57 protein-coding genes and 1 tRNA gene (1 of these 58 cut by a window edge) are annotated in these 54,685 nt (G+C 71.5%); 26 read left to right on the top strand and 32 right to left on the bottom strand.

Translation table 11 applies throughout. The annotated features are described in order from the left end of the window. Positions 1-109: 109 nt before the first annotated feature. The 4 genes from ACWC2B_RS06105 to ACWC2B_RS06120 all read right to left on the bottom strand — a co-directional run bounded on the left by ACWC2B_RS06105 (position 110) and on the right by ACWC2B_RS06120 (position 4,232). Positions 110-2,452, bottom strand: a complete 2,343-nt coding sequence (locus ACWC2B_RS06105) for a GH92 family glycosyl hydrolase (RefSeq protein WP_450715240.1) — start codon at positions 2,450-2,452, stop codon at positions 110-112. 181 nt (positions 2,453-2,633) lie between these two features. Then, positions 2,634-3,182 (bottom strand): Clp protease N-terminal domain-containing protein, encoded by a 549-nt coding sequence (locus tag ACWC2B_RS06110; protein ID WP_450715241.1) that lies wholly within the window; start codon positions 3,180-3,182, stop codon positions 2,634-2,636. 2 nt (positions 3,183-3,184) lie between these two features. Then, complete coding sequence (locus ACWC2B_RS06115; RefSeq protein ID WP_053730920.1) at positions 3,185-3,427, bottom strand: hypothetical protein; 243 nt, start codon at positions 3,425-3,427, stop codon at positions 3,185-3,187. 61 nt (positions 3,428-3,488) lie between these two features. Next, on the bottom strand, positions 3,489-4,232 hold the full coding sequence (locus ACWC2B_RS06120; protein ID WP_450715242.1) for a (2Fe-2S)-binding protein: 744 nt from the start codon (positions 4,230-4,232) through the stop codon (positions 3,489-3,491). 339 nt (positions 4,233-4,571) lie between these two features. Between ACWC2B_RS06120 and ACWC2B_RS06125 the strand changes: the two genes are divergently transcribed. Beyond that, positions 4,572-5,501: a DMT family transporter gene (locus tag ACWC2B_RS06125; RefSeq protein ID WP_450715243.1), complete on the top strand. Its 930-nt coding sequence runs from the start codon at positions 4,572-4,574 to the stop codon at positions 5,499-5,501. Here ACWC2B_RS06125 and ACWC2B_RS06130 read toward each other — a convergent pair. Beyond that, entirely contained in the window at positions 5,471-6,640 is a 1,170-nt protein-coding gene (locus ACWC2B_RS06130) for a transglycosylase family protein (protein ID WP_450715244.1), read from the bottom strand. The genes ACWC2B_RS06125 and ACWC2B_RS06130 overlap by 31 nt on opposite strands. A gap of 231 nt (positions 6,641-6,871) precedes the next feature. Here ACWC2B_RS06130 and gndA point away from each other — a divergent pair, with 231 nt between their 5' ends. Next, positions 6,872-8,314, top strand: coding sequence for an NADP-dependent phosphogluconate dehydrogenase (gene gndA / locus ACWC2B_RS06135; RefSeq protein WP_450715245.1), 1,443 nt, complete (start codon positions 6,872-6,874; stop codon positions 8,312-8,314). Between the two features lie 27 nt (positions 8,315-8,341). On the opposite strand, the gene ACWC2B_RS06140 is transcribed toward gndA, so the two are convergent. The 7 genes from ACWC2B_RS06140 to ACWC2B_RS06170 all read right to left on the bottom strand — a co-directional run bounded on the left by ACWC2B_RS06140 (position 8,342) and on the right by ACWC2B_RS06170 (position 12,295). Further along, the gene (locus tag ACWC2B_RS06140) at positions 8,342-8,572 is read right to left on the bottom strand and encodes a hypothetical protein (protein WP_450715246.1); all 231 of its coding nucleotides are present in this window, start codon (positions 8,570-8,572) and stop codon (positions 8,342-8,344) included. A gap of 75 nt (positions 8,573-8,647) precedes the next feature. Next, a complete protein-coding gene (locus ACWC2B_RS06145; RefSeq protein WP_450715563.1) occupies positions 8,648-9,334 on the bottom strand; it encodes an aspartate/glutamate racemase family protein in 687 nt (228 codons plus the stop codon). Between the two features lie 2 nt (positions 9,335-9,336). After that, positions 9,337-9,675 carry a GNAT family N-acetyltransferase gene (locus tag ACWC2B_RS06150; RefSeq protein ID WP_450715247.1) on the bottom strand — a complete coding sequence of 113 codons (339 nt, stop codon included), beginning with the start codon at positions 9,673-9,675 and terminating at the stop codon, positions 9,337-9,339. A gap of 30 nt (positions 9,676-9,705) precedes the next feature. Next, on the bottom strand, positions 9,706-10,134 hold the full coding sequence (gene panD, locus ACWC2B_RS06155; protein WP_450715248.1) for an aspartate 1-decarboxylase: 429 nt from the start codon (positions 10,132-10,134) through the stop codon (positions 9,706-9,708). A gap of 158 nt (positions 10,135-10,292) precedes the next feature. Beyond that, positions 10,293-10,823, bottom strand: coding sequence for a DoxX family protein (locus tag ACWC2B_RS06160; protein ID WP_450715249.1), 531 nt, complete (start codon positions 10,821-10,823; stop codon positions 10,293-10,295). A gap of 120 nt (positions 10,824-10,943) precedes the next feature. Further along, on the bottom strand, positions 10,944-11,885 hold the full coding sequence (locus ACWC2B_RS06165) for a M56 family metallopeptidase (RefSeq protein ID WP_450715250.1): 942 nt from the start codon (positions 11,883-11,885) through the stop codon (positions 10,944-10,946). After that, entirely contained in the window at positions 11,882-12,295 is a 414-nt protein-coding gene (locus ACWC2B_RS06170; protein WP_450715251.1) for a BlaI/MecI/CopY family transcriptional regulator, read from the bottom strand. Before ACWC2B_RS06170 ends, ACWC2B_RS06165 begins: the two co-directional genes overlap by 4 nt. A 123-nt stretch (positions 12,296-12,418) precedes the next feature. Between ACWC2B_RS06170 and ACWC2B_RS06175 the strand changes: the two genes are divergently transcribed. The 3 genes from ACWC2B_RS06175 to ACWC2B_RS06185 are packed head-to-tail and all read left to right on the top strand — an operon-like array spanning position 12,419 to position 14,330. Next, positions 12,419-13,093 carry a DedA family protein gene (locus tag ACWC2B_RS06175; RefSeq protein ID WP_450715252.1) on the top strand — a complete coding sequence of 225 codons (675 nt, stop codon included), beginning with the start codon at positions 12,419-12,421 and terminating at the stop codon, positions 13,091-13,093. Then, positions 13,093-13,674: a phosphatase PAP2 family protein gene (locus tag ACWC2B_RS06180; RefSeq protein ID WP_450715253.1), complete on the top strand. Its 582-nt coding sequence runs from the start codon at positions 13,093-13,095 to the stop codon at positions 13,672-13,674. Before ACWC2B_RS06175 ends, ACWC2B_RS06180 begins: the two co-directional genes overlap by 1 nt. Then, the gene (locus ACWC2B_RS06185; RefSeq protein WP_450715254.1) at positions 13,671-14,330 is read left to right on the top strand and encodes a phosphatase PAP2 family protein; all 660 of its coding nucleotides are present in this window, start codon (positions 13,671-13,673) and stop codon (positions 14,328-14,330) included. The genes ACWC2B_RS06180 and ACWC2B_RS06185 overlap by 4 nt, the downstream gene beginning before the upstream one ends. 94 nt (positions 14,331-14,424) lie before the next feature. On the opposite strand, the gene ACWC2B_RS06190 is transcribed toward ACWC2B_RS06185, so the two are convergent. Together ACWC2B_RS06190 and ACWC2B_RS06195 are read right to left on the bottom strand one after the other, a co-directional pair. Beyond that, positions 14,425-14,625, bottom strand: coding sequence for a hypothetical protein (locus ACWC2B_RS06190; RefSeq protein WP_450715255.1), 201 nt, complete (start codon positions 14,623-14,625; stop codon positions 14,425-14,427). Between the two features lie 389 nt (positions 14,626-15,014). Beyond that, positions 15,015-16,250: a hypothetical protein gene (locus ACWC2B_RS06195; RefSeq protein WP_450715256.1), complete on the bottom strand. Its 1,236-nt coding sequence runs from the start codon at positions 16,248-16,250 to the stop codon at positions 15,015-15,017. Between the two features lie 308 nt (positions 16,251-16,558). Between ACWC2B_RS06195 and ACWC2B_RS06200 the strand changes: the two genes are divergently transcribed. From ACWC2B_RS06200 to ACWC2B_RS06210, 3 genes are all read left to right on the top strand, one after another. Then, positions 16,559-17,563 (top strand): SPFH domain-containing protein, encoded by a 1,005-nt coding sequence (locus tag ACWC2B_RS06200; RefSeq protein WP_450715257.1) that lies wholly within the window; start codon positions 16,559-16,561, stop codon positions 17,561-17,563. Next, entirely contained in the window at positions 17,560-18,459 is a 900-nt protein-coding gene (locus ACWC2B_RS06205; RefSeq protein WP_450715258.1) for a hypothetical protein, read from the top strand. The genes ACWC2B_RS06200 and ACWC2B_RS06205 overlap by 4 nt, the downstream gene beginning before the upstream one ends. Positions 18,460-18,556: 97 nt before the next feature. Beyond that, complete coding sequence (locus ACWC2B_RS06210; protein WP_450715259.1) at positions 18,557-18,814, top strand: hypothetical protein; 258 nt, start codon at positions 18,557-18,559, stop codon at positions 18,812-18,814. 24 nt (positions 18,815-18,838) lie between these two features. Here the strand turns inward: ACWC2B_RS06210 and ACWC2B_RS06215 are convergent, their stop codons facing one another. Further along, on the bottom strand, positions 18,839-19,663 hold the full coding sequence (locus ACWC2B_RS06215) for an SAM-dependent methyltransferase (protein WP_450715260.1): 825 nt from the start codon (positions 19,661-19,663) through the stop codon (positions 18,839-18,841). 468 nt (positions 19,664-20,131) lie between these two features. Here ACWC2B_RS06215 and ACWC2B_RS06220 point away from each other — a divergent pair, with 468 nt between their 5' ends. Genes ACWC2B_RS06220 through ACWC2B_RS06230 form a run of 3 tightly spaced genes read left to right on the top strand, consistent with a single transcriptional unit; the run spans position 20,132 to position 23,732 of the window. Then, a complete protein-coding gene (locus tag ACWC2B_RS06220) occupies positions 20,132-21,478 on the top strand; it encodes a discoidin domain-containing protein (protein WP_450715261.1) in 1,347 nt (448 codons plus the stop codon). Further along, a complete protein-coding gene (locus ACWC2B_RS06225; protein WP_450715262.1) occupies positions 21,478-22,743 on the top strand; it encodes an MFS transporter in 1,266 nt (421 codons plus the stop codon). The genes ACWC2B_RS06220 and ACWC2B_RS06225 overlap by 1 nt, the downstream gene beginning before the upstream one ends. 8 nt (positions 22,744-22,751) lie before the next feature. Next, positions 22,752-23,732, top strand: a complete 981-nt coding sequence (locus ACWC2B_RS06230; RefSeq protein WP_450715263.1) for a TolB family protein — start codon at positions 22,752-22,754, stop codon at positions 23,730-23,732. 1 nt (position 23,733) lies between these two features. On the opposite strand, the gene ACWC2B_RS06235 is transcribed toward ACWC2B_RS06230, so the two are convergent. Beyond that, positions 23,734-24,969, bottom strand: a complete 1,236-nt coding sequence (locus ACWC2B_RS06235) for a cytochrome P450 family protein (RefSeq protein ID WP_450715264.1) — start codon at positions 24,967-24,969, stop codon at positions 23,734-23,736. Positions 24,970-25,077: 108 nt separating this feature from the next. Next, positions 25,078-25,959: an ABC transporter substrate-binding protein gene (locus ACWC2B_RS06240; RefSeq protein WP_450715265.1), complete on the bottom strand. Its 882-nt coding sequence runs from the start codon at positions 25,957-25,959 to the stop codon at positions 25,078-25,080. 143 nt (positions 25,960-26,102) lie between these two features. On the opposite strand from ACWC2B_RS06240, the gene ACWC2B_RS06245 reads away from it, so the two are divergent. Then, positions 26,103-26,306 (top strand): hypothetical protein, encoded by a 204-nt coding sequence (locus tag ACWC2B_RS06245; RefSeq protein WP_450715266.1) that lies wholly within the window; start codon positions 26,103-26,105, stop codon positions 26,304-26,306. Between the two features lie 11 nt (positions 26,307-26,317). Continuing rightward, on the top strand, positions 26,318-26,833 hold the full coding sequence (locus tag ACWC2B_RS06250) for a hypothetical protein (RefSeq protein WP_450715267.1): 516 nt from the start codon (positions 26,318-26,320) through the stop codon (positions 26,831-26,833). Between the two features lie 104 nt (positions 26,834-26,937). Here the strand turns inward: ACWC2B_RS06250 and ACWC2B_RS06255 are convergent, their stop codons facing one another. Further along, positions 26,938-27,591: a chaplin gene (locus ACWC2B_RS06255; RefSeq protein ID WP_450715268.1), complete on the bottom strand. Its 654-nt coding sequence runs from the start codon at positions 27,589-27,591 to the stop codon at positions 26,938-26,940. Between the two features lie 321 nt (positions 27,592-27,912). On the opposite strand from ACWC2B_RS06255, the gene ACWC2B_RS06260 reads away from it, so the two are divergent. Next, entirely contained in the window at positions 27,913-28,695 is a 783-nt protein-coding gene (locus tag ACWC2B_RS06260) for a hypothetical protein (protein ID WP_450715269.1), read from the top strand. A gap of 14 nt (positions 28,696-28,709) precedes the next feature. Here ACWC2B_RS06260 and ACWC2B_RS06265 read toward each other — a convergent pair whose 3' ends face one another. Both ACWC2B_RS06265 and ACWC2B_RS06270 read right to left on the bottom strand, forming a co-directional pair. Then, on the bottom strand, positions 28,710-29,429 hold the full coding sequence (locus tag ACWC2B_RS06265) for an MgtC/SapB family protein (protein WP_450715270.1): 720 nt from the start codon (positions 29,427-29,429) through the stop codon (positions 28,710-28,712). 217 nt (positions 29,430-29,646) lie between these two features. Further along, positions 29,647-29,720, bottom strand: a tRNA-Pro gene (locus tag ACWC2B_RS06270). A gap of 94 nt (positions 29,721-29,814) precedes the next feature. Between ACWC2B_RS06270 and ACWC2B_RS06275 the strand changes: the two genes are divergently transcribed. Next, on the top strand, positions 29,815-30,300 hold the full coding sequence (locus ACWC2B_RS06275) for a DUF309 domain-containing protein (protein WP_450715271.1): 486 nt from the start codon (positions 29,815-29,817) through the stop codon (positions 30,298-30,300). Here ACWC2B_RS06275 and ACWC2B_RS06280 read toward each other — a convergent pair. From ACWC2B_RS06280 to ACWC2B_RS06305, 6 genes are all read right to left on the bottom strand, one after another. Next, positions 30,290-30,919 (bottom strand): LutC/YkgG family protein, encoded by a 630-nt coding sequence (locus ACWC2B_RS06280; RefSeq protein WP_450715272.1) that lies wholly within the window; start codon positions 30,917-30,919, stop codon positions 30,290-30,292. The two genes, ACWC2B_RS06275 and ACWC2B_RS06280, sit on opposite strands and share 11 nt — an antisense overlap. Continuing rightward, complete coding sequence (locus ACWC2B_RS06285) at positions 30,916-32,358, bottom strand: LutB/LldF family L-lactate oxidation iron-sulfur protein (protein WP_450715273.1); 1,443 nt, start codon at positions 32,356-32,358, stop codon at positions 30,916-30,918. Before ACWC2B_RS06285 ends, ACWC2B_RS06280 begins: the two co-directional genes overlap by 4 nt. After that, positions 32,355-33,110, bottom strand: coding sequence for a (Fe-S)-binding protein (locus ACWC2B_RS06290; protein WP_450715274.1), 756 nt, complete (start codon positions 33,108-33,110; stop codon positions 32,355-32,357). Before ACWC2B_RS06290 ends, ACWC2B_RS06285 begins: the two co-directional genes overlap by 4 nt. Before the next feature lie 141 nt (positions 33,111-33,251). Beyond that, positions 33,252-34,481: a cytochrome P450 gene (locus tag ACWC2B_RS06295; RefSeq protein WP_450715275.1), complete on the bottom strand. Its 1,230-nt coding sequence runs from the start codon at positions 34,479-34,481 to the stop codon at positions 33,252-33,254. Between the two features lie 109 nt (positions 34,482-34,590). Further along, positions 34,591-35,448 (bottom strand): class II fructose-bisphosphate aldolase, encoded by an 858-nt coding sequence (locus ACWC2B_RS06300; protein ID WP_450715276.1) that lies wholly within the window; start codon positions 35,446-35,448, stop codon positions 34,591-34,593. Positions 35,449-35,594: 146 nt separating this feature from the next. Further along, positions 35,595-36,479: an SIS domain-containing protein gene (locus ACWC2B_RS06305; RefSeq protein WP_450715277.1), complete on the bottom strand. Its 885-nt coding sequence runs from the start codon at positions 36,477-36,479 to the stop codon at positions 35,595-35,597. 156 nt (positions 36,480-36,635) lie between these two features. Here ACWC2B_RS06305 and ACWC2B_RS06310 point away from each other — a divergent pair, with 156 nt between their 5' ends. After that, the gene (locus tag ACWC2B_RS06310) at positions 36,636-37,415 is read left to right on the top strand and encodes a DeoR/GlpR family DNA-binding transcription regulator (RefSeq protein WP_450715278.1); all 780 of its coding nucleotides are present in this window, start codon (positions 36,636-36,638) and stop codon (positions 37,413-37,415) included. 68 nt (positions 37,416-37,483) lie between these two features. On the opposite strand, the gene ACWC2B_RS06315 is transcribed toward ACWC2B_RS06310, so the two are convergent. Next, positions 37,484-38,083, bottom strand: coding sequence for a TetR/AcrR family transcriptional regulator (locus tag ACWC2B_RS06315; RefSeq protein ID WP_450715279.1), 600 nt, complete (start codon positions 38,081-38,083; stop codon positions 37,484-37,486). A gap of 171 nt (positions 38,084-38,254) precedes the next feature. On the opposite strand from ACWC2B_RS06315, the gene ACWC2B_RS06320 reads away from it, so the two are divergent. Then, entirely contained in the window at positions 38,255-39,163 is a 909-nt protein-coding gene (locus tag ACWC2B_RS06320; RefSeq protein WP_450715280.1) for a phosphatase PAP2 family protein, read from the top strand. Then, a complete protein-coding gene (locus ACWC2B_RS06325) occupies positions 39,160-40,074 on the top strand; it encodes a DMT family transporter (protein WP_450715281.1) in 915 nt (304 codons plus the stop codon). The genes ACWC2B_RS06320 and ACWC2B_RS06325 overlap by 4 nt, the downstream gene beginning before the upstream one ends. A gap of 58 nt (positions 40,075-40,132) precedes the next feature. Here ACWC2B_RS06325 and ACWC2B_RS06330 read toward each other — a convergent pair whose 3' ends face one another. Continuing rightward, positions 40,133-40,534, bottom strand: coding sequence for an FAD-dependent monooxygenase (locus tag ACWC2B_RS06330; RefSeq protein WP_450715282.1), 402 nt, complete (start codon positions 40,532-40,534; stop codon positions 40,133-40,135). Between the two features lie 2 nt (positions 40,535-40,536). Here ACWC2B_RS06330 and ACWC2B_RS06335 point away from each other — a divergent pair, with 2 nt between their 5' ends. Next, a complete protein-coding gene (locus tag ACWC2B_RS06335; RefSeq protein ID WP_450715564.1) occupies positions 40,537-41,502 on the top strand; it encodes a TetR/AcrR family transcriptional regulator C-terminal domain-containing protein in 966 nt (321 codons plus the stop codon). On the opposite strand, the gene acuI is transcribed toward ACWC2B_RS06335, so the two are convergent. The 3 genes from acuI to ACWC2B_RS06350 form a co-directional block, all read right to left on the bottom strand. After that, complete coding sequence (gene acuI / locus ACWC2B_RS06340; protein ID WP_450715283.1) at positions 41,492-42,475, bottom strand: acrylyl-CoA reductase (NADPH); 984 nt, start codon at positions 42,473-42,475, stop codon at positions 41,492-41,494. The genes ACWC2B_RS06335 and acuI overlap by 11 nt on opposite strands. A 147-nt stretch (positions 42,476-42,622) precedes the next feature. Further along, positions 42,623-45,292 carry a glycoside hydrolase family 31 protein gene (locus ACWC2B_RS06345; protein WP_450715284.1) on the bottom strand — a complete coding sequence of 890 codons (2,670 nt, stop codon included), beginning with the start codon at positions 45,290-45,292 and terminating at the stop codon, positions 42,623-42,625. Between the two features lie 630 nt (positions 45,293-45,922). Further along, complete coding sequence (locus ACWC2B_RS06350) at positions 45,923-46,450, bottom strand: hypothetical protein (protein WP_450715285.1); 528 nt, start codon at positions 46,448-46,450, stop codon at positions 45,923-45,925. An 836-nt stretch (positions 46,451-47,286) separates the two neighbouring features. On the opposite strand from ACWC2B_RS06350, the gene ACWC2B_RS06355 reads away from it, so the two are divergent. Further along, positions 47,287-48,054: an AfsR/SARP family transcriptional regulator gene (locus ACWC2B_RS06355; RefSeq protein WP_450715286.1), complete on the top strand. Its 768-nt coding sequence runs from the start codon at positions 47,287-47,289 to the stop codon at positions 48,052-48,054. Between the two features lie 37 nt (positions 48,055-48,091). Here the strand turns inward: ACWC2B_RS06355 and ACWC2B_RS06360 are convergent, their stop codons facing one another. Continuing rightward, the gene (locus ACWC2B_RS06360; protein ID WP_450715287.1) at positions 48,092-49,084 is read right to left on the bottom strand and encodes a phosphatidylglycerol lysyltransferase domain-containing protein; all 993 of its coding nucleotides are present in this window, start codon (positions 49,082-49,084) and stop codon (positions 48,092-48,094) included. 223 nt (positions 49,085-49,307) lie between these two features. On the opposite strand from ACWC2B_RS06360, the gene ACWC2B_RS06365 reads away from it, so the two are divergent. The 6 genes in view from ACWC2B_RS06365 to ACWC2B_RS06390 are tightly spaced (at most 14 nt apart) and all read left to right on the top strand, a layout consistent with a single transcriptional unit that may run on beyond the window. After that, positions 49,308-50,930 (top strand): aldehyde dehydrogenase family protein, encoded by a 1,623-nt coding sequence (locus tag ACWC2B_RS06365; protein ID WP_450715288.1) that lies wholly within the window; start codon positions 49,308-49,310, stop codon positions 50,928-50,930. A 10-nt stretch (positions 50,931-50,940) separates the two neighbouring features. Continuing rightward, on the top strand, positions 50,941-52,074 hold the full coding sequence (locus tag ACWC2B_RS06370) for an acyl-CoA dehydrogenase family protein (RefSeq protein WP_450715289.1): 1,134 nt from the start codon (positions 50,941-50,943) through the stop codon (positions 52,072-52,074). A gap of 14 nt (positions 52,075-52,088) precedes the next feature. Further along, positions 52,089-53,375: an aspartate aminotransferase family protein gene (locus ACWC2B_RS06375; RefSeq protein WP_450715290.1), complete on the top strand. Its 1,287-nt coding sequence runs from the start codon at positions 52,089-52,091 to the stop codon at positions 53,373-53,375. Between the two features lie 7 nt (positions 53,376-53,382). Next, positions 53,383-53,901, top strand: coding sequence for a type II toxin-antitoxin system RatA family toxin (locus ACWC2B_RS06380; RefSeq protein WP_450715291.1), 519 nt, complete (start codon positions 53,383-53,385; stop codon positions 53,899-53,901). After that, a complete protein-coding gene (locus tag ACWC2B_RS06385; protein ID WP_450715292.1) occupies positions 53,901-54,392 on the top strand; it encodes a hypothetical protein in 492 nt (163 codons plus the stop codon). Before ACWC2B_RS06380 ends, ACWC2B_RS06385 begins: the two co-directional genes overlap by 1 nt. Positions 54,393-54,406: 14 nt before the next feature. Beyond that, positions 54,407-54,685, top strand: the 5' portion of a protein-coding gene (locus ACWC2B_RS06390; RefSeq protein ID WP_450715293.1) for a flavin reductase family protein. 186 nt of this gene lie beyond the right edge of the window; only the first 279 of its 465 coding nucleotides appear in the window; the start codon lies at positions 54,407-54,409; its stop codon lies off the right edge, out of view.

A 54,685-nucleotide genomic window follows, 5' to 3' on the forward strand; every position in this document is an offset into this window, starting at 1 on the left:
GCTACTAGGGCGTTTCGGCAACGCGGCATGGGGGTCCCCCCTGGCCCTTAAGGCCTTGGGGGAGTGCGTGCCAGACGCCACGGGCCCGGGCGGGGTTTAGACACAGGCTCTAACGGACCACGGGCGGCGCCGCCGAAGGCGACGTGCCCCACGCGGAAGGGGCGGAACCGACCGCGAGGGCCAGGCTCCGGCCCGCCCTCAGGTCCGCCCCGGTGAGGTACGTACGGCTCTGGACCCGCCCGTCCAGCCGAGCGCCCTGGATGTAGCGGGCAGCGTCGGACGTGCCCGGGGCGGTCACGGTGAACCCGCCGCTCGGGTAGTACCGGCGGTCGAGCGAGAGGTCGACCCGGTCGAAGACGGGCGTGGAAAGACCCCAGGTGTCCGTGCCCGGCTGGACCGGGAAGATCCCGATCGAGGACAGCACCATCCACGCGGACATCGTCCCGAGATCGTCGTTGCCGGTCATCCCCGTCGGCGCGTCGGTGAACAGCGTCAGCGCCGCGTGCACCACGTCGGTCGTCTTCCACGGCTGCCCGGTGGAGAGATAGGTGTACGGAGCGATGAGGTCGGGCTCGTTCTGCGGGTTGTACTTGTCGGCGTTGTAGTACGAGTACGGCCCGTTCACCCACACCTGGCGGGCTGTCCTGGCGGGGTCCGCGAGGAGCTTGTCGTACGCGAAGAAGGAGTCGAGGCGCTGGTTGGCCGCGTCCTGGCCACCGATGAGGGAGACCATGCCGGGCAGGTCCTGCGGGACCAGCCACTGGTACTGCCAGGACGTGCCCTCGTGGAAGCCCTCGCTCTTGGCCGGGTCGGCGGGTCCGGTGAAGGCGCCCCGCGCGTCGCGGGCGCGGAAGAACCCGGTCGAGGGGTCGAAGATCTTCCGGTAGTTCTGGGCGCGGGCGGTGTAGCGGGCGGCGTCCTCGGGGTGCCCGAGCTCGCGGGCCATCCTGCCGAGCATGGCGTCGGCGAGCGCGTACTCCAGGGTCGCGGACCCGCCGTGGTCGAAGTCGGAGTCGCCGGGCTTCTTGTGCGGGCGGCCCTTGATGTAGGGGGCGTAACCGTCCCTGATGTACGGGGAGTTGGCCTCGCGTCCGACGGCCGGCGAGTCGGCGGGCGGCACCCCGTCGGCGTTCTTCTTGAGCGCGCGGTAGGCCTGCTCCTCGTACCCCTTCAGGAGTCCCTGCGCGTAGGCGTTGGTGAGGAACGGGGTGACCGGGTCGCCCGTCATGATGTTGGTCTCGACGGTGCCGTAACCCCACTTGGGCAGCCAGCCGCTCTCCTCGTCGATCTTCAGCACGGAGATCGCCATGTCGCGGGCCTCGCGCGGGGCGAGCAGCGAGAGCAGTTGGGTCTGGGTGCGGTAGGTGTCCCAGAGGGACCAGTTCTGGTAGTAGTCGAAGCCCTTGGCGCGGTGGATCTTCTGGTCCCAGCCCGTGTAGCGGCCATCGGTGTCGCTGGCGATGTTGGGCGCGAGGAACGAGCGGTAGAGCGAGGAGTAGAAGGTGCGGCGCAGGGTGTCGGCGCCGCCCTGGGCCCGTACGGTTGCGAGCCTGCGCTCCCAGGCGCCCCGGGCCGCGCGGGCGGCCCGGTCGAAGCTCTGGCCGCCCTCGGCGCGGAGGTTTCCGGCCGCGCCCGCCGCGTCCACGTAGCTGAGGGCGGTGGTCGCCTCGACGGTGCGGTCCTCGGTGGTGTCGAAGCGCAGCCAGGCCCCGTTGCCCGCGCTGCCGCTGGACCGCGTCGTACCCGCGCTGACCTTGCCGTCCTTCCAGGTGCCGGACGCGGTGAACGGGCGGTCGAAGCGCGTGACCGTGTAGAGGGTGTACGGCTTGGTGTCCTGGCAGAAGCCGCTGCCGGTGATGGCGGTGCGGACGGTGCGCGCGTCCAGGATCTCGACGGTGGTGGAGATGGTGCTGTGCAGCGACTGGCCCGCGTTGAGCAGCACGTTGGCCTTGTCGGTGGCGGGGAAGGTGTAGCGCTGGACGCCGGTGCGCGTGGTGGCGGTGAGTTCCGCGGTGATCCCGGAGTCGAGGCCGACCTTGTAGTAGCCGGGGCTCGCCTTCTCGGTGGCGTGGCTGAACTTCGCGGCGTAGCGGGCGTAGTCGGTCTCGGTGATGTCGCCCGTCGTGGGCAGCGTGGGCAGGTCGCCGCCGAGTCCGCAGCCCACGCCCGACAGATGCACGGCGGAGAAGCCCCGGATGTGGTCCTGGGCGTGGTCGTAGCCGGTGTTGTGGCCGGTGTCCGGGGAGAGCTGGACCATGCCGAACGGCACGGCGGCGCCCGGATAGGTGTTGCCCTCGTTCTCCGTGCCGATGAACGGGTTGACCAGATCGGTCAGTTGACCACCACCGGAAGGTGGCGAGGCCTGGGCGGCGGGCGCGGCGAGCACCCCGGCAAGCAGCGCGAGAGCGGCGAGCGCGATGCCCGCCCCGCGCGTTCTCCGGTTCGGACGCATGGGTGGAACGCCTCCTTGGACACCATGGACGGCACGAAGCGCTAGACAACGTTGTCACGGCGCGATCATTCTTCGGCCTCATGCGTGTACGCGTCAAGAGTTCGGGCGCGGGTCGGAACACGGGCGGGGGCCCGGCGGGATTTTCCTGCCGAGCCCCCAACTCCCTTGCTGTGCCTGCGTTCTAGGCGTGGTCCGGAGCCACCCGGGTCAGGACCTCCGCCCGCAGCCCGGCCGGGTCGGTGCCGAGGGCCGCGAGGACCTCCATCCCCCGGCCACCGTCGCCGGCTGCGAGCAGGCCCAGCAGCATGTGCTCCGTGCCGAACCGGTCGTGACCGAGGGCCTTCGCCTCGCGGAGGGTGGCCTCCAGGACCTTCTTGGCGCGCGGCGTGTACGCGGGCCGGGGGTACTGGAAGGTGCCGGGCCCGAAGGTGTTGTCGGCCTGGCGCTTGATCTCCTCGACGTCGATGCCGATCGAGGCGAGCGCGTCCTTCGCGGGCTGCCCGCCGGTGCTCGCCACCCCTGCCGCGTCGAGGATCCGTACGGTCTCCGCGCGGACCCGGTCCACCTCGACGCCCCGCGCGGTCAGCGCGTCCCAGGCGGTGCTGTCGTCGGTTCCGGCGAGGCCCAGCAGGATGTGCTCCGTGCCGATGAAGTCGTGGCCCAGCGCGAGCGCCTCGTCCTGCGATGCCACGATCGCCCGCCTGGCACGCTCGGTGAAAAACTCGAACACCTTCAGTCCTCCTTGCCCGTGGCTTTGCGCCTGCTCGCATGCTTTTCGTGCACCGACTGCCTGCTGACGTTCAGCGAGGTGGCGATGGACTGCCAGGACCAGCCCTGGTCGCGGGCGTTGTCGACGTGAACGCGCTCCAGCTCCTCCAGGAGGCGGCGCAGCGCGACGACCGCGGCGAGCCCGACGGCGGGGTCCTTGTTGGTGACCTGTCCGGCCAGCGAGGCCGGTGTGTCCTCAGCTCCCATGACTGTCAGGTTGCCCTGACAGTCGGAGGTTGTCAAGGAATCCTGACATACGGCCGGCAGGTCACTCCCGTACGTCGAGCGCGGGACCCCGCTCCGGCGCCCGATCGAAGACGCAGTCGCCGCACAAGCCACCCCCGGGGCAGCGGTAGTAGAGGCAGCAGCTGCGCCTGCGGAACGCGGGGCCGGGCAGCAGGGTGCCGGTGCCGGCGAGGTCGGGGTGGGTGAACAGTTCGGCGCCCAGGGCCAGGGCCCGGTCCCCCACCTCGGGACGGCCCGACTTCCTTGCCCAGCCGTGGAGTTCGCGCACCGCACCGGCGAGAGCGGAACCGGCGTTGCCGCGCAGCAGCCCGTACGACACCGGGGTGTCGCGGCGGACCGCCTCGGCGAGCGGGGCGAGGTGGCCGTCCAGGACCGACTCCGCCACGCGCTCGGCGGTCGCCTCCCGGGACTTTCCGCCGGGCGCGAGGAGCAGATCGTCCGGCGAGGTGCGTCCGCCGTCCCAGTACAGCCGGTCCGGGGCGAGGTCCGGCAGGACGCCGTGGAGCGCGGCGGGGCCGAGCGCGATCGACCAGAGCCGGGCGGCGAGGCCCAGGTGTGCGATGGAGGCGGCGACCCGGCGCTCGGGGGCGCGCAGCCGGGCGGCGACCGTGTCGATGCGGGCCGCCAGGGGCGCCGCCTGCCCCGCGTACGACGTCTCCCCCGCGTACAGCGAGGCGAGCGGGACATAGGGGTGGGCGCCGTTCCCGAGCCGGAGGGCGAAGAAACCCCCGACCGATGAGACCTCCGCCAGTTCCTCCGGATTCAACCCGCTCGCCTCGCCTCTCTCGGTCGCGCACTTCTTGCCCGCCAGTTCGGGGCGGGCAGTACTGCTCAGTAGGTGTCAGTGCGTGCCACTGTGGCACGTACTCGCCGGTGGCCGGTTTCCACCCCGCGGGCAGGGCGGGTTCGCCGATCGGTACCAAGGGTCGGACCAGCTGCGGAAGGTGATCTTCCGATCCCCTTGACGGCCATTTTGAGCTGCGGTTTTACTGAAAGTCCGATATCTGGGACGACTTTGGTCGTACGTCCCTACTCCTTCTGGAGTACGAAGCAATCGGTGCTCAGGGACGACGACACGGGGTCCGCAACGAGACATCGTGGAGCCATGAGCGCCCTTGTCCTGGCCGTGCTGCTGTCCCTGGTCTCCGCCGTCGCGTACGCGGCGGCGGCGATCGTGCAGGAGCGCGTAGCCGCGTCCGGCCCGAGCAACGCGTACGCCCCCGTGCGCCGCCCGGCCTGGTGGGGCTCGGTCACCCTCAACGGTCTTGGCGCGGCGCTGCACGTCGCGGCCCTGGCCTACGGCCCGCTCACGCTGGTGCAGCCGATGGGCGCGCTCACCATCGTGTTCGCGCTGCCGATGTCGGCCGTGTTCATCAGACGCCGGGCCGGGGCGACCGCCTGGCGCGGGGCGGTCATGGCCACCGCGGGCCTGGCCGGGCTGCTCGCGCTGACCAACGGGGCGGACGCGGACACCCTCACCATGGGGCCGCGCCTGATGCTCGCGGCGGCCGGGTTCGGCGGGGTGGCGGCGCTGTTCGTGGCGTCCAGGGCCCTGCACCGGTCGGTCACCCGCGGCGTGCTGCTCGCCACCGCGGCGGGCGGCGCGTTCGGGCTCGCCTCGGTGTTCACCAAGTCCGTCGCCGAGGACTGGCAGTCGGGCCTGCCCCTGACCGAGCTGCCCGTCCTGTTCGCGACAGCCGGGTTCGCGATCTCGGGGCTGCTGCTCTCGCAGGCTTCCTACAGAGGCGCGGGTCTCGCGGTACCGCTGGCCACGGTCACCGTCGTCAACCCGGTGGTCGCCGCGACCATCGGCCTGACCCTGTTCGGCGAGTCCTTCCGGTACGGGACGGCGGGCACCGCGATCGCACTGGGCTTCGGTGTCGTGGCGGCGGGCGGGCTGATCCTGCTCACCACGGAACGGCTGAGCGCCGCCCACCACCACAAGGCGGTTCTGCCCTCGGGCATACCCCCGGCGCCCGGTGGACGCCAGGGGGACAGCCCGGATCAGACGGCGACGCCCCCCGCTCTCAGGTAGGCCAGCGGGTCGACGTCGGATCCGTAGGCCGGTCCGGTGCGTATCTCGAAGTGCAGATGCGGCCCGGTGGCGTTTCCGGTCGAGCCCGAACGGCCTATCCGCTGGCTGGTGTTGACCTGCTGGCCCGCCTTCACATTGACCGCCGAGAGGTGGGCGTACTGGCTGTAGCGGCCGTCGGGGTGGTGGATCACCACCTGGTATCCGTACGAGCCGCCCCAGCCGGCCTCGACGACGGTGCCCGCGGTGACCGCTTTCACCGAGGTGCCGGTGGCCACGGGGAAGTCGACGCCGGTGTGGTATCCGCTCGCCCAGGACGAACCTGCCTTGTGGTACGGGGTGCTGGGGTGCGCGTCGACGGGGGCGGTGAACCCGACCGACTTGGTGGCCACCTTCGCCGCGGGCGGCTTGGCGGCGGGCGGCTTCGGAGTGGCCTTCGGCGGGGTCGTCGGCTTCGCCGGGGCGGCGCCGGGCAGGGTCAGATGCTGCCCGGGCCGGATGAGATCGGGGTTGGCGCCGACGACCGTGCGGTTCTCCGCGTACAGCTTGGGCCAGCCGCCCTGGACGCGCTCGTGCTCGGCGATCGTGGACAGCGAGTCGCCGTGCACGACGGTGTACGACTCCCGCTTGCCGGGCACCTTGGTGGGGCTCGGCGGGTCGGCCTTCTTCGTGGTGGGCGCCGGGGACTTCGGCGCGGCAGGGGCCGCCTTCGGCTTGATCTCGGTCCGCCGCTGGGTCGTCGTGGCCAGCTGCGGAGCCACGCCGCCCCGGGTGAGACCCGCCTCCCCCGAGCAGACCGGCCAGGCGCCGGGGCCCTGCCCCTTGAGCACCTTCTCGGCGATGGCGATCTGTTGGTCCCGGCCGGCCAGGTCCGCGCGCGCCGCGTACCGGCGGCCGCCGTACGCCTCCCAGGTGGACTGGCTGAACTGGAGCCCGCCGTAATAGCCGTTGCCCGTGTTGATGTGCCAGTTGTTGGTCGATTCGCAGGCCGCCACCTTGTTCCAGACGTCCACGGACGCGGCGTCCGCGGTGCCCGCGCCGATCAGCGGGAGGGCGATGCCCGCCCCGCCGGCCGTAACCGTCAGGGACGCCCGATTGATCCGGCTCGGCTGATACCGGCGGTGCCGGCCGCGTAAGGCCATGAGTCCCCCTCGAAGGCATCAAGAGCCGCCAAAATAGGGGCTGCGAACTGCTCATGACAAGGGGTCGGACAAGCGGAGGGCGGGCCTCAGCGAGGCCGGGACTTTCGGGCCCTCGTGTCGGGAATCCCGACCGTGCCGGATGACGTGGCATGTTCCGTAGGGTGGGCGGCAACCGCGCGCCGTGACGGTCGCTCGTGGCGTCGCGAACCCCGAGGATCCAGGAGCACACGCATGAGTGGAACAGCCCAGATCGGCGTCACCGGACTCGCGGTCATGGGCCGCAACCTCGCCCGTAACTTCGCGCGCAACGGGTTCACGGTCGCCGTGCACAACCGGACGGCCGCCAAGACCCGTGCGCTGGTCGAGGAGTTCGGCTCCGAGGGCAGCTTCGTCGCGGCCGAGTCGCCCGAGGAGTTCGTCGCCGCCCTGGAACGGCCGCGCCGGCTCGTCATCATGGTCAAGGCGGGCGAGCCGACGGACGCGGTGATCAAGGAGTTCGCGCCGCTCCTGGAAGAAGGCGACGTCATCATCGACGGCGGCAACGCCCACTTCGAGGACACCCGCAGGCGCGAGCGCGAACTGCGCGAGCGCGGCATCCACTTCGTGGGCGTCGGCATCTCGGGCGGCGAGGAGGGCGCGCTGCACGGGCCGAGCATCATGCCGGGCGGCTCGGCCGAGTCGTACGACGCGCTCGGACCGCTCCTGGAGCGGATCGCGGCGAAGGCCCCGGACGGCACCCCGTGTGTCACGCACGTGGGCCCGGACGGCGCGGGCCACTTCGTGAAGATGGTGCACAACGGCATCGAGTACGCCGACATGCAGCTCATCGCGGAGGCCTACCACTTGCTGCGTACGGTCGCGGGCTACTCACCCTCGAAGATCGCCGAGACGTTCCGGGGCTGGAACACCGGCCGTCTCGACTCCTACCTGATCGAGATCACGGCCGAGGTACTGGCCCATGTCGACGCGTCGACCGGGAAGCCGTTCGTCGACGTCGTCCAGGACCAGGCGGAGCAGAAGGGCACCGGCCGCTGGACGGTGCAGATCGCGCTCGACCTCGGGGTCCCCGTGTCGGGCATCGCCGAGGCCGTGTTCGCCCGCTCCCTGTCGGGCCACGCCGAACTGCGCGAGGCGGCCCGCTCCCTGGCGGGGCCGGCCGTGGCGCCGCTGGGCGAGGCCGAGGCGGCCGCGTTCGCCGCGCAGGTGGAGCAGGCGCTGTACGCGTCGAAGATCGTGTCGTACACGCAGGGCTTCCACCAGATCCAGGCGGGCAGCGAGAACTACGACTGGGGCGTCGACCCGGGTGCGGTCGCGGCGATCTGGCGGGCGGGCTGCATCATCCGGGCCGCGTTCCTCGACCGGATCCGGGGCGCCTACGACACTCAGCCCGACCTGCCGAGCCTGCTCTCGGACAAGCGGTTCGGCGACGAGATCGGGGCCGCGCAGGACGACTGGCGCGCGGTGATCGTGGCGGCAGCCATGCGGGGCGTGCCGGTACCCGGCTTCTCGGCGGCGCTCGCGTACTACGACGCGCTGCGCGCCGAGCGGCTCCCGGCGGCGCTCACCCAGGGCCAGCGCGACTTCTTCGGCGCCCACACCTACCGCCGCACCGATCGGGAGGGCTCGTTCCACACGCTGTGGGGCGGCGACCGGTCCGAGGTGAGCACCGGCTGACCAACGGTTCCGCCGGGCCGGGCGCCGTCAGCCGGCCGGCTCGGGCTCCGGCGGACCCGGAACGGGGTCGGGGCCCGGCGGCTGCGGTACGGGATCCGGCAGATCGGGGTCCGGGCCCGGCTGGGGCGGCTTGGGGTCGGGTCCTGGCTCCGGCGGCGTGGGCTCCGGGCCGGGGCCGGGGCCCGGCAGCGGGCCCGGTTCGGGGTCGGGCAGCGGCGAGGGCCACGGCGGGGCGGGCTCGGGGTGCGGGACGGTCATGGTCGGCCTCCTCAGGGTCTGAGTTCAGCTTCACCTGCGCGCCTTCCCGGCGCCCGCCGGTTCAACCCGTCCGGGTCAGCGCCTGTGTCCGGACTCCGGCCGCAGGCCCGGGCGCGGATCAGACACAGGCTCTCGGGCCACCACCACGGCTGCGGCCGCGCGCAGTCCGGGCCGGGGGCTGGACAGCACGGGGACGTCGATCGTTGTCCGCGCGGCGGCGGGAGCCATCGAGGCCTGCGCCAGAACGACGACGTCCACGTCCGTCAGCGCGTCCACGGTCGCCGCGATCTCCGCGAAGTACGCGTCCGCGTCGCCCGATCGGAAGTGCTGCCAGGCGTCCTCGGCGAGGATCTTGCGCAGGGTGAGAGGCCGGTCGCCGGCCTCTTCGCGGATCAGCTCGGCGGTCGGCTCCAGGGTGGACGCGACCGTCGCCACGACGGCGATCCGGTGGCCCCGCGCCACGGCGTCCGCGGCCATCGGCCGGTCGACCCTCAGCACCGGGACGCCGAGCGAGGCCGATGCCGCCTCGGCGATGCCGCCGATCGTGGAGCAGGTGCACAGGACCGCGTCCGCGCCCTGGGCCACCGCTTCGGCGAGGGCGGCCCGGACCTCCCCGACCACGGCTTCCAGGCCCAACTCCCCTGCCCGGCCGAGGAGTTGCTCGTGCACGAGGTGGCGCAGTTCGAGGTCCGGCGCGTCCTCGTCACGCAGCGCCTCGAAGACCGGGACGTGGACGGGCGAGGTGTGCAGGAGTGCGAGCACGGTCACCACAGTTCCGGGTCGGCGGCGAGCTGGGCCTGGGCGGCTTCGACGAGGCCGGCCGGTGCGGCGGGCGCCTCGTCCGGGTGACGTTCGGCCCACTTCGCGGCGTACGGGCAGAGCGGCACGACAGGAACGCCCTCGCGCGCGGCCATGGCGTAGAACTCCCGCACCAGGGCGCCCGCGATGCCCTTGCCCTCGTACGCGGGCTCCACGACGGTGTGCACCGCCACGAGCGCGGCCGACTCGCCGTCGAGGGTGAAGTAGGCGATACGGCCGGCCACTTCATCGCCCTCGAAGGCCGCGAGCAGCCCCCGGGAGCGGTCGTCTCGGATCTCTGCCATGGTGCGGGGTCCTCTGCGGTGGTGGCCGGTTCAGCTCTGGGCGGGGACTCGGGCGTGCGGGCTGCGCCGCTGGTCACTGCCGGGGACCGGCGCCGAGGCGTCGGTGCCGAGCTCGACGATGCGGTTGGCCGCGTCCACATGCACCACGCTGGGCTTCAGAGCGCGCGCCTCGGCGTCGTCGACCTGGGCGTAGCTGATGAGGATCACCAGGTCGCCGGGGTGCACGAGGTGAGCGGCGGCACCGTTGATGCCGATGACTCCGGAGCCCCGCTCGCCCTCGATGACGTACGTCTCCAGGCGGTTGCCGTTGTCGATGTCGACGATGTGGACCAGCTCACCGGGGAGCAGGTCGGCCGCCTCCATGAGCTCGGCATCCACGGTGACCGAGCCCACGTAGTGGAGGTCGGCCTGGGTCACGGTGGCACGGTGGATCTTGGACTTGAACATGGTGCGCAGCACTGCGTCACACTCCTGCCGGACAGAGGGTCGCGGCCCCGGACGGGGTACGCGCCAACGTCTGACAGGGTACGACTCCGGATCACGTGGCGGGGAAGCAGCCCGGCGGTTGGACGGGGCGGCTCGGCGGCGCCTGCGTCGGGCTCGGCGGCCCGGGCGCCTCAGTCGAACGTCTCGACCTCGGCCTCGGCCTGCTGCTTGGCCCTGCGTCCGACCACGGCCGCGGCCGCCACGGCGCTGCCGAGGAAGGCGAGTGCGACGGTCCAGGGCTGGTCGAGCACATGGTCCGTGGCGTGGTCGAGGGAGTAGCGGCCGGCACCCGCGAGGCCGATCGCGGCGGCCGTGAAGCCGAGGAAGGCCGGGTATTCGAAGCCGCCGCCCTGGGCGAAGAAGCCGGCCGGGGCGTGCACGGAGACCGCGCCCGCCATGGCTCCGGCCGCCGCGGCTCCGGCGGCCGGGGTGGCGAGGCCGATGGTCAGCAGGGCGCCGCCGCCCATCTCGCCGAGCCCGGCGGCGATCGCGCTCTGCCTGCCGGGCCGGAACCCCATGTGCTCCATGGCGGCGGCGGTGCCTTCGAGCCCGGCGCCGCCGAAGCAGCCGAAGAGCTTCTGGGCGCCGTGCGCCATCAGTACGGCGCCGGTGCCGGCCCGCAGCACGAGCAGTCCGAGGTCGCGTCGGTTGAGGCAGGTCATGGCTTCTCCCGGAGCGTGGGGCGATGGGCTCGGGATCCACTCTCCGGGGCAGGGGCCACCGACCAGCAGCGTTACTGGGCCGTACGGGTCACGGGGGCGGCAGGCACGGTAGACGCACCGTTAGCGGCCGGTCTCGCCCTGGGCTGTCTCGATCCCGCCGTGCAGATCCGCGGCCGCCTCGATCGCCGAGGCCGCCGAGACGCACAGGCAGCCCAGCAGGACGGCCGCTATCAGGCGGGCGCCGCGGGAGCGGGACAGTCGGGCCGCTGGGCGGCGGTCGAGCAGGGCCGCGACCCTGCGCGGCACCGGGCCCGCCGTCGCGGCGAGCACCGCGCGGGGGCGGGCCGGGGCGTGCGCGGCGGCCCGGGACGCGAGAGCGGCGCGGCCGATCGCGCGCGCGGCGAGTTTGCGGTCGCCCACGGCCCCTGCGGCGTACTCGTCGGCGGACCGCTCCAGGGCGAAGGCGAGCGGTGCCCGCAGCGAACGCAGCGACGGGTGGCAGTGCGCGGCGAGCTCGGCGGCGGCCAGGAACAGATGGTGGCGGCCGACGAGGTGGGCCCGCTCGTGGGCGAACAGGGCTTCGCGCTCGGCGGGTTCGAGGGCGCGCAGCATCCCGGTCGTGACGACGATCCGTCCCGGGCGGCCGGGCAGCGCGTAGGCGTCGGGGCCGGGGTCGCGCAGCACGGCGAGCTCGCCGGCGGTGGGCCCCAACTGGCCGCGGGCGGCGCTCAGTTCGGCGAGATGGCGCCGCGCGGTGCGGACGAGCGCGAGCCCCGACACGGCGACGAGCCCGGCCGCGACGGCCGCGGCCGGTATGGCGAGCCAGGCGGGGAGCGCGTCCAGCGGGGCCGTCAGGTTTTCGAGGGAGGCGAAGAAGGGCAGCCGGAGCGCGCCTGCGAGCGCGATCAGCCCCAGCGCGGCGGTCGAGCAGGCGGCGAGGCCGGTGGCCGCGGCGGCGAGCAGCCAGGCGGCCGGACGGGGCGGCAGGGCCTCGGCGAGCCGGCGAGCTGCGGGCACCGCGAGGAACGGCACGAGCAGCGGGATCCACACCGAGAAGATCATCGCCCGTCATCTCCGGATTCCCCGTCATCTCCGGACTCTTCGAGGAGGGAGCGAAGCAGTTGCTCGTCCTCGTCGCTGAGCTGGGAGACGAACCGGGCGAGGACCGTCGAGCGGTCCTCCTCCTTCGCCAGCTCGGTGTGCATGCGGCGGGCGGTCAGCCCCGGCGCGTCCTCCGTCGGGGTGTATGCGTAGCCGCGTCCGGACCGCCGGCGGGTGACCGCGCCCTTGTCGTGCAGGCGGGTCAGGATCGTGGTCACGGTGGTGCGGGCCAGCGTGCCGCCGAGCTCGGCCTGGACCTCGCCGGGGGTGAGTGGTGCCTCGGCGGCCCAGAGTGCGGCGAGGACACCGGCTTCCAGTTCACCCGCGGGGCGTCGTGCGTCCCCATGCCCGACGTCTCCCGTGGCTGTCATGGAACATTCCTCCCGCTTCATTCGTCTACAGTGCCGTAGACCGTCTACATCACTGTAGTCAGCCGGGCCGTGCGCCTCCGCAGGACGAGCGGCCCGACCACCATTATGGGAGGGCCCACTGACATGACAGTCGTACCCCTGTTCGCAGCCACGGCCCCACAGGCCGTGAACGTCCTCGACGCGGGCTCGCTGCTGTCCGCGTTCGGCGCGCTCGGCGTCGCCGTGGTGCTCTTCGCCGAGACGGGTCTGCTCGTCGGCTTCTTCCTGCCGGGCGACTCCCTGCTCTTCACCGCGGGCCTGCTGTGCGTGCCCGGCGGCAACGGGCCCGTATCGCTGTCGCTGCCCGAGGTCCTGATCTGCTCGGTCGCGGGCGCGCTCGTAGGCGCTCAGACGGGCTACTGGATCGGCCGCCGAGGCGGCCGCGCCCTGCTGACCCGCAGCAAGTCCCGCAAGCTGCACGAGGGGGCGGCTCGCGCCGAGGAGCTGCTCGCCAAGTACGGGCACGCGAAGGCGATCGTCCTCGCCCGCTTCGTGCCGATCGTCCGCACGGTGCTCAACCCGCTCGCGGGCGCTCTCGGCGTACCGGCCCGGGTCTTCGCCCTCTGGCAGATCGCGGGCGGACTCGTGTGGACCTGCGCGCTGGTCCTCGGCGGCTACGCACTGGGCTCGTCCGTGCCCAACATCGACCGCTATCTGCTGCCGCTCGTCGCGCTGGTCGCGGCCGTCTCGCTCACTCCCGTCGCCCTGGAGATCCTGCGCGCCCGCCGCGCCCGTGGGGCCACCGAGGAATCGCGCTGATGCACTTCGACGACGGGCTCTACACCTGGGTCACCGACTTGGCGCATCGCGCCCCCGGGCCGCTGGACACGCTGATCTCCGTCTGGTCGGACTACGGGCTCGCTCTGTTCGCCGTGCTGATGGTCCTCGCCTGGTGGCGGACCCGCCCGCTCGGCGCCGCCCGCGTTTCCCTGGCACTCGCCACCCCGTTCATCGTGGTCGCGGCGTACGTCGTCAACGACGTCTTCAAGATGGCCGTCCATGAGCAGCGCCCCTGTCAGACCCTGCACACGCTGACCGTCGAGGCCTGCCCGCCGCTCGGCGACTGGTCGTTCCCCAGCAATCACGCGGCGATCGCCGCCGCGGCGGCTGTGGCGGTCCTGCTCACGGACCGGGTGCTCGGCGCGATCGCGGTCCCGGCCGCGCTCCTGATGGGTGCCTCGCGCGTCTGGATCGGGGCGCACTATCCGCATGACGTGGTGATCGGCCTGCTGGTCGGCACGGCTGTCGCCCTGGTTCTCGCGCCTGTCGCCCGCAGGGCCGCCCCCTTCGTCGAGCGGCTCGGCGACACCCGGCTCCGGCCGCTGGTGAGCACTCGATGACTCCGGCACGGCGCGCGGGTACGGCGGCCTGCGTGCTGCTTCTCCTCTTCGTGGCGCTCACGGTGCTCGTCGCCGTGCGGCACGGGGCACCGCTGCCCGGCGACCGGGCCCTGCACCGCTGGCCGCTCGATCACCGGCCGCCGGTCGCCGTGGCCACCGCCCGCGCCATCACGGCGACCGGCACCGGCGCACTCCCCTACGTCCTCGCCTTCGTCGCGGGCCTGATCGCGGGCCGCGACAACAAACAGCGCCTGTACGCCGCGGCCGGTGCGCTCGCCGTGCTCCTCCTGGGCCAGGCCGTGCGGTACGGCGTGATGTCGGCCGTCGCCCGCCCGCGCCCGGCCGCGATCGACTGGGCGACCACGGCAGCCGGCCACTCCTTCCCCTCCGGCCACTCCACCACGAGCGCGCTCACTGCCGGACTGCTCGTCTGGGCGCTGGCGACGCGCACCTCGGCAGCCCGCCCCGCGTCCGCCCTGCTGCTGCTCTGGGCGGCCGCCGTGGGCCTCTCCCGGATCTACCTGGGGGTGCACTGGGCGAGCGACGTGCTGGGCGGCTGGCTGCTCGCCTCGCTCTGGCTCTGCCTCGCGGCCCTCGCCACGGCTCCTCTCGTACGGACACCCGGCGAGGACCCCGCCTCCGCGTCGCGGGCCTGAACGAACGGCGCCCCAACTCCCTTGATCCACACCCCACTTGGGGCTCTCTCGTGAACTCCTGACCGGCTGGCCCCCGTTCGCGGACATCCGGTCCTCAGCAGGCGGCCATGCACACCCCGCAGTAGCGGTCGGCGTTGGACAGGTCCGGCTTCTGCGGGGTCGCCGCCTCCTGCCGGGCGAGACTGCGGCCGCACAGGGTGGTGGGATCGTCGGTGCTCATCACGTGCCACAGGAGAGCGTTGCGGTCCTCCGCGCCCGCCCGGTCGAGAACCGCTTCCGCTCGCAGTTCGCGCATGGTGTGCTCCCTCCGCCCCGGGCTGCGCCGGGGCCGCTTTCCGCTCTGAGTGCCGCGGCCGCCGGCGTTCGCGGCCGCGCGGAGCCGGCGCACCCTCGCGCCGGCCGACCCGACCGGGGCCCGCGTCCCTGTTCCGAGCAGACCCCGGGGTCCGCGCGCCCGCCTCTCGGCGCCGCGCGAACCGCCCCGCCGAATCCGGCGTGTTGCACTTGACGGCTTACATCGCCGCAGGATGCGGCGGTCAGGCCGGATCCGGGCAAAATGCGGAATCCGGCGCCCGATCGAGTGATCGCCGCCGAGCGGCCGTCAACTGCGCACCCTTTATGCCGTCTTGACATGCCTCAGAGCCTGTGTCCGATCCGGAGGGAATTCAGACACGGGCTGCCAGGTCAGGCCGCCTTGAAGTAGGCGTTCCAGCCGCCCGGAGGCGCCTGCCCCACTTCGAGCTCACGAAGCCGGTCGAGCACCTTCGGGTCCTGCGCGTCGAGCCAGTCCACGAACTGGCGGAACGACACCAGACGTACGTCCTTCTTGTCGGCCATCGCCTTCAGCGCCTCCTCGACGGCGTCCATGTAGATGCCGCCGTTCCACTCCTCGAAGTGGTTGCCGACGTAGAAGGGCGCGCGGTTCGTCTCGTACGCGCGCTTGAAGCCCGCCAGGTACGAGGCGGTGGCCTGCGCCCGCCAGCCGGGATAGTGCGAGGTCATGCCCTTGGTGGAGTTCTTCGACTGGTTGGCGAGGATGTTGTAGTCCATCGACAGGACCTCGAAGGAGTGCCCGGGGAACGGGATGCTCTGCAGCGGAAGGTCCCATACGCCCTGGCGCTTCTCCGGCCACCTCTGACGGCCGCCGGGAGAGGAGGCGTCGTAGCGCCAGCCCCGTTCCTTCGCGGCGGGCAGCAGGTTCTCCTGGCCGAGCAGACAGGGCGTACGGCCGCCCACGAGTTCCCTGTGGTAGTCGAACGGCAGCGGTTCCTCGTCGGTCCAGCCGGTGTTGGTGCGCCATTCGGTGACGAAGGAGACCGCCTGGTCGATCTCGCTGTGCCACTGGGCTGCCGTCCAGTTGGCGACCGATCCCGAGCCGCCGCAGAAGTGGCCGTTGAAGTGCGTGCCGATCTCGTGCCCCTCAGACCAGGCCTGTCGGGTGTACTTCAGCGTCTCTTTGAGGTGCTCGTCGGTGAGATATCCGATGTCGGAGGCGCCGACGGGGTTGTTCGGCGGCTTGTAGAGGCTCTTCTTCGACTCGGGGAGCAGATACAGGCCGGAGAGGAAGAACGTCATGCCCGCGCCGTGGTTTCTGGCCAGTTCGAGGAAGCGCGGGAAGAGCCCGTTGCCGACCTCGCCGGCCCCGTCCCAGGAGAAGATCACGAACTGCGGCGGGGTCTCGCCCGGTTCGAGCCGAACGGGCTTGCCGGGCTGGTTCGGCTGCTTGCCGGTGTCCGCGGTCGAACCGTCACCGATCAGCCTGGCCTGGGGCTTCGCTGGTTTCGCCGGGCCCGGTCCGCGCACCGGCTCGCCGAGCTGGCCCGAACCGTCATCCCCCGATGAGCCGCACCCTGCGAGCCCCGCCGCCGCGACCGCCCCAAGTCCCGCGCCCAGCAATTCCCTTCGACTGATGTCTGGCATGCCTGCTCCCGTCGCTCACCCCACGGACCCCTGATGTGTAGACCAAATAGTCCTGAATTAACCCGATATTCATATAAATTGAGCCGCCCGCCACTTCACACGAACCCCGCCATCACCACGCGTAACCACCCGTCGACCCAGCGTTGCCGGATCGCTCGAAAGTGGCTTGACCAGCACCACTCCCGCCCTGGCCGCACACCCCCTTCCACTCGCACCAGACCGACCACCCCCCTCCCCATTCGTGTCATCTTGACGATAACGAGGTGAGTCCACTATCGTCGAACTGACGAAAAGAAAGGGGTCCCGGCATGGCCGACATCTCCCGGCGCTTCGGCTGGCGCCACCTGCGTTCCGCGCCCACCTCGCACATCCGGCACCACAAGAACGGCCGCCCCTCCCACGAGGGGACCGGCCTGAGCTTCTGGTTCAAGCCGCTCAGCGCCGCCCTGTCCGAAGTGCCGGTCAACGACCGGGAACTCGCCATGGCCTTCCACGCCCGTACCGCCGACTTCCAGGACGTCACGGTGCAGGCGACCGTGACGTACCGGATCAGCGAGCCGGGCAGCGCCGCCGACCGGCTCGACTTCTCGATCGATCCGGACACCGGGATCTGGCGCGGCGACCCCCTGGAGCAGTTGTCGACCCTGCTGACCGAGACGGCTCAGCAGCACGCCCTCGACGTGCTCGCGCGCACCGAGCTCGCGGCCGCCCTGGCCGACGGTGTCGCGGCCGTACGGGAGCGGATCACGGCCGGGCTCGCGGCGGAACCCCGGCTGCCCGCGACCGGCATCGAGGTCGTGGCGGTGCGGGTCGTCGCGATCCGCCCCGAGCCCGAGGTGGAGCGCGCGCTGCGTACCCCGGCGCGCGAGCGGATCCAGCAGGAGGCGGACCGGGCGACGTACGAGCGGCGGGCGGTGGCGGTCGAGCGGGAGCGGGCCATCGCCGAGAACGAGCTCGCCAGCCGCATCGAACTGGCCCGCCGCGAGGAGCAGTTGGTGGAGCAGCGCGGCACCAACACCCGGCGCGAGGCGGAGGAGGCAGCGGCGGCGGACGCGGTACGCACCGAGGCGGAGGCCGCCCGCACGGTGCGGCTCGCCCGGGCCGAGGCCGAGGCGGCCCGCACCTCGGGCGAGGCGAAGGCCGGGGCGCAGGCGGCCTGGCTCCAGGCGCACGGCGAGGCGGACACGGCCACGCTGCATGCCCTGGCCGCGACCCGGCTGGCCGAGAACCTCCCCCGGATCGACAGCCTCACCCTCTCGCCCGACATGCTCACCACGCTGCTCGACCGGTTCGGCCGGGGCGAGCGGCCGTGAGCCTGGCGCCGCGGGCGGTCCTTGTCCATCGGACCTCGGAGTACGAGGAGTTGCTGGCCCGGCACGGCACCCACGGGCAGGCCGACTTCTTCCTCTCCTCGCGGGGCCGCAGCATCCGCGAGGTCACCGAACGGCACCATCGGACGCTGCGGGCGCTGGGCGAGGTGGCGGCCGCGATTCCGTCGCAGTGGCGCCAGGCCCGGGTCGAGCGCGCCGACCTCGACCGCTTCCTGTTCGCCCCGGAGGACGTGATCGTGGTGGTCGGTCAGGACGGTCTGGTCGCCAACACCGCCAAGTACCTGTCAGGACAGCCCGTGATCGGCATCGATCCCGAGCCGGGGCGCAATCCGGGGGTTCTGGTGCGCCACCGCTCGTCCGCCGCGGCGGCACTGCTGCCCGCGGCAGCCTCGCGCGGTTGCGCGGTGGAGGAACTCACCATGGTGGAGGCGCTCACCGACGACCGTCAGCGCCTGCTCGCGCTCAACGAGATCTACCTCGGCGCGCCGGGCCACCAGAGCGCGCGCTACCGCATCGGCCCCGACGACCCGGCCGCCACCACCGAGGCGCAGGCATCCTCCGGTGTTCTGGTCGGCACGGGCACCGGGGCCACCGGCTGGTTGCGCTCGCTGTGGCAGCAGCGTGCGAACGCTCCGGCGCTGCCGGCCCGCGCGGATGCCCGCCTCGTGTGGTTCGTGCGCGAGGCCTGGCCATCGCCCGTCACCGGCACCTCGCTCGTGGACGGGGAGTTGTCCCGGTCCGAGCGGCTCCGGATCACCGTGGAGTCCGACCGCCTGGTCGCGTTCGGGGACGGCATGGAGAGCGATGCGCTGGACCTGACGTGGGGCCAGTCGGTGAGCATCGGCGTCTCGGACACGGCGCTGCGGCTGGCGGGTTGAGCGCCGATCGGCCGCGCGTCAGCGGGCCGTGACGGTCGATTGTCAGTGGCGTACGGCATCGTGATTGGTGAGCCCGTACTCCGAGGAAAGGCTGCCGATGACCGCCACCGTTGTGATGACGTCCCATGAACGCTCCGCCGCCCAGGCCTATCTGCGCCTGTTGAGTACCGTGCGCGCCGCCCTCGACTCACCTTCGGACCGCCCGCCGGGCCTGCTCGCGCTCGAAGGTGTCATCGCTGAGACGGACGACGCGCTGGCGCGGGCCGGGCTCGCGGGCAACGAGGCCGAACTGTTCGCACTCGTCGGCAGCCTGCACACGGGCGGGGCCTCTGCGCAGGGGAGGCCCCGCCCGTGAACGCGGCGATCGCGGATCGCCGCGTCAGCGCTTGTGGCCGACGCCGCCGTACATCGCCACCTCGTCGGGGAGTGTGTCGCCCGCCTTCGGGCGCCAGCGCGAGCACGACACCACGCCGGGTTCGAGCAGGTCGAGTCCGTCGAAGAACCGGGCCACTTGCTCCGGGGTGCGCTGCGTCAGCTTCGGCGTGCCGTGCTCGTTCCAGAACGCCACCGCGGCGTCGACATCGGGCATGGCCGGGCTGGTGATGGTGTGCGAGAGCACGAGGTAGCTGCCCGGGGCGAGTTCCTTCATCAGGTCGCGTACGAGCCCGCGTGCCTCGGCCTCGTCGGGGATGAAGATGACGACGCCGAGCAGCATGAGGGCGACCGGCTTGCTCAGGTCGAGGGTCTTCGCCGCGTGTTCCAGGATGGTGGCGGTGTCGCGCAGGTCGGCGTCGAGGTAGTCGGTGCGCCCTTCGGGGGTGCTGGTCAGCAGGGCGCGGGCGTGCGCGAGGACCAGCGGGTCGTTGTCGACGTAGACGATCCGGGCGTCGGGCGCGATCCGCTGGGCCACCTCGTGGGTGTTGTCGGCGGTGGGCAGTCCGGTGCCGATGTCGAGGAACTGGCGCACCCCCCGGTCGGCCACCAGATGGCGCACGGCCCGCCCGAGGAACAGCCGGTCGGCGAGCGCGTAGTCGCCGATGCCCGGGTGGAGCGATCTGATCTGGTCGCCGACCTCCCGGTCGACGGGGTAATTGTCCTTGCCGCCGAGCCAGTAGTTCCAGATCCGGGCGGTGTGCGGCTGCGCGGTGTTGATGCGGTCGCGCACGTGGTCGGGCGTCGACGAGGGTGCGGGGTTCTCGGTCACGGGTGTTGTCTCCTGAGGTACGGCGCTGCGTCAACGGCCAATCTAGGTAATCGAGTTGCGAACTGTCACAGAGAACGTGGCGCAGCGCGGAGGTATCTCAGGGAGCCCGCACCGTCGGGACCGGCCCGGCCCGGCGGCACGTCGGGCCCGCACGGTCCAGCGGCGCGCACCGGTGAGCGCCCTCCCGCAAGCACGCCCAGCCGGGCCCAGCCCGCAGGCGGCCACCCCTGCCCCCATCTCCCCTGGCCCGTAAGCCAGTTGAAGGACTGGTAGGAAACCTTCCTGTCCTATACGCTTCCCGCGGCGGCTTGGCGCGGTGCCCGAACTCCCCCGTGGGCATGACGCGCTCAGCGAGAGCTCTGATCCGGCCGTCGTGACGCTGCCCCCTGCCCCTCCGCGCGGGCGGGGGCGCGGCGCCGCGAGCTCCGGTGTCCAGCTCTCGCCGCCCCCAAGGCAGGGAGTCCAGGTATGCGCCTGAACGCCTCCGCTTCACCCTTCTCGCCACCTCACCGCCCCACCGCGGGCCTCGCGCTCGCCGCCGTCCTCCTGCTCGTCGCCGGCCTGCTGCTCACCTGGCCCGACCGGGCCGGGGCCGCCGCCGACCCCCTCATCTCCCGCGACAAACCCGCCACCGCCTCCTCCTCCGAGAGCCCTTCCCTCCGCCCGCAGAACGCTGTCGACGGCTCGGCCACCACCCGCTGGGCCAGCGCCGAGGGCAAGGACCCGCAGTGGATCCAGGTCGACCTCGGCGCCACCGCCGACGTCACCCACGTCGCCCTCACCTGGGAAGCCGCGTACGCCAAGGCGTACCGCGTCGAGATATCCGCCGACGGCGCCGCCTGGACCCGCCTCGCCGCCGAGAACGCCGGCAACGGCGGTCGCGACGACTGGACCGGTCTGTCCGGCGAGGGCCGCTACGTCCGGGTGTACGCCACGACGCGCGGCACCTCCTACGGCTACTCGCTGTACGACTTCGAGGTGTACGGGAGTCTCGGCGGCACAACACCGCCGACCGGCGCCTTCACCGTGGTCGCCGCCGGTGACATCGCCGCCCAGTGCACCGCGGCCGACAGCGCCTGCGCGCACCCCAAGACCGCGGCCCTGGCCCAGAGGATCGACCCGCGGTTCTATCTGACGATGGGCGACAACCAGTACGACGACGCCCGCATCGCCGACTTCCGCGCCTACTACGACAAGACGTGGGGCGCCTTCAAGGCGAAGACGCACCCCGTGCCCGGCAACCACGAGACGTACGACCCGGCGGGCACGCTGTCCGGCTACCGGGCGTACTTCGGCGCCATCGCCTACCCGCAGGGCAAGAGCTACTACAGCTACGACGAGGGCAACTGGCATTTCATCGCCCTGGACTCCAACTCGTTCGACCAGGCGGCCCAGATCGACTGGCTCAAGTCGGACCTCGCCCGCAACAGCAAGGGCTGCATCGCCGCCTACTGGCACCACCCGCTGTACTCGTCCGGCGGGCACGGCAACGACCCGGTCAGCAAACCGGTCTGGAAGATCCTGTACGCCGCCAAGGCCGACCTCGTCCTCAATGGCCACGACCACCACTACGAGCGGTTCGCCCCGCAGAACCCGGACGGAAAGGCGACCGCCGACGGCATGGTGGAGATCGTCGGCGGCATGGGCGGCGCCGAGCCGTACCCGATCGAACAGGGCCAGCCCAACAGCCAGAAGCGGATCAGCGGCCAGTACGGCGTGCTGAAGCTCGACCTCAACGACTCGGGCTACACCTGGAGTTACGTCGGCACCGACGGCCAGATCAAGGACTCCGCACCGAACTACACCTGCCACTGATGTACCTGGCGACCACCGGTCGCCGGGACGCGCCGCCCCCGTCCGCCACAGGCGGGCCCGGGCGGCGCGTCCCCGCCACCGTCCTCGCGCTCGGCACGGTCAGCCTCGTCACCGACGTCTCCTCCGAGATGGTCACGGCGGTCCTGCCCCTCTACCTCGTGGTCGGCCTCGGCCTCTCACCCCTCCAATTCGGCTTCCTGGACGGCCTGTTCAACGGTGCGTCGGCCGTCGTACGCCTGCTCGGCGGGCACGTCGCCGACCGCGGCGGGCGCCACAAACGCGTCGCCGGGCTCGGCTACGCCCTGTCCGCGTGCTCCCGCCTCGGCCTGCTCCTCGCGGGCGGCACCACAGGCCCGCTCGCGGCGGCGCTCGCCGTGGACCGCGTGGGCAAGGGCATCCGCACCGCACCCCGCGACGCGCTCATCGCCCTGAGCAGCCCGCCGCACCTGCTCGGCCGGGCCTTCGGCGTGCACCGCGCGATGGACACCACGGGCGCGCTGCTCGGCCCGCTCGTCGCGTTCGCCCTGCTGTGGGCGACGGCGGACGCCTACGACGCGGTGTTCGTCGTCAGCTTCTGCACAGGCCTGCTCGGCGTCCTCCTGCTCGTCCTGTACGTACCGGGCGAGGCCGCACCGACGAAGGCTTCAACTCCCCGCCGCACCAACCCATTTGAGGCCCTTCGCGGTGCGGCCTTCCGTCGGATCCTGTACGCCGCCGCCCTGCTCGCTGCTGGGACCGTCGGGGACTCCTTCGTCTATCTGCTGCTGCAGCGCGGGCTCGACATCCCGGTCGGCTGGTTCCCGCTGCTTCCTCTCGGATCCGCGGCGGCGTATCTGCTGCTCGCGATCCCGGCGGGCCGCATCGCGGACCGTGTCGGGCGTCGGCTGCCGTTCCTTTGCGGCCATGTCGCGCTGCTCGGCGTGTACACCCTGCTGCTCACGCCGGCAGACGGACCGGTGCTGGTTCTCGTGCTGCCCGTGCTGATCCTCCTCGGGGCCTTCTACGCGGCCACCGACGGCGTCCTCATGGCACTGGCCGCCCCGGCACTGCCGGACGGCGGCCGGGCCGGGGGTCTCGCCCTGCTCCAGACCGCCCAGGCGCTGGCCCGGCTTCTCGGCACGGCGGGGTTCGGCGCCGCCTGGACGGTGTGGGGGCCGCGCCCCGCGCTGTGGGCCGCGGCCGCCGCGCTGCTGGTGTCCCTCGCGGCCGGCTGGGCGCTGCTGCCGGGCACCCCGACCCTCGCCCCGGAAAGGCCCACCGCATGAGCCCCTGTATGAGCCCCCGTACGAAACTCGCCGTCGTGGTCGTCGCCGTCCTGCTGCTCGCCACCGGCTCGCTCGGCTATGTGCTGCACTCGGCGCACCGAGACCCCCAACAGGCCGCCGCCGACGGCTCGTTCACCCTCGAAGGGCCGGGCCTCTACTTCCGGGACACGGCCACCGGACGCATCGCCCGCCGCCCACTCGGCGCGCCAAACGGCTCCCGCACCGGCGGCGGTCCCGAGTGCGAACGGTTCTACGCCGTCGGGGACACCGCGGTGTGCCTGCGGCGCGAGCCCGGAGTGCCTCCGCGCGCGTACGCCGTCGTCCTCGACCGGCGGCTGCGCGAGGTACGCCGGATCGCCGTGCCCGGCATCCCCAACCGGGCCCGGGTCTCCGCCTCGGGACGGATGCTCTCGTGGACCGTGTTCGCGGTCGGCGACTCGTACGCCACCACCGCCTTCTCCACCCGCACCTCGATCCTGGACCTGCGCACCGGCTATCTCATCAAGTCGATGGAGGAGATCCCGCTCACCCTCGGCGGTGCCCGCTATCACGCACCCGACGTCAACTACTGGGGCGTGACGTTCGCGCGTGACGACAACCGGTTCTACGCGACGGTCTCGACGAAGGGACGCACGTATCTCGTGGAGGGGAACATGGCGGCCTGGTCGGCCAAGTCCCTGCGGGAGAACGCCGAATGCCCCTCGCTATCCCCCGACAACACCCGCATCGCCTTCAAGAAGAAGATCTCGGACGACCCCGCCGCACCATGGCGGCTGTACGTCCTCGACCTCGCCACGATGCGCGAGCACCCCCTGGCCGAGCGGCACAGCGTCGACGACCAGGCGGCCTGGCTCGACGACCGTACGGTCGCCTATGCGCTGCCCGGTCGGGCAGGCCGCGCGAGTGACGTGTGGACCGTACCGGCCGACGGCAACGGCACCCCCCGGCTGGCCGTGGAGGGCGCCTCGTCTCCCGTCGCGGTGCGCTGAGCTACTGCCCGAGGCGCACCGGTATCTCCTGCCAGCCGAAGGCGATGAAGGACGGGACCTGCTTCAACTCCTCTGCTTTGACGGCGAGTTCGATGCCGGGGAAGCGGTCGAAGAGCGCCGGAAGCGCGGTGAGGGCTTCCATCCGGGCGAGCGGGGCGCCGATACAGCGGTGGACGCCGATCCCGAAGGCAAGGTGGTCGTCGGCGCCGCGGGCGGCGTCGTAGGAGTCCGCTTCGGGGCCGTAGTGCGCCGGGTCGAGACCGGCGGCCGCGTACGTGGTGATGATCGCGTCGCCCGCCGGTACGGTGACGCCGTCGACCGTGATGTCGCTGATCGCGAATCGCAGCGGGAGATTGGCGATCGAGGGGTGGACGCGGAGGGTCTCGTCGACGACGGCGTCCCAACTGATCGCGCCTGAGCGGACGGCCGCGAGCTGCTCGGGGTCGTCCAGGAGCGCGACGACGGCGTTGCCGATCAGGTTGACGGTGGTTTCGAAGCCGGCGCCGATGACCAGGAGCAGCGTGTGGACGAGCTCCTCGGCGCTGAGCCGGTCGCCGTCCTCGTTGCGCACCTTGATGAGTTCGGTCGTCATGTCGTCGCCGGGCCGCTCGGTCTTGTAGGCGACGAGGGCGGGCAGGACGGTGGCGATCTGCTCCTGCACGAAAGCGCCGTGCTGCGGGCTCGGGTCGGAGGTGTCCATGATGGCGGCGACCAGCGCGCCGGTGGCCGCGGTCAAGTGGTCCGGTACGCCGAAGAGTTCGCAGATGAAGCGCATCGGCAGCGGGTGGGCGTAGCCCGACCTCAGGTCGACGGGACCGCCGGACGCGGCGGCTTCGCCGAGGCCGTCGAGGAGTTCGGCGGTGATCGCCTCGACCCGGCCGCGCATCGCTTCGGTACGCCGCGCCGTGAAGCTGGGGGCCACGAGCTTGCGCAGCCGGGTGTGGTCGGGCCCGTAGCTGGACAGCATGTTGATCACGCCGACCCAGCCCAGGATCCAGGCCCATTCGGGGTGTTGGTCCAGCTCCGGAAACAGCGCCCAGTGCCGACGCGGGTCCTTGCTGACCCGGGGGTCGAGGATCAGCGTCTTGAGCGTGTCGTAGCCGGTGGGCGCCCAGGCGGGGATGCCGCCGGGCAGGCTGATCGGGACGATCGGCCCGAGTGCGCGCAGACGGGCGCTCTCGGCGGCTATGTCCGCCCCGAACGGGTCGAGCGGCACACGGGTGGGCACGGTGGTCATCCTCTGTCTCTCCTGACTGCGTAAGCGATGAACCTGCCCAGTACACACACCGCTGTTGACCGATCCGACGCGTTTCTGAGCGAGGCGTGATCAAACTGCAGAATCTGCTCAGCCCTCGCCCGGCACCTTCACACCCTTCTCCAGCGCGTCCGCGACCTGCCCGAGGAAGGCCGCGTGGGCGCGGGCGCTGCACGGGGCTTCGGGGTTCCAGGCGAGGACGCGGGACCTGCCCTCCAGGGTGCGCCACGCCGCGTCGGACCGCAGCTCGTCGAGCGGGGCCGCGTTCGACCGGACGTCCACGAGGGCTATGTCGGGGCGTAGTTCGGCCGCCGTCGGCCACCCGGTCGTGAACCAGTTGCCGCCCGCTCCCTCCCCCGGCGCGATGAGATCCACGCCGTGCTCCGCGAGGGCCCGCAGCTCGGGCCAGGCCTGCGGGCGCGCCAGATGGACCCCCTCCGGGCTCGCGGGGGACAGCGCGAGGACGCGGGGCCGGGGTGTCCGCGCGGCGACCGCACGCAGCCGGCCCTCGGCGGCGGCGAGCGCGGCGGCATCCTCTTCCGGAGCGCCCAACGACCGTGCCAGATCGGCGAATCGGCCCCGTATGCGCGCCGGTGTGCACGCCTGCCCCACGTCCAGGACGATCATCGGCACCTGCTCCTCCAGGTGCTTGGCCGTCTCGGGGTCGAGCCCGTACACCTGGCCACCGCCGTAGCTGACGGCGACGACGAGGTCCGGCCCCGGGGCGAGCAGGGCCTCCATGTCGAGGCCCGCTCCCGCGCCCAGGTAGCCGACCTCGTCCAGTGGCAGCGCGCCGGATTTGGCCGGGTCGGGTTCCGCGCCGTCGTGGAGGGACCCGAACACCGCGACCGGGCGTATCCCCAGGTCCTCAAGCGTGGCGCCGGCCTGAATGTAGGCCACCACGCGGGACGGAGGTGCTGCCGCCGCCGACACCTGCCCTCGGTCGTCCGAGAATCGCCAGACCGTCTCCATGACGTCATCCGCCCCCAATGCGGTCGCGTTGCCGGCTTGTCGCAAAGCCGGTTTCCCGCTTGACTGCCCAACGCACGGCAGCGTCACGCCAGTTCCCGGTCCTGCCCATCAACTGCCGTACGGGGCCAAGGTTTTCGGGCCGATTGCGCGCGAGTGCGGGGCACGCCTTTTCGCCGCACGCCGCCGGGTCCGGCACATCGGCACACGGCCCGACAGGGGCCGCCAGGATCCCGGCGCTGTACTGCGAGAACCTGCTCGCCCACAACCCGCCCGGACGGCCCGCCGTACAGGGCCGTTTCGAGCCTTACGCCGAGGATGTGGGCGACGGCGGGCCCGGCGGCTTCTAGTCTGCGAGGCCATGAACACCACACGCCTCGTAGGTCTCGGCCTCGCCGCGGTCCTTACATGCGTCGGCGCCCTGTTGTTCAGCGTGGACACACCGGCGAACGCCGACACGGCCGACCTGACGTTCAGCACCGACAGGGACGCGGTCACCCCCGGCTCCACTGTGGACCTGACGATGACGCTCACCAACACCCAGTCGACCGAGATCCGGTTCGTCTATCAGTCGATCCAGCCGACCTGGGACACCAGCAGCCAGCCGGGCCTCAAGTACGCCCTTGTCTCGTGCGAGGCGGCGGGCGCCGACTGCAAGGACGCCGCCAGGCTTGGCCTCAACTACGGGGTCCCGCTGGCACCCGGGGCGAGCCGCACGGTGACCCTGACGTACCGCATCGGGCCGGACTCCGCGTGCGGGCGCAGCCTGGGCTTCTCCTCGTACCTCTACTACGAGTACGGCAGCGGCCTGTTCTCCACGAGCGACACCTACGGCACTCCGGACATCCAGGTCGACTGCCCGCCCCCGCACTCCTGAGAGCCCGTGCCCGATCCGTGCCCTCGCATGGCCGTGACCCCGGCAGCGACACCGGGGCCACGGCTGATTCCCGTTCTTCCTGTTCTTCGTGCTCTTCCTGTGCTCTATCGCGTGGCACCGCGGAAGCGCCGATAGAGGATCCCGCCGCTCAGGAGCAGGGCGGCCGACGCGGGGATCGCGAAGCCGACGCCGTCGGCGCCGGTGTGGGCCAGGGCGGACCCCTGCGTCGCGGGGAGCGCGCGGGTCGCGGGGGCGGCTGGAGCCGGGGTGGGCCGCAGGTGCGCGGGCGGGCGGTGCCGGACCGGCGTGGAGTGGTTCACCGAGGTGTTGCCGACGGCGGGGTTCAGCGCGCCGACGACGCTGACCGAGTTCCCGGAGACGTTGACGGGGAGATCAACAGGGAGCTGGAGACCGTTGCCCGAGAGCACTCCGGGCGAATCCTTTCCTCGCCCCGACGCGGAGGCTCCGCCGGTGTTGCCGGAGTGCGCGGAGCCCCGGTCGGCGCCGTGGTGGGTGCCCGAGGCGTTGGCGCAGGTGTTGCCCGCGCTGGGGTTGAGCAGTCCGAGCACGTCAACGGTGTTTCCGCACACGTTGACCGGGACGTTCACCGGAAGCTGCACGGTGTTGCCCGCCAGCACGCCCGGGGAGGAGTCGGCGCTGCCGCCGGCGTTGGAGTCCGCGTAGGCGTAGCCGGTCACGGCCAGCACACCGCCCGTGGCCACCATCGTGACCAGGCCTTTCATGGCGACCCGTCTCATTGGTTTCCTGCCTTCCGGAGGTTGTCGCGGACCACTCGTCCGCACCGCCATCAACGCCGTAGAGACTGGATGGGTTATGCCTAATACGCCTTTCACCCCATCGAGTGGCCTGATTATCGATTTGAGTCAAGTTCATGAGGTTTACGGCGGTATTACCGCGTATATACGCCCGCGACAAGGCGCCGCACACCTGGTCGAATGGGTCAGGGGGCGGTCCCTGACCGGCCTGCGTCCCATGGCAAGATCGACCGGAGGTCGGTGGGGAGTCCCTGGCCGGAGTGGGTCTGGGGGTTGATGGTGCGCGGGGACACGGAAACCGCGGTGCGGACTGCTGGGCCGGAACCGGCCTTCGCCGACGTTCGGCGAGCCGTCGCCGCCCCCGCGCTGCGACCGCTCGGCGCAGCCGAACGCAGCCTCAAGAGCTTCGTACGTTTCGTCGGACGGAACCTGCTCCGCGAATTCCGCGCCATCGTCGCCGAGCCCGTGCGCGAGCTCGTGCGGCGCGGCCTGTCGGGCATCCTCATCGCGATCCTGGCCTCCGCCGCCGTGCTCTCGCTGCACGCGGTGGACCAGTACCGCACCGGTGCGGTACTGGTGCGGCTCACCTCACACGTCCGGGGCGACATCCCGCTCCTGCTCGCGCTGCTGCGCACGCCGCTCTCGCTGTTCGTCCCGGCCCGCGACATGCCCGCCCTGCCGGGCATCCCCGTGCTGTTCCTCGGGTTCGCGCTGGCCCAGCTGGTTCTGGGGCACTGGCGGACCCTGATGGTGGCGTACGCCGTCTCGCTCGCGGGCACGGTCAGCGCCCGCATCATGATCGCCGTGGGGCCCGGGTGGTGGGGCCTGCCGCCCGAGGCGGCTCAGGTCATCGACACCGGGGCGTCCGCCGCTGTGGTGGGCCTCTTCGCCCATATCGCCACGGTGAAGCGGGCGCCCGTGCTGTTCTTCTTCGCGGTCACCCCGACCGTGATCAGATCCTTCGAGAAGCCGAACCTGGCGGGCCGCGAACACATCGTCGCCATCACGTTCGCCGTGGTGCTCGGCTTCCTCGCGACCCGTAAGCCGAGGAAGACAACATCCGTCGACACGGCTCGTCCGGCCTGACGCGGGGCCGCCGTTCACTCGTCCTCGTTGCCGCCGCGCGTGCATGCCACCACTCCGGCGACATCGGCGAACCGGGCGGAGAGGACGGCCGGGTCGGCGCGGCCGACCGCCGAGATCAGCACCTCCGCCGTGTCCCCCGTGCCGCCGGACCTCAGCATCTGGAGTCCCGCGACGGTGAACCCGGCGCGCTCGCACTGCTCCATGAGCTCCTGCAGAAGCCCTGGCCGCTGCTCGTACGCGATCCGGAAGGCCGAGGCCACCGACCGCATGGCGGGCAGCCGGTGGACTATCGGGCGGACCACGTACGCGGCGACGAAGTACGCGGCGGTCGCCAGGATCGAGAGCAGCGGAAGGCCGGCGGCCGCGGCGGCGCCCACGGCCGCCGTCAGCCAGATCGTCGCCGCCGTGGTGAGGCCCTGGACGGACCCCCGGTGCACGAAGATCACCCCGGCGCCGATGAAGCCGACCCCCGACACGATCTGCGCCGTCACGCGGGACGGGTCGAGCTCGATGGTCCCGGCGTGCAGGACATCGGCGAATCCGTACTTGCTGACCAGCGTGAACAGCGCCGCGCCGACACCGACCGTGGTGTACGTCCGCAGCCCCGCGGCCTTCTGGCGGATCTCCCGCTCCAGGCCGATGGCCGCGGAGAGCAGGAACGCCAGGCCGAACTCGCCCGCCTGGAGCCAGCCCTGCCCGCTCGGCTCCAGCGCCCCGGCCGCCAGCAGCACCATCCCGTGCACCTTCCCACTCAGGCCGCGCCAACCACACGAACGGGCTCTCCCTACCCATAGAGCCACATTCCATGACGCCCCGCCCACTTGATCGAGCGGCAGCGGAGCGCGTCGCACAGGTCGAGCTCCCCGAGGCCCCGACAACAACCCCCGGAAAACGACCAAGGGGCCGTTTCAGATTGCTCTGAAACGGCCCCTGATCTACGACTCTTTCGAGTCGGGACGACAGGATTTGAACCTGCGACCCCTTGACCCCCAGTCAAGTGCGCTACCAAGCTGCGCCACGTCCCGGTGCCCGTCTGACCTGGGGTTTCCCCCCGGCCGTTCGTGCATGAGAACCATACCGCACTCTGGGACCGCGGCAGGAACGAGGGACAATGGGCACATGGAGAGTTCCGCACACCGCGATCGTGACCCCGAGGGGCGGGCGCGCAACGCCCGGCCCAGGGACGGGCTCGGGCGGCCGCTGCCCTATGGCGCCGACGGGGTGGCTCGGCAGCCGGAGGGCGTGACGAGGTCGCCCGAGGAGACGGTCCGGGAGGCGCAGCGCCTCCTCGACGCGGGGATGCCGTTCCATGCGCACGAGGTGTTCGAGGACGCGTGGAAGTCGGGCCCGGCCCAGGAGGAGCCGCTGTGGCGGGGGTTGGCGCAGCTCGCGGTGGGTCTGACGCATGCCGCGCGCGGCAACGCGAAGGGCGGCGCCTCGCTTCTGGAGCGGGGCACGGGTTCGCTCGCCCAGTACGCGGCACGTGATGGCGTACCGACGTACGGGATCGACTTGGACGGGCTCGCCATGTGGGCGCGGGAATTGGCGGGCCGGCTGCCCGGTCCGGTGGACGCGGCGGCCGAGGCTCCCCGGATCACCGGCTGAGCAGCACCACTTCGAGGGCGCGGGGGCCGTGCACGCCCTCCACCCGGTCGAGTTCGATGTCACTGGTGGCGGACGGGCCCGAGATCCAGGTCAGCGGGCGGCGCGGGTCGAGCCGGGTCATGGCCTGCGGGACAGAGGCGACGACCTGGTCGGGGACCCGGACGACGCAGATGTGGTGGTCGGGTACGAGGGTGATGCGGCGCCGCCCCTGGCCCGGTCCCGCGTCCAGGACGATCGTGCCGGTCTCGGCGATGGCGAGGGCGCAGCCTGTGACCACGCTGTCGACGGCGTCGAGTTCGGCCGCCGTGGAGTCCGGGGCGTCGTCGACACGTACGCAGGCGGCATGTTCCGTCCATTGGGGCGGCAGCCCTTCCGGTACCAGCACACTCCTTGAGCCTCGCGCGGTGAGCAACTCGGCGATCAGGGGCCCGGCTCCGGCCGGGTCCGTGCGGTGCACGAGGGCGCGGTAGTCGGCGAGGTTCTCGTGCAGCAGGTCGAGTACGGCCGCCGGGTCGTCCGGGGTGTGGCTCGTCAGGTAGTCGCGGGTGACGGCGGGAGTCGCCGGGGCGTCGGCCACGGCGGCCCGGACGCGGGCCAGGATGCGGTCGCGTGAGCTCATGTGCGGTTCTTCTTCCACCAGTCACGGAAGGGTGCTTCGGGGAGTTCCGGCAGGTCGCGGCTGTCGGTCCATGCCGTCGCGCCGGGCGGCCGTTTCGGATGCAGCGCGCGGGTCCTCGCCGCCGCCCGCTCCCCCGCCGCCATGACGGCGGGACGGTCCATGGCCCAACTGGCCGCCTTCATGGCCGCCTTCTCCAGCCGGTGCCCGTGGCCGCCCTGGTCGGCGACCTTCTCGCGGAGGTGGACCAGGACCTCCGGGATGTCGATGGCGACCGGGCAGACCTCGTAGCAGGCGCCGCACAGCGAGGAGGCGTACGGCAGCGAGGCGTCGATCTCGCTTGTCGTGCCCCGGAGTTGGGGGGTGAGGATGGCGCCGATGGGCCCCGGGTAGACCGAGCCGTAGGCGTGGCCGCCGGCGCGTTCGTACACCGGGCACACGTTGAGGCAGGCCGAGCAGCGGATGCAGCGCAGGGCCTGGCGGCCGATGTCGTCGGCCAGCGCGTCGGTGCGGCCGTTGTCGAGCAGGACGAGGTGGAAGTTCCGCGGGCCGTCGCCGTCGGCGGTGCCGGTCCACATGCTCGTGTACGGGTTCATCCGCTCGGCCGTGGAGGAGCGCGGCAGGGTCTGCAGGAAAACCTCCAGGTCCTGCCAGGTGGGGATCACCTTCTCGATGCCGACCACCGAGATCAGGGTCTCGGGGAGGGTGAGGCACATGCGGCCGTTGCCCTCGGACTCGAACACGACGAGGGTGCCCGTTTCGGCGACCATGAAGTTGGCGCCCGAGATCCCCACCTTGGCCCGCAGGAACTTCTCGCGCAGGTGCAGCCGGGCCGCCTCGGCGAGATCGGCGGGCGTGTCGGTGAGACCGTCCGGTGCGGGCCTGCCCCAACTGCCCATCTTTTCGAGGAAGATGTCGCGGATCTCGCCCCGGTTCCGGTGGATGGCCGGGACGAGGATGTGCGAGGGGCGGTCGTCGCCGAGCTGGACGATGAGTTCGGCGAGGTCGGTCTCGTAGGCGTGGATGCCTTCGGCGGCGAGCGCCTCGTTGAGGCCGATCTCCTGGGTGGCCATGGATTTGACCTTGACGACCTCTGTCTCGCCGGTGGCTTTGACGAGGTCGGCGACGATCCGGTTCGCCTCGTCCGCGTCGGCGGCCCAGTGGACGACGCCTCCGGCCGCGGTGACCGACTCCTCCAACTGCACCAGATGGCGGTCGAGATGGCGCAGCGTGTGGTCCTTGATGCGCTTGCCCGCCTCGCGCAGTTGCTGCCAGTCGGCGAGTTCGGCGACCGCTTTGGCCCGCTTGTCGCGGATGGTGTGGGTGGCGTGGCGCAGATTGCCGCGCAGGGTGGTGTCGCGCACGGCGTCGTGGGCCGCCCGGGGGAACGCAGGGGGGATGGGCGGAGGAAACGCAGGCATGCCGATGAAGGTGCCGCTCATGCGTGGGGCTCCGCTTCCGTGCTGAGGAGGATCTCGGCGATGTGGAGTGCCCGCATGGGGGCGTCCTGGCGGTGGAGGATGCCGCCGATGTGCATCAGGCAGGAGTTGTCGGCGCCGCACAGCACCTCGGCTCCGGTGGCGGCCGCGTTGCGCACCTTGTCGGTGCCCATCGCCGCCGAGACGTCCGGGTTCTTGACGGCGAAGGTGCCGCCGAAGCCGCAGCATTCCTCGGCGCCGGGGAGTTCTCGCAGCTCCAGGCCCTTGACCGCGTCGAGCAGCCTGCGCGGCCGGTCGCCGAGGCCGAGCATGCGCAGGCCGTGGCAGGAGGGGTGGTAGGTGACGGTGTGCGGGAAGTACGCGCCGACGTCGGTCACGCCCAGCACGTCGATGAGGAATTCGGTCAGCTCGTACATGCGCGGCACCAGCGATTCGGCGACCTCGCCCAGCTCCGTGCCCCGCCCTTCGGTGGCCGCCTTGCGGCCGATGCGCGGGTAGTTGTCGCGGACCATGGCCGCGCAGGAGCCGGAGGGGGTGACGATGTGGTCGTAGCCCTCGAAGACCCGGCCCATCCGGCGCACCAGGGGCTCGGTCTCGTGCCGGTAGCCGGTGTTGAACTGCGGCTGCCCGCAGCACGTCTGCCCGGCCGGGAAGTCGACCTCGACCCCGAGCCGTTCGAGCAGCTTCACCGTCGCGATGCCGGTGGCCGGGTACACCGCGTCATTGACGCAGGTGACGAAGAGGGCGACTCGCATGGTCGGAGGATATGCCGTACGAGTGGTTCTCGGTAGGACCACGATCAGTGGAGATTCCGGCCAAATCGGGGCATGTGACCCGGAAACAGGCCCGCAGACATCCGACAACTCCCGTAATTTCAAGCTTGGTTGATACGACTCTCACCACACCAGCGGAAGCTCCTCCGGTGAGCGGTGGATCATCGTCGGGCGCATGACGACGGGTCTCTCCTCGGCCAGGCGCAACCCGGGCAGCCGCGTGGTCAGCAGCTCCAGGGTGACCCGGAGCTGTTCGCGGGCCAGGGCTGAGCCGGGACAGCCGTGTACGCCGTATCCGAAGGCGAGGTGGCGGGCGGGCGGGCGCGTGATGTCGAAGACGTCGGGGCGTTCGTGGCGGCTCGGGTCGCGGTTGGCGGATCCGTACGCCACGAACACCACGGCACCGACGGGGAGTTCGGTGCCGGACAGGACGACCGGGCGGGTCGTGATGCGGCGGAAGCCCTGTATCGGACTGTCGTAGCGGGCGGCTTCCTCGACGGCGGCCGGGATCAACTCGGGCTTCTCGCGGAGCAGTTCCCACTGCGTGGGGTGGTGCATCAGGTGCAGCAGCGTCGAGCCGATCAGCGCGCTGGTGGTGAGGTGCCCGGCGAGCAGGAAGTTCTGCAGATGGGCGACCATCTCGTGGCGTTCGTCGAGCGTGAGCTCGGTGGCGGGTGACTCGCCGCCCGGCGCGAGCGCTCCGATCAGCGACGTGCACAGGTCGTCCTGGGGGCGGGCGTGCCGGTCCCGTACGTAGGTGTCGAGGAGGTGCTGCATCTCGACGACGTCGCGAGCCGCCGCGAGCTGGTCCTTCTCCGACATGGGCCGGAACAGCAGTTGCTCGGCGCGGTAGCCGCCGTGCACGGCGAGCGGGACGTCCGCCTCGTCGAGGCCCATCAGGCGTCCGATCACCAGGCCGGGCAGTTTGAGCGCGAACTCCGCCATGAGGTCGGCAGAGCCGCGGTCCGCGAAGCCGTCGATCAGGGCGGTGGCGCGCTCCACCGCGTACGGCACGACCGCGGCGACGCGCGAGGGCGAGAGGCCGTGCACGATCGGGGCGCGCAGCCGCTGGTGGAGGGCTCCGTCGGAACTGACCACCACGGGGCGGCCGCCGAATCCCCGGCCCATCTCGGCGAGCACCGTGGGCCCGGGAAGGACGTCGGGGCGCAGGGCGTTGGCGGAGGAGAACGCCTCGGGGCGGCGCAGGACTTCGCGTACGTCCGCGTCCCGGGCCACCAGCCAGGCGTCCAGCTCCGGCACGAAGGTCAGGCCCTCGGCCTGCCGGGCCCGCGCATAGTGCGGATAGGGGTCGCGCTGCAGCGCGTCGAGCCGAGCGTGCTCATGCCTGTCCACAGGCCCATCGTCTATGACGTCCGGCCACATCGGAAGAGCGCCGTACGGGCGGAACGTGGCGCTTTCGCCGCCGGGGCTCGGTGGAGGCCCGGCGGCGGCCGCGTACGCCTCAGGCGGTCCGGTCGAGTACCCCGATGAGCCGGGTGACGGTCGCCGCCATCGCCTGGCGGCCGACCGTCAGATAGGTGCGGGCGTCCACCGCTTCGGGGTGAGCGGCGAGGTAGGCGCGGATCGCGTCGGTCATGGCGATGTTCAGCGCGGTGCCGATGTTGACCTTGGCGATGCCGCCGGCCACCGCGGCCGACAGCGCGTCGTCCGGGACGCCGGACGAGCCGTGCAGGACCAGCGGCACCCGCAGTGCGTCGTCGAGCCTGGCCAGCAGGGCGTGGTCCAGTTCGGCGGTGCGCGAGGTCATGGCGTGGACGCTGCCGATGGCGACGGCGAGCGCGTCGACGCCGGACTCGGCGACGAACTGGCGCGCCTCGTCGGGGTCGGTGCGTGCGCCGGGCGCGTGGGCGTCCAGCGGAGCCTTGCCGTCCTTGCCGCCCACTTCCCCCAACTCGGCCTCGATCCACAGCCCTTGGGTGTGTGCCCAATCAGCGGCGGCCCTCGTCGCGGCCAGGTTCTCCTCGTACGGCAGGTGGGCCGCGTCGTACATGGCGGAGCTGAATCCGGCGTCGGCGGCCTGGCGCAGGAGTTCGTCCTGCTTGACGTGGTCGAGGTGGAGCGCGACCGGTACGGCGGCGGCTTCGGCGGCCGCGGCGGCGGCGCGGGCGAGCGGCAGGACCCGGCCGTAGCGGAACTTGACCACGTTCTCGCTGACTTGGAGGACGACCGGCGACTTGGCCGCCTCGGCGCCCGCGATGACGGCCTCGGCGTGTTCCAGCGTGATGATGTTGAAGGCCGCGACGGCGCGGCGTTTGGCGGCGGCCTCGGTGACGAGTGTGCCGGTCCGGGCGAGTGGCATCAGTGCTTCCCCTTCACCTGTGTCGCGTGGTTCGGTGTCACGTATGTCGGTGTTACGTATGCCGATGGCACACCTGTCGATGGCATGCGGGCCGGTGCCACGCGTATGGGTGTCGTCATGTACGTCGGTGTCACGCGTTCGGCCGCTCAGGAGCCGTCGAGGATGACCGAGCGGGTGAGGTGGCGCGGCCGGTCCGGGTCGAGTCCGCGGGCGGCCGCGACGGCGACGGCGAGGCGCTGGGCGCGGACGAGTTCGGCCAGCGGGTCGAGGCGGCCCTCGATCCACAGCGCGCCGGTGGCGGACACCTGCTCGGCCAGGCCTTCGGGGGCTTCGCCGAACATCCAGGTGGCGGTCGTGGTGGTGGAGATGCTGATGGGGCCGTGGCGGTACTCCATCGCCGGATAGGCCTCGGTCCAGGACAGCGACGCCTCGCGCATCTTGAGGGCGGCTTCCTGGGCGAGCCCGTTGGTCCAGCCGCGGCCGAGGAAGCTGAACTGGGTTGATTCCACGAGGCCTTCGGGCAGCGGCTCGGCGAGCGCGGTGCGGGCATCGGCGACTGCCTGCTCGGTGTGCAGTCCGAGGTGGGCCCGAAGGAGCGTGAACGCGGTGGTGGCGAAGCGGGTCTGGACGACGGATTCCTCGTCCGCGAAGTCGAGCACCACGATGTCATCGGCGGCCCGCATGACCGGCGTGGCGGGGTCGGCCGTGATGGCGGTGGTACGGGTCCGGCCGCGCACCGTCGCGAGGAGGTCGAGCACCTCGGTGGTGGTACCGGACCGGGTCAGCGCCACGACCCGGTCGTAGCTGCGCGAGGCGGGGAATTCGGAGGCGGCGAAGGCGTCGGTCTCGCCGAGGCCCGCGCCCTCGCGGAGCACGGCGACGGCCTGCGCCATGAAGAAGGAGGTGCCGCAGCCGACGACGGCGACGCGTTCGCCGGGGGCCGGCAGGGCGTCCTTGTACTGGAGGGCCAGTTCGGCCGCCCGCTTCCAGCATTCGGGCTGACTGCTCAGTTCGCTTGCGACATGGCTCATGCCGGGCTCCCACCCTCTGGGTCTGATCACTCTCTGAATCCGACGCACACGTGCTTGTTTCTGCAAAATATAGCTCGATTTCGAGCACGATCAAGCATCTAGCCGTGCGCTAAGGTCATTACGGACGGTTACCGGTACGAAGAACGGAGGGCGCGGATGTCTCGCGATGCCCGCTGGCAGGCACTCCTCGAACTGCTCGTGGAACAGGGCCGCCTGGACGTCGACGAGGCGGCTGCGGCCCTCGGGGTCTCGGCCGCGACGATCCGCCGCGACTTCGACCAGCTCGCAGAGCAGCAGATGCTGGTGCGCACCCGGGGCGGCGCGCTCGTCCACGGCGTCTCCTACGAGCTGCCCCTGCGCTACAAGACGGCGCGCCAGGCCTCGGAGAAGCAGCGCATCGCGAAGGCGGTGGCGGATCTGGTCGCCCCGGGCGAGGCGGTCGGCCTGACCGGCGGCACCACGACGACGGAGGTCGCCCGCGCGCTGGCCGTGCGGCCCGAACTGGCCACCGGATCACCGGCGTTGACGATTGTCACGAACGCGCTCAACATCGCGAACGAGCTCGCGGTGCGGCCCCAGTTCAAGATCGTGGTGACGGGCGGGGTGGCGCGCCCGCAGTCGTACGAGCTGACGGGGCCGCTCGCGGGCGGGGTGCTGAACCAGATCACGATGGACGTGGCGGTGCTCGGCGTCGGCGCCTTCGACGTGACGCACGGGGCCTCGGCGCACGACGAGGACGAGGCCGGCATCAACCGGCTGCTGTGCGAGCGGGCCGAGCGGGTCGTCGTGGCCGCGGACTCCACGAAGCTGGGCAAGCGGACGTTCGCCCGGATCTGCGCGACGTCCCAGGTGGGCACGCTGGTGACGGACACGGCGGTCTCCGAGGAGATGGTCGCCGCGTTCAGCGAGGCCGGGGTGACGGTGCTCGCGGTCTGAGCGGGGAGCAGGGCCGGCGGCGATGCCACCGGCCCAACTCAGCGCCGCTGTAGGCCAGTTGGAGGCGGTCAGCCGATCCGCAGCGCCGGGAAGATGACCGATTCAAGCAGTCCGGGCAGCGCGTCCTCGGCGTGGAAGCGGTCCTCGAAGAGGCGCTCGACGCGCAGCATGCCCATGATCATGGGGGCGACGTAGCCGATCGCCGGATTGTCCGCCGCCACCTCGCCGCGCTCGACCCCGCGCCGGAGCATCGCGTCGAGGGCGGCGATCTCGGGGTTCAGAACGGTCTCGCGCAGAGCTTCGCGCAGGTCGGGGTGCTTGATGTAGGCCTGGCCGACGGCCTCCATCAGCGCGGTGTCGGGGCCCTCACGATGGCTGACCACGCGGGCCGCCTCACGCAGGTCCCCGACGAGGGTGCCGGTGTCGATGCCGGTGAAGAACGAGCAGCGCTTCCTGGCCAGCGCGGCCGTGACGAGCAGCGACTTGCTCTTCCACTGCCGGTACAGGGTGGCCTTGCCGCACTTGGTGCGCGCGGCGACGCCCTCCATCGTCACGGAGTCGTAGCCGCCCTCTCTCAGCAGGTCGAGCACCGCGTCGTACAGCTCCAGCTCACGCTCGGGGCTGATCTTGCTGCGGCGGGCAGCGGCCGTGGCGGCCTGCGTCGACATCGTTCCCTCCGGAGAAAAACAAGGGGTGCTCCTGCACGTACGAGAGTAGGCTCCGCTCAATCGAGACGCAAACGTATCGAGACGTTTGCGTCTCGATCGGTTTCGATCTAGCCTTCCTACGTTTGCTTGTCTTTTTTCCACCTATCGATCCAGGTTCAAAGGGGCCGGAGAATGTTTGCCGGTATAACCACGGGGACGCGTCGCCAGACCCGTCCCGCCGGACCGGAGACGACCGCTTCCCGGCCGCCCCTGGTACGCGAGCTGCTGCTCGTGACCGCGCTCTTCCTCGTCTACAAGTTCGGCCGTCAGCTGGCGAACGGACACGAGGCGAGCGCCTTCGACAACGCCGACCGCGTGTGGAGCTGGGAGCGCGCGCTGCACCTGCCCGGCGAGGGCTCGGTCCAGCATCTGCTGCTGCACGGCGACACCCTCGTCAAGGCCGCCAACACCTTCTACGCGACGGTGCACTTCCCGGCCACGGTGGCCTTCCTGGTCTACCTGTACCTGCGCCGCCCGGGCCACTACCTGTGGTCGCGCCGGGTGCTCGCCGGCCTCACCGCCGCCGCGCTCGTGCTGCACATCACGGTCCCGCTGGCTCCGCCGCGCATGCTCACCACGGCCGGACTCGTCGACACCGCACAGGTCTACGGGCCCTCCGTGTACGCCGCGACGCCGGACAACGACGCCATGGCGAACCAGTTCGCGGCGATGCCCTCGCTGCACTTCGGCTGGGCACTGATGGTCGCGATCGGGCTGATCGTGGCGACCCGGAGCCGCTGGCGGTGGCTGTGGCTGCTGCACCCGCTGCTCACCCTGCTCGTGGTCGTGGGCACCGCGAACCACTACTGGCTGGACGCGATCGTGGCGACCGCGCTGCTGGGGGCGGTGCTCTACTTCGTACCGGCGCCGAAGCGGCTCACAAGGTTGCCTGCGGCACCCAAGGCGGTCCAGCAGGCGTCCGGGGCCTCGGACACACCCGCTCCGCAGCCCGCGCTCGCGACCCAGCCCACGCCTGTGTCCCACGAGACACCCGTATCCCCGCGCACCCCCGCGCCCCAGCTCTCCGAGGCCGTGCGATGAACGAGTCCGCGCTGCTCGCCATCCTTCTCTCGCTCGCCTCGGCCGCCGGCTACGCGCTGGCCGCCGTCGGCCAGTCCCGGCTCGCCGCTCAAGGTGGCGGCGGCCTCGGCCAGTTGCTCGCCCGGCCGCTGTGGTGGTGGGCGGTCGGCCTCAACGCGGCCGGTGCCCTCATGCACGTGGCGGCGCTCCACTACGGCCCGCTCACCCTGGTCCAGCCACTCGGAGCGCTCACCCTGGTCGCCGCGCTGCCGCTCTCCGCGTACTACGAGCGGCGCCGCGTCACCCGGCGCGAGTGGCGCGGGGCGGCCTGGACGCTGGCCGGGCTCACCGGTCTGATCGCGGTGACCGGCCCCGCGAGCCCCGGCGACGCGCTGAGTCTGCGCGAGGCGCTCGCCATCGCCGCGGCCACCGCGCTGCTGCTCGCCTTCCTCGTACGGGCCGGGGCGCACTCCGCACGCGGCGGCGGCCTCGGCCATGCCACCGCGTCCGGCATCGCCTCGGGTGTGGCGTCCGCGCTGACCCAGACGGTCACCGCCTCGCTGGCCCGCGAGCTACCCGGGGGCCCGTTGAACTGGTGGCAGACCGCCCTGCTCGCGGTGCTGGTCGCGACGTTCGCGGTCGGCGGGCTGCTGCTCTCGCAGGCGGCCTACCGCGGTGGCCTCGCCGCTCCGCTGGCCGTGGTGAACCTCGCCAACCCGGCGGCGGCCGCGGTGATCGGTGTCGCACTGCTCGGCGAGAGCTTCCACGGCGGGCCGCTGGGCTGGCTGGTCGCCGCCGCGTCGGCGGGCGTCGCGGCCCGCGGCGTGCTCATGCTGACCGGCGCCACCCCCGCGGACCTGCCCGTGACGGTGCCCGCGAACCTGCCTACCGACCTGCCGACCCCCGAGCCGGCCGTGCGGATCACCGCCTGAGAGCCTGTGCCTCATCTGATCCGGCCGGGGTTCGGCCACGGCTCTGCGGGCACGCGCCTCAGACGTCCAGCGTGATCGCGTTCTTGGCGCGCGCCACGGATTCCTCGGCGGCCGGACCGCCCGGGTTCTCCGTAGCCAGCGCCTGGTTGAGCTCCACGAAGGGCCGCAGGCGCGCCTCGTACTCCGCGAAGGCCGCACGGTGCTCACCGCCCGTGCGGCCGAGCGCGTCCGCGAGCACGTACGCGCCGACCAGCGCGAGGCTGGTGCCCTGTCCCGAGAGCGGCGAGGCGCAGTACCCGGCGTCCCCGAGCAGCACGGTCCGCCCGCGCGACCAGCGGTCGAGCCGGATCTGGGCCATCGCGTCGCAGTAGAAGTCGGGCGCCGCCCACAGCGCCTTCAGGAGGCGCGGTGTCTCCCAGCGCAGCGCGCCCATCCGCTCGGCGATCTCCCCCTTCAGCACTTCTGGGTCCCTGGTGTCGGGGTCGAACGGGCCAGATCGCCACCGAGATCCGGCGGCGCATCACGAGCGGCGAGCTCGCGCCGGGTGACCGGGTGCCCTCGACGCGGGGCATCGTCAAGGAGTGGGGCGTCGCGCTCGCGACGGCCACCAAGGTGCTCACCACCCTTCGCCTCGAAGGGTTCGTGGAGACGCTCCCCCGGGTCGGCACCGTGGTGAGCGATCGCGCCCCGACGCCGCCGGTAAAGGCGCGTTCGCAGCCCGAGCACGAGCTGACGCGCGAGCGGATCGTGCGGGCCTCCATGGACATCGCGGACACCGAGGGCCTGGCCGCGCTGTCCATGCGCGGGGTGGCCGCCCGGCTCGGGGTCGCCGCGATGTCGCCGTACCGGTATGTCGGCAGCAAGGACGACCTGGTGCTCCTGATGGCCGACGCGGCGTTCGGCGAGGCGGGCTATCCCGCGGTGCCGCCGGACGGCTGGCGGGCCCGGCTCGAACTCGGCGGCCGGACGCTCTGGGCACTGTTCCGCAAGCATCCGTGGCTCGCTCAACTCGCCCCGCTCACCCGCCCGTTGCTGCTGCCGAACCTCATGACGCATGCCGAGTGGGCGCTGTCCGCGCTCGACGGCCACGGGCTCGACCCGGTGACCATGCTGGACGTGCATGTGCTCCTGTACGGCTACGTGCAGGGGCTCGCGGCCGGCCTGGAGCAGGAGGCGCAGGCCGCGGCCGTCACCGGGGTGAGCGAGGAAGGGTGGATGGAGCAGCAGGCCGCAGCCCTCAACTCCCTTGTCGCGTCCGGGAGATACCCGGTCTTCAGTCGGGTCACGGCGGCACTGGCGGACGGGTACGAGCTGCGTTACGACGACCTCTTCGAATTCGGGCTCGGCCCGCTGCTCGACGGTTTCGCGACCCTGATCGAGGGCGGGCGGCCGGGACCGGCCGCCCCCGCGACGCCGGTCAGGCGTTGACGTCCACGACGGTGCGGCCGCGCACTTGGCCGGCGAGGATGCGCTCCGCGACGGAGGGCACCTCGTCGAGGCCGACGACCGTGGTCATCTTCTCCAGTTTGGCCAGGTCAAGGTCGCGCGCCAGCCGCTCGTACGCCCTGATCCGGCGCTCCATCGGCGCCTGTACGGAGTCGATGCCGGCCAGGGTCACCCCGCGCAGGATGAACGGCATGACGGTGCCGGGCAGGTCGTGGCCTTGGGCGAGGCCGCAGCTGGTAACGGTGCCGCCGTAGCGGGTGCCCGCGAGGACGTTGACCAGGGTGTGGCTGCCCACCGAGTCGACCGCCCCGGCCCAGCGCTCCTTGCCGAGCGGGCGCCCGGGCTCGGAGAGTTCGGCGCGGTCGATGATCTCGGCTGCGCCGAGCTCGCGCAGGTAGTCGGCCTCGGCGGGCCGCCCGGTGGAGGCGAGCACCCGGTACCCGAGCCTGGCGAGGAGGGCCACGGCGACCGAGCCGACGCCGCCGGCGGCGCCGGTGACGAGCACGTCGCCGCTCGCCGGGGTGAGGCCCGCGTCCTCAAGGGCGAGCACGCTGAGCATCGCGGTGTATCCGGCGGTGCCGATCGCGGCAGCCTGCCGGGTCGTGAGCCGCTCCGGCAGCGGGACCAGCCAGTCACCGCTGACCCGGGCCTTCTGCGCGAAGCCGCCGTCGTGCCGCTCGCCGACGCCGTAGCCGTTGAGCACCACCTTGTCGCCGGGCGCGAACGAGGGGTGGGTGGACGACTCGACGGTGCCCGCGAAGTCGATGCCGGGCACCAGCGGAGAGGTGCGCACGATGCCCTTGTCGGCGAGCGCGAGGCCGTCCTTGTAGTTGACGGTCGAGTAGTCCACGGCGACGGTCACATCGCCCTCGTGGAGCTCACTCTCCTCCAGTGTGACGGTCTCGACCCGGTGGCCCTGTTCGTCCTTGGTCACACGGATGGCGCGGAATGACATTGCAGCGATCTCCTGGCGGTCGGGTGCCTGCTCAGAGCTGTGTCCAAGCCGTATGTCGATCTTGCCCCAGCTCTGCCTCGGCACGTACGGAGGGGCCGTACCGGACGGCTCACGGTACGGCCCCCGACCCGGTGGCGGACGATCAGGTCACGCGATCTCGACGGAGAAGCCGTGCCCGGTCGACTGCGACGGCGTCTTGACCTCCGTCACGCCGGTCGCGGGATCGACGTACCAGCCGGTACCCGCCGCGGCGAGCTCCGCCGCGGAGCCGTACCGGTGCAGCCGGTTCCCGCCGAGGGCGACGAGCGAGGGAGCCGCCTTGGTGTGGACGGTGAAGCGGTACGAGCGGGTGGACGGCTTGCCCTGGTAACTGCCCACGCTGGCGCCGACATTGACGACCGAGGCGCGTCCGGCCGAGGTGACCTGGACCCGCTGGGTGGCCGAGGCGCCCTTGGCGAACTGCCGGGTGACTCCGTCGTCCTCGTACAGCGTGTAGGAGGACGTGCCGAGCTGCGGGTAGATGTCGTAGTCGAGCTCGCCCTTGTCCCTGGTTTGCCAGGATGTCGTGCCCTTGGGCCACATCGGCACGATCGAGCCGCCCTTCACGAACAGCGGGAGCGTGTCGAGCGGAGCCGCGTAGTGGTCGATGGTCGTCGGACCCTGGTAGGTCTTGCCCGTCCAGTAGTCGGTCCAGGTGCCCTTGGGCAGATAGATGCCGTTGCGCACGCTGGTGTCGCTGTAGACGGGGGCGACCAGGAAGTCGGGCCCGGCCAGGAACTCGTACTTGGCGTTCGCGCCCAGGGTGTTCGGGTCGTCCGGGTACTCCAGGGAGAGCGGGCGGACCGCGCCGACGCCGGTCCTGGTGGCGTCCTTGGAGAGCCCGTACATGTACGGGATGAGCCGCTCCTTCAGCTGGAGGTACTTGCGGTTGATGGAGGCGTACGGCGCGCCGTCGAGCCAGGGCTGCTGGTCGGCGGCCTTGCCGGTGGTGAGGTCCTTGGCCCAGCCGTCCATCGTCATGATGGCGGGCAGGAAGGCCTTCCACTGGAGGTCGCGGGTGTACATCTTCGGGTCGTGGCCGAAGATGCTGCCGACGTCGCCCGTGTTGTACGCGATGCCGGAGAGCGTGGCGCCCGCGTACGTGGGGATCTGCCAGCGCAGGTAGTCCCAGCTGAGCTTCTGATCGCCGCTCCACAGGACGCCGCAGCGCTGCGCGCCGGACCAGGAGACGGGCAGCCACACGAAGCCGCGGGCGTCACTGTTGTCCTCGATGCCGGCCTTCGCCTGGTCGCAGGCGTTCAGGGCGAAGCCGTAGCCGTTGCCGACCCAGGCCACGTCCAGCTTCGCGACGCGCTGGCCCGCCTTGACCTGGTCGGCGAGCTTGTCGAGGCCGTCCTGGGTCCACAGGCCGAGCTGGGCGTTGTGCGCCTGGAGGCCCTTGCCGGTCTCAGCGAGGTTCTCGTAGCCGCAGCCGTAGCCGTCGTTGACGAGCATCCAGCCCAGCGGCATCTGGTTCCGCGTGTAGCCGTCGGCGACCTTGAGCGCGTCCAGGGTGTGCCGTTCGCCCCGGTTGGCGTTGTGCAGATAGCAGTCGGAGTCGCCCGGTTCGAGCCCGTACACCGGCGGCATGAACGGTTTGCCGACCAGGGAGGTGTACTTGCCGATGACGGACTTCACGTCGCCGGTGAAGTAGTAGGCGTCCAGGCGCCGTTCCTGCTGTCCGGTGCGCACCCGGGGCCCGAAGTCGTACACGCCCGGGGAGAAGGTGTGGCGGAACACGCCGTATCCGGCGGAGGAGATGTAGAAGGGCTGGGAGTTGTTCCAGCCGCCCTCGTTCCAGTTGGTGTTGTTGCCCACGTTCATGACCTGGTCGCGGTGCGAGAAGCTGCCGTTCTGCTCGCCGCCGCCGAAGAACTGCTCGGTGGCGCCGCGGGTCAGGCTCTGCCGCATGCCGCCGGAGGTCCAGCGCAGCGGGTCGGCCTCTGACCAGATCACGCTCTTGTTGTCGCCCGTGTAGAGCGCGAAGCGGAGCGGCTTCTTGTAGACGCGCAGGACGACGTCCTTGCTGCGGATCCCGTAATAGGCTCCCGCGTCGAAGGACTTGGTGTTCTTCTGCGGCTTCGGCTCGGTCTGGATCATGTGGCTGCCGGGCGGGTCGGTGAAGGTGCCGTCCGGGGCGGCGCGCAGCCTCAGCGTGTCGTCGGCGAGGAAGTCGACGCGGGCCTTGAGGGCTCCCGCGGCGATGTCGTAGGCGCCGTCCTTGCCGCCGAAGGCGGTGAGGTTACCGGCGTCGGTCGGCTCGGGCAGATACGCCTTGCCCGTGAACGAGTTGTGGTGCACGTCGTAGGGGACGACGACCACGTGGTACGTCCCCGACGCCTTCGGTATGACGGTCGCCTCGGGGTCGGCGGTGCCCGCGCTGGAGGCGACCTGCTTTCCGGCGTCGTCGTAGATGTACATGTCGAAGTCGTCGGTGGGGGTGGCCCATTGGACGGAGACGGGCACACCGCCCTCGGGGTTGTCCTCCCACTGGCCGGCCGGCGGCTTCACGGTCAGGTCGAAGCGCGCGCAGACCGCGCCGTCCGGGTCCTGCGCGGGCGGCGGGCACTTGTCGGGCGAGTCGACCGTGCCCTTCTCATAGACCGGGCTCTGCCAGGTCACGGACTTGGTGCCACTGTCCAGAACGCCGCCGGGCGGCGTCGCGGCCTCCGCGTGGGCGGCGGGGACGGCCAGGGCGGTGAGGCCGAGCGCGAGCGCCGAGAACACGGCGACGGCGGGCCTTCGGGGTGGGTGGGGGCGATGCCAGGGGGTCCGCAAGGGTTCGTTCTCCGTTCGTACCGAGCAACAGCCGGGCGCGGCGTGCGCGTTCATGCTTGGAACCGTGGAGTTTCGAGCATCAAGATTCACCGTGGGGCGGGTACATGTCAACGCTTGTGGCGTTCAAGGCCGCTTGAGGCACCCAACTTCCCGGCGGTAGCGACGGTTTCGCGACACCCGGGGTGCGCCGATGGCGTGGAATCCGCCGCCCACAACCGGCCGCCGCCGGGCACCCCTGTCCCGGCCCGGCCTCGCCCACACGGCCCGGCCCAGCCCGACTGACGGGCTTCCCTCCCGAGTGCTGCCCCACCCCGTGCCGGCTTGGCCCGGCTGCATCCCGCACGGGATCTCAATGCGGCACCCTTTGCCGGCCTCCGAACGCGAGCCCCGCAGGGTGCGACAGACCGGGCAGCCGGCGCGGGGCAGCATTACGACAGAACGAACCGGTCCATGGCCGAGCGGACCCTTCCGGCCTCCGACCCCGGGCCCCGCAGGATGCGACAGACCGACGGCCGGTGCGGGGCAGCGCTACGCCAGAACGAACCAGTCCATGCCCAGCCGACGCTTCCGACCTCCAACCCCAGACCCCTCAGGGCGCGACAGACCGGGGAGCCGGCGCACGGGGCAGCGCTACGGCAGAACGAACCAGTCCATCCCCAGTGCCGCGGCGAGGCCCACCACGAGGAGCCAGGAACCAAGGCGCGTGCGCCCGTTGCGGCTCAGCTCGATGACCACACCGCACAGGATCAGCGCGAGCCCGTACACCCCGACGACGAGCACCGAGGACCGCGTCGCGAGCCGCACGACAAGGATCACCCCCATCGCCGCCATGAGCACCCCGGCGGCGACCATGCGGATGCGGCGAGCCTGCCGCGGGGCCATGCCGCGGCGCTCGGGTTCGCCGGGCTCGCCGACAAGGCCCTCGGAGGGCTCGGATCCCTCCAAGTCCTGGGCGGGCTGGGCCAGTTGGCGGCCTTGGTCCCGCTCGGTGCGTGAGGCGGCTTCGGCGCCTCCGGAGGCCTCATCCGCCTCCAAGCCGACAGCCTCGGCGGCGTTGGCGGCCTTCGGCGTCTCGGTGGGTTCGGAGGTTCCCGAAGCCTCGGGAGCTTCGATCGTCTCGGCGTCCTTCGGGCCCTCGGCCCGTCCGGCGCTTCCCACCCCCTCGGATCCGATGCCATGGGCAGCCGTGCCACCCTCTTCGGCCTTCGGCCCCTCGGCTCCGGCGCTGTTTCCCAGGCTCCCGGATACGGCGGCATCAGCAGCCCTGACGCCCTCGGCAGGCGCGGCGCGCCCGGCGCCGCTCACAGCACCGGCCGCGGAACCTTCCGCACCCTCGATGTCCTCGGCAGCCCCAGCGGTGCCCGCATCCTTCACACCCTCCGCAGCCCCAGCGTCTTCCGCACGCTTCACAATCCCGGCACCCCCGGCGGCTCCCGCACCCCGCGGCTGCGAAACCCGCTTCGCCGCAGGCCGGTTCGGGGCCTGATTCGGTACTGTCGCTTCCGCCGCGCGGGACGCACCCCGCGCTTCCGGGGTCGCGTCCACCGCTTGTTCCTGATCCGAGGTGCTCATGAGCCCGGATCGTAATCGCTTCCCCCGTTACGGTGTTCCATCCAGGTCACGGCCGCGCCACACCTCGACGTGAGTCCCCTCACAGGCCGCCACCTGCCGGTTGTGCGCGGAACCCCGCCACCTGCGGCGCTCCCTTCGCGCGCGGATCACCGCGCGACAGTCGACGGCACGCTGTCAACTTACCGTTATCTTCTGGGACGTTGACCCAAATAGCAGGGCGAAATACTCTTCGTCCATGTTCTCTACGGGGGTAGAGCACTGCTCTTGGCAGCGATGGGCGAGAGATCGACAGCGAAGAACGCCGATCATTCCGCCGATCCGCGGCCCGGTCGATTCGCCGGGCGCACCTGATCCACTCGCCGGGCCCGACGGCCCGTCGTCGTGGATTCCGCTTTTTCTGCACGCAGCACGGGGGAAGCACGTTGAAAGTTCGCCTGCTCGGGTCCCTTGAATTGACCGACGGCCACATCACGTTCAAGATTCCCGGCGAAAAACTCAGGGCGATCGTGGCCGCACTCGCCCTTTCGCCCAACCGCCCGGTATCCCGAAACGACCTCATCGACGAACTGTGGGGAGAGGACCTCCCGCGGAACGCCGAGAACTCCCTGCAGGGTCATGTGGCCCGGCTCCGCCGCGTCATCGAATCCCGTACGGGCCACGACGGTCTGCGGGAAATGATCCGCACGTCCGGTTTCGGCTACGCCCTCGCGCTCCCGGAGAGCGACGTCGACGCCTGCCTGTTCGAGTCACTCGTCCGCGAGGCGACCGCGCTCGGCCGGAGCGACCCGGACCGTTCGGTGCGGCTGCTCACCGAGGCGCTCTCGCTGTGGCGCGGGCCCGCGCTGCTCGACGCCGGGCAGGGCCTGATCAGCCGCATGGCGTACACGCGGCTCACCGAGTTCAGGCTCACCGCGTACGAGCATCTCTTCGACGCGGAACTCGCTCGCGGTCTGCACCGTGAAGTCGTCACGGAACTCCAGCAGTTGCACGCGCAGTACCCCTTGCGGGAGCGGTTCTGCGAGCAGCTGATCACCGCCCTGTACCGCTCGGGGCGCCAGGCCGAGGCGCTTGACGCCTATCACCGCACCCGGCAGCGGCTCTCGCACCACCTGGGTCTGGAGCCCGGCGAGGCGCTGCGGGCCAGGTTCGAGGGCATCTTGCGCCAGGAGCCGGTGCCGGCCGGACGCTGACCGAATCCCCCATCTTTCGAGGGGAGTTGATGGCACGTCAGAGAGAGTTGGTGACGCGGAGGAGCTGCCAGATCGCGCCCGCCCTGACCCTCCCCTGGAAGGCCAGGTACTCGGGCAGGACCAGCTGTGGCGCCCACTTCTCCTTGTACGCCAGCTGGCTCGCGGCGGGGTACACCTTCTCGCCGTGCGCGGCGAGCTGCCGCAGGAACCAGGCGGTGGTCCTGCTGGCGGAGGGCGCCTCGCGCTCGGGCGCGAGTCCGGTGAACGGGGTGAAGCCGAGGTGCAGCCACTCGGCGCCCTCCGCGCGGAAGGCCTCCAGGGCCGTGAGGTTGATCGTCTCCAGGACGCCCGGTGCGGTTTCCGGCAGCCGGCGGCTGAGGTCGTGCAGCAGCCCGGCCCGCTTGCCGAAGGCCGGCGCGTACGAGATGTAGGCGACGAGTTCGCCGTCGATCCGGCCGGTGAACAGTCTGCGGTGCACCTGCCCGGGGCCGCCGAGCTGGCCCACGAGGAAGTCGATCTCCTTGACGTGACGCCCCTTGCCTCGCAGCCACTGCCGGTCGATGGTCCGGACGGTCTCGGCGATGTGCTCATAGGGGACTTCGGCCACCGCGAGGCCGCTGCGGCGCGCCCGCGAGACCTTGTTGCGCAGTTTCACGAACCGCGAGCCCTTCAGCCCGAATTCGGGAAGGTACAGGGCGTAGGAGGCGCCGACCTGATTCACGGTGAATCCGCAGCGCTCGTAAAGAGCGACGTCCTCGCTCTGCAACTGGACTGCGGCGACCATGCTCCGGCGCGCCCGCGCGAAATCGAGGAATCCGCACAGGAGTTCCTCCCGCGCACGCTCCGGAGCGAACACCCCGCCGAACTGCAGCAGATAACTCCCCGCGCTCCGATAGGCGATCACACCCGCACTTGTGGGCACGGTGAAGTACTCGTTTCCCGTGTTCATCGCCAGAAACGCGCTGGGATTGTCCGCGTAGTCCCGCAGTTGATGCAGCACGCTGTCAATGGCAAGGACATGACCGGTCATCGAAGCTCCTCCCCTGGTCGTCCGGCGAATCCTCCCACCATGCCCCGTCGAATTCCCTGAAGCCGCCGTCTCAGCGCCGTCTCAGGCACTTCTCAGCCACGGCTGAAAAATTTACGGCGAAACATTCAGGCAATTCCGCCGCGCAGTGCGGGGCGGACATAAACGGGGGCCCTGCGTGACCGGAACATCAGCGAAATCGCGTGCACTTCTGCATCCCGACGACGTGCTGCTCCCCCAGGGGGCACGCTCCTACGGCTCGTACGTGGCGGGGAAGAGCGTGCCGGGTGAGGAGTGGGTGTACGTCGTCGACTCGGCGGCCCTCCTCGACGACGCGTTCACCTCTCTCACGCTCAAGCGGAAGCTGGAGAAGGGCTGGATGCCGATCGGGCCGCTGCCCGACTCCATCGTCGCCCGCGTCGCCAAGGCCTCCGCCGCCACGGTCGAGGCGGCCCTCGAAGCGGCCGCGGGCGCCGCCGCCGAATGGGGTGCGACGCCTTTGGACGTACGCCTCGACCAGGTCTGCGGCCTGCTGCGCGAGCGGATCGCCGAACGCACCGACGAGATCATCGAGGTGCTCGTCCAGGAGGGCCATCCGCTGGACCTCGCCCGCTGGGAGGTGTCGGGGATGCTCCAGTGCTGGAGCCCGGAATCGATCGGCTTCTACCACTCGCAGATGATCCAGGAGTTCCGGCACGGGGTGCGCGAGATCTCCGTGCGGCGCAGGCCCGACGGGGTCGTCTGTCTCAACCCGCCGCAGAACGCGCCGATGGCCAGCGCTCTGCTCGGCGTGTACTCGATCTTCGCGGGCAACGCCCTGGTGGTGCGGGCGCCGCGCAGCGGCCCGCTCGGCGTGATGTACGCCCTCCAGGAGCTCGTCGCCCCCGTACTGGACGAGGTGGGCGCGCCGCCCGGCACGCTCGGGGTGGTGTGCGGGGACCCGGGGCCGATGCTGAACTCCTGGCTGGCCAGTGAGCACGTCGACGACATCATGTATTTCGGCGGCAGTGAGAGCGGTATGCGGTTCCAGGAGCGCTGCATCGCCGCCGGAAAGAAGCCGATTCTCGAACTCGCCGGGAACGACATCGTGACGGTCTGGAAGGACGCCGATGTCGAACTCGCCGCCGAGGCGCTCACCGAGGGCTTCTACGGTTCCGGCCAGCTCTGCATGATTCCCAACCAGGTGGTGGCCCACCCCGACGTCGCCGACCGCCTGGTGGCCGAACTGGCCCGCCAGGCCGAGCGGATCAGGCCCGGCCGTGCGAGCGACGAGGGGGTTCTGCTCACCCCCGTGCTGCGCAACGAGAAGTTCTTCGAGTGCCTCGACGACGCTCTGGCGCACGACGCCGAGCTGGTCTGCGGCGGCCATGCCATGCAGCTCGACGGGACGCGGGACGCGAACGGCATCTTCCTGGAGCCGACCGTCGTCCGCGTGAACGGGCTCGCCCAGGCACGGCGGGTGCAGGCGGTGCGGCACGAGACGTTCTTCCCGCTGCTCCCGGTCGTCGTGGCCGAACCGGCCGAGGACGAGGAGCTGTTGGCGTCGTTCATCGACTTCGTGAACACCAACTGGTACGGCCTGCGCAACTCGCTGTGGGCCAAGGACCGCGCGGTGATCGACCGGTTCGTGGCCCGCGTCACCGAGGGCGGGCTGCTCAAGGTCAACGACTCGCACATCGGCTTCCTGCCCTATCTGCCCTCGCACGGCGGCACCGGGTTGACCGGCGGCGTGTTCGGCGAGGCCAACTATCCGATGCTGCGCACCACCCATGTGCAGGGCGTGAGCGTCGCACCCGGCGGGATCCGGCCCCGCGACGCCGTGTTCGGCACCGGCAGCAGCGCGGCCTGAGGAGGATCCGATGCGTTCGACGGAACGGGCCGCGGAGGTCTGCGAACGATTCCTGCCCGGGCTGCTCGGCAAGCTCGCCGACATCCCGCTGAGCGAACTGGAGGCGCCGGGCAGCCCGGCCCTCGACCATTTCAAGGCGTGCAAGGGTCCGGGGCTGGTGATCCCTCAGACGTACCAGGGCGCGGGCGCCACACCGTTGGAAGCGCTCTCGGCGGTGCGGGCGATCGCGGCACTCTCGCCGTCGCTCGCCGTGGGCACCACGATGCACCACTTCTCGGTGGCGACGCTGTTCACTCTCGCCGACAGCATCAAGAGCAGCGGCATGGAGTGGGCGCTGCTCGAAGGCATCGCCGAACAGGGTCTCCTTGTCTCGTCGGGCTTCGCCGAGGGGCGGCCGGGGCAGGGCATCCTGTCGCCGACCATGACCGCGGCGAAGGCCGAGGGCGGCTATCTCATCAACGGTTCGAAGAAGCCGTGCAGCCTGGCGCACTCCATGGATCTGCTCACCGCGTCCGTGGCGCTGCCCACCGACTCCGGCTCCGAGATGGCGGTGCTCCTGGTGCCGCGCGCCACTCCCGGCGTCACCGTGCACCCGTTCTGGAAGAGCTGGGCGCTGGCGGGCGCGGAGAGCGAGGAGGTGCGGCTGACCGACGCGTTCGTGGACGAACAGCTCGTCGTGCGGCCGGAGTTGAGCGGCTCGGGCGAACTCGACGAGCTCCAGACGATCGGCTTCATCTGGTTCGAGCTGCTGATCTCGGCCTCGTACCTGGGCATGGCCGGCGCCCTGGTGGACCGGGCGCACGCCTCGGGCCGGGGCAGCGTCTCCGACCGCGCCGACCTGTTCACCGCGTACGAGAGCGCCGGGCTGCTCCTGGAGGGCGTGGCGCGGATGTTCGGGGACGGCGAGCACGACAACGAGGCGCTCGCCAAGACGCTGGTGGCCCGGTACGCGGTGCAGGACGCGCTGGGTGCGGCCGTGCGGCGGGCGGTGGAACTGCTCGGCGGCATGGCGTTCATCGGCTCGTCCGACATCGCCTATCTCGCCGCTGTCTCTCACGGGCTCGGCTTCCATCCGCCGTCCCGGGCGAGCTTCGCGGCGCCCTTCCTCGACCACGTCGACGGCCACCCGCTGCGGCTGGCCTGAAGGAGGTGGACACCATGACGGTCACGACACCGCCGGTCACGGAACTGCCCGACCGGGAGGCGCTGGGGCGCCTGTACCGGGCCCGGCTCAGCAAGGGCCGGGCGACGCTCGGCGAGATGTTCGGCGGCCATGTGGAGGTGGCCTCAGAGGGCGCCTGGGTCACCACGGCCGAGGGCCGCAAGTTCCTCAACTGCGGGGGCTACGGCGTCTTCATCACCGGCGCGAAACACCCCACGGTGATGCGCCACGTACGGGAGCAGCTGGAGAGCCACCCGGTGGCGACCCGCCTCTTCACGGAACCGCAGATCGCCCTCGCCGCCGAAGCCCTGGTGTCGGTGGCTCCACCGGGTCTTGAGCGGGTGCACTTCGCGGGCTCGGGCGCCGAGGCGGTGGAGGCCGCGATCAAGGTGGCCCGCACGCGCGGCAGGACCCGCCTCATCTCGATGACGGACGGCTACCACGGCAAGACGATGGGCGCGCTGAGCCTCACCGGCAAGGACGTCTTCCAGGACCCCTTCCGCCCGCTGCTCCCGTCGGTCACGCATGTGCCGTACGGGGATGTGGAGGCCCTGCGCAAGGAGCTCGCGGGCTGCCCGGGCGAGGCCTGCGTCTTCGTCGAACCGGTGCAGGGCGAGGCCGGGGTCGTCATTCCGCCGGCCGGCTATCTGGGCGCGGTGGAGAACGCGTGCCGCGATTACGGCGCGCTGCTCGCCGTCGACGAGATCCAGACCGGTCTCGGCCGGCTCGGCACGTGGTGGGGCTGCGGCCCCGAGGGCGTGCGCCCCGATCTGCTGCTCGTCGGCAAGGGGCTCAGCGGCGGCGTCGTCCCGGTGTCCGCCGTGATCGCGACGCCGGAGGTGTTCGGCGCGTTCGACCGCGACCCGTATCTGCACACCTCGACGTTCTCAGGCGCGCCGCTCGCGATGGCCGCCGCGCGCGGCGCGATCGCGGCGCTGCGCGAGGACAACCTGGTCGGGCGGGCGCGGGTCCTCGGTGAGGAGATCCTGCGGGTCGTCGGCCGCATCGTGCGCGGCCACTACGGGACGGCCGTGCGGGAGGTGCGCGGGCGCGGACTGCTCCTTGGCATCGAGTTCGCCGAGCCGGGACCGGCGGGCGACCTGCTGATCGAACTGATCCAGCACGGCGTCATCGCCAACCACTCCCTCAACTCCCACCTCGTCCTGCGGCTCACCCCGCCCGCGGTCCTGACCCGCGGCGATCTGGACTTCCTGTACGAGGCGGTGGACCGGGCCTGCCGGGCCCAGGCCGCCCGCTACACACCGATCCCTGAAAGTGGCTGAGACAACCATGCGCAGCACGCAACTGAAGGTCCGCGTCGAGGCGGTCTGCCCCAACGCGGCGTACGACCGCATCAAGGACTACGCCCGCTACCCCGAACTCACCCCGGTCGTACGATCGGTGACGGTCCGTGAGGTGACGGACGAGGAGATACACAGCGACTGGGAGGTGTACTTCCGCAACGGCATCCTGCGCTGGACGGAGACCGACCGGTTCGACGAGGCCAAGCTGCGGATCTCCTTCCGCCAACTGGAGGGGGACTTCGCCGAGTTCACCGGAACGTGGTCGGTGACGCCGGACGGCGAGGGGTGCCTGGTGGACTTCGCCGCCGAGTTCGACTTCGGCATTCCGAGCCTCGCGGGCATTCTGGACCCGGTCGCGGCGCGGGTCCTGAAGGAGACCATCGGCGTGGTCCTCACCAGTCTCTTCGAGCGGGCCCATGTGGTCGGCGACGACCCGGTGGCGCGCTCGGTCGCCCGGGCCGCCGAGGGCGCGCCCTACCGGGGCCTGCCCGGAGCGGCCGCCTGATGGACGCCAAGAACCTCTTCGAAACGCCGGTGACCTTTCGCCTCGCCCGCCTTGAGTACGCGGTCGGGCTCGCGGTGGCCACCGGGCTGCTCCTCGCCCACCTCGGCGAGGTGCGGTGGGGGGTGGCGGCCGGTCTGTTCGTCTACATCGACGTGATCGGCTACATCCCGGGGGCGATCGCCCACCACCGCAGCCCGAACGGGCGGATCCCGCACGCCTATTACGTGCTCTACAACGTGATGCACAGCCTGGCCACGCAGACGCTGCTCGCGCTGGCGTGGATCTGGCTGTTCGGCGCCGAGTGGGCGCTCCTCGCACTGCCCGTCCACCTGTTCGGCGACCGGGCGGTCTTCGGGAACTTCCTCAAGCCGTTCGGCGTGGGCTTCGAACCCGTGGCGCACCCCGCGTACCAGCGCTTCCGCGGCGAATACGCGGCCGGAACCACGGGCCGGGAGCAGCACCCGACACGCCTCGGCGCGAGGTCGTCATGACGGCCCCGGGGAGCGTGTCGACCCGTACGGGCTGGCGGGTCGTGTCGGGGGTGTCCGTGCTGACCTGCGGGGCGGCGGACCGGGCACACGGGGTCACGGTCAGCACCCTGTCCGTGGCCTCGGTGCACCCGCCGATGGTCTCGGTGGCGCTGCGCCGGGGCAGCCGGGGGCTCGGCGCCCTGCTCACCGCGGGCCGTTTCGTGGCCAACGGCCTCTCGGTCCAACAGGCGCCCCTCGCCCGGTACTTCGCGCGCAAGGACCGCAGCGAGGGGCTCGCCCTGTTCGGCCCCGAG

It is taken from the genome of Streptomyces sp. NPDC001415, from assembly GCF_053597395.1.

Coding starts and splice junctions, on each gene's coding strand:
- ACWC2B_RS06105 (WP_450715240.1), bottom strand. CDS start 2,452: ATGCGTCCGAACCGGAGAACGCGCGGGGCGGGCATCGCGCTCGCCGCT.
- ACWC2B_RS06115 (WP_053730920.1), bottom strand. CDS start 3,427: ATGGGAGCTGAGGACACACCGGCCTCGCTGGCCGGACAGGTCACCAAC.
- ACWC2B_RS06125 (WP_450715243.1), top strand. CDS start 4,572: ATGAGCGCCCTTGTCCTGGCCGTGCTGCTGTCCCTGGTCTCCGCCGTC.
- ACWC2B_RS06130 (WP_450715244.1), bottom strand. CDS start 6,640: ATGGCCTTACGCGGCCGGCACCGCCGGTATCAGCCGAGCCGGATCAAT.
- gndA (WP_450715245.1), top strand. CDS start 6,872: ATGAGTGGAACAGCCCAGATCGGCGTCACCGGACTCGCGGTCATGGGC.
- ACWC2B_RS06140 (WP_450715246.1), bottom strand. CDS start 8,572: ATGACCGTCCCGCACCCCGAGCCCGCCCCGCCGTGGCCCTCGCCGCTG.
- ACWC2B_RS06150 (WP_450715247.1), bottom strand. CDS start 9,675: ATGGCAGAGATCCGAGACGACCGCTCCCGGGGGCTGCTCGCGGCCTTC.
- ACWC2B_RS06160 (WP_450715249.1), bottom strand. CDS start 10,823: ATGACCTGCCTCAACCGACGCGACCTCGGACTGCTCGTGCTGCGGGCC.
- ACWC2B_RS06165 (WP_450715250.1), bottom strand. CDS start 11,885: ATGATCTTCTCGGTGTGGATCCCGCTGCTCGTGCCGTTCCTCGCGGTG.
- ACWC2B_RS06170 (WP_450715251.1), bottom strand. CDS start 12,295: ATGACAGCCACGGGAGACGTCGGGCATGGGGACGCACGACGCCCCGCG.
- ACWC2B_RS06175 (WP_450715252.1), top strand. CDS start 12,419: ATGACAGTCGTACCCCTGTTCGCAGCCACGGCCCCACAGGCCGTGAAC.
- ACWC2B_RS06180 (WP_450715253.1), top strand. CDS start 13,093: ATGCACTTCGACGACGGGCTCTACACCTGGGTCACCGACTTGGCGCAT.
- ACWC2B_RS06185 (WP_450715254.1), top strand. CDS start 13,671: ATGACTCCGGCACGGCGCGCGGGTACGGCGGCCTGCGTGCTGCTTCTC.
- ACWC2B_RS06190 (WP_450715255.1), bottom strand. CDS start 14,625: ATGCGCGAACTGCGAGCGGAAGCGGTTCTCGACCGGGCGGGCGCGGAG.
- ACWC2B_RS06195 (WP_450715256.1), bottom strand. CDS start 16,250: ATGCCAGACATCAGTCGAAGGGAATTGCTGGGCGCGGGACTTGGGGCG.
- ACWC2B_RS06200 (WP_450715257.1), top strand. CDS start 16,559: ATGGCCGACATCTCCCGGCGCTTCGGCTGGCGCCACCTGCGTTCCGCG.
- ACWC2B_RS06210 (WP_450715259.1), top strand. CDS start 18,557: ATGACCGCCACCGTTGTGATGACGTCCCATGAACGCTCCGCCGCCCAG.
- ACWC2B_RS06220 (WP_450715261.1), top strand. CDS start 20,132: ATGCGCCTGAACGCCTCCGCTTCACCCTTCTCGCCACCTCACCGCCCC.
- ACWC2B_RS06225 (WP_450715262.1), top strand. CDS start 21,478: ATGTACCTGGCGACCACCGGTCGCCGGGACGCGCCGCCCCCGTCCGCC.
- ACWC2B_RS06230 (WP_450715263.1), top strand. CDS start 22,752: ATGAGCCCCCGTACGAAACTCGCCGTCGTGGTCGTCGCCGTCCTGCTG.
- ACWC2B_RS06235 (WP_450715264.1), bottom strand. CDS start 24,969: ATGACCACCGTGCCCACCCGTGTGCCGCTCGACCCGTTCGGGGCGGAC.
- ACWC2B_RS06240 (WP_450715265.1), bottom strand. CDS start 25,959: ATGGAGACGGTCTGGCGATTCTCGGACGACCGAGGGCAGGTGTCGGCG.
- ACWC2B_RS06250 (WP_450715267.1), top strand. CDS start 26,318: ATGAACACCACACGCCTCGTAGGTCTCGGCCTCGCCGCGGTCCTTACA.
- ACWC2B_RS06255 (WP_450715268.1), bottom strand. CDS start 27,591: ATGAGACGGGTCGCCATGAAAGGCCTGGTCACGATGGTGGCCACGGGC.
- ACWC2B_RS06265 (WP_450715270.1), bottom strand. CDS start 29,429: ATGGTGCTGCTGGCGGCCGGGGCGCTGGAGCCGAGCGGGCAGGGCTGG.
- ACWC2B_RS06275 (WP_450715271.1), top strand. CDS start 29,815: ATGGAGAGTTCCGCACACCGCGATCGTGACCCCGAGGGGCGGGCGCGC.
- ACWC2B_RS06280 (WP_450715272.1), bottom strand. CDS start 30,919: ATGAGCTCACGCGACCGCATCCTGGCCCGCGTCCGGGCCGCCGTGGCC.
- ACWC2B_RS06285 (WP_450715273.1), bottom strand. CDS start 32,358: ATGAGCGGCACCTTCATCGGCATGCCTGCGTTTCCTCCGCCCATCCCC.
- ACWC2B_RS06290 (WP_450715274.1), bottom strand. CDS start 33,110: ATGCGAGTCGCCCTCTTCGTCACCTGCGTCAATGACGCGGTGTACCCG.
- ACWC2B_RS06300 (WP_450715276.1), bottom strand. CDS start 35,448: ATGCCACTCGCCCGGACCGGCACACTCGTCACCGAGGCCGCCGCCAAA.
- ACWC2B_RS06305 (WP_450715277.1), bottom strand. CDS start 36,479: ATGAGCCATGTCGCAAGCGAACTGAGCAGTCAGCCCGAATGCTGGAAG.
- ACWC2B_RS06310 (WP_450715278.1), top strand. CDS start 36,636: ATGTCTCGCGATGCCCGCTGGCAGGCACTCCTCGAACTGCTCGTGGAA.
- ACWC2B_RS06315 (WP_450715279.1), bottom strand. CDS start 38,083: ATGTCGACGCAGGCCGCCACGGCCGCTGCCCGCCGCAGCAAGATCAGC.
- ACWC2B_RS06320 (WP_450715280.1), top strand. CDS start 38,255: ATGTTTGCCGGTATAACCACGGGGACGCGTCGCCAGACCCGTCCCGCC.
- ACWC2B_RS06325 (WP_450715281.1), top strand. CDS start 39,160: ATGAACGAGTCCGCGCTGCTCGCCATCCTTCTCTCGCTCGCCTCGGCC.
- acuI (WP_450715283.1), bottom strand. CDS start 42,475: ATGTCATTCCGCGCCATCCGTGTGACCAAGGACGAACAGGGCCACCGG.
- ACWC2B_RS06360 (WP_450715287.1), bottom strand. CDS start 49,084: ATGACCGGTCATGTCCTTGCCATTGACAGCGTGCTGCATCAACTGCGG.
- ACWC2B_RS06370 (WP_450715289.1), top strand. CDS start 50,941: ATGCGTTCGACGGAACGGGCCGCGGAGGTCTGCGAACGATTCCTGCCC.
- ACWC2B_RS06375 (WP_450715290.1), top strand. CDS start 52,089: ATGACGGTCACGACACCGCCGGTCACGGAACTGCCCGACCGGGAGGCG.
- ACWC2B_RS06380 (WP_450715291.1), top strand. CDS start 53,383: ATGCGCAGCACGCAACTGAAGGTCCGCGTCGAGGCGGTCTGCCCCAAC.
- ACWC2B_RS06385 (WP_450715292.1), top strand. CDS start 53,901: ATGGACGCCAAGAACCTCTTCGAAACGCCGGTGACCTTTCGCCTCGCC.